Here is a 55,790-nt window from a genome sequence, read left to right as displayed (position 1 = left end):
ACGAGGATGCCGGCGGGTCGGGTCACATCGACGGGTCGTACCTCGTCCGACGCGACGGCGAGGTGTACTGGACGAGCATCCACGTCTCGCGCGACCAGTTCACGACGACAGCGAGCGCGGACTGACCGCGCCGCAGTTCAGCGCAGTTCCTCGTGCAACTGCTCGGCCGCGGTCCGGACCGCCTCGGCGCTCTCGCGTTCCGGCGACCACCCGATGGCGCTGGCCTTCTCGATGGAGAGGCGCATCTTGGGCACGTCGCCGGTCCACCCGCGGTCGCCGCCGGTGTACTCGAACTCGGGGTCACAGCCGACCACGTCGCTGACCAGTTCCGCGATGCGCGTGACCGAGATGGTCGTCCGCGTGCCGAGGTTGTAGAGGTTGGTCGGGTCGTCGGTGTGCTCCACGACGTGTTCCATCCCGCTCACGCAGTCCTCGACGTGGAGGTAGGACTTCTCCTGACGACCGTTGCCGAGAATCGTGAGGTGGTCGGGGTCCTCCAGCAGTTTCTCGATGAAGTCCGAGATGACGTTGTTGCGCTGGTGGGGACCGACGACGTTCGAGAACCGGAACATCCACGTCGTGAAGTCGTGGGAGTGAGCGTACGTCGAGAGCAGGCCCTCGCCCGCCAGTTTGCTCGCGCCGTAGGTGCTGACGGGTTCGAGGGGCGCGAAGTCCTCGGGCGTGGGCCGGGGCGCTTCGCCGTACACCGCCGAGGAGGAGGCGAAGGCTATCTTCGAGAGACCGACCTCGTCCATGCGTTCGAGGATGTTGTAGAGCATGGCGTTGTTCTCCTCGAACACCCGGCGGTGGTCGCCCCGGTTCACGTCCGAGAGCGCCCCGAGGTGGAAGACCACGTCGAGGTCCGCGGTGACGACTTCGGCCACGTCGTCGGCGTCGGTGAGGTCCACGTCGGCGAACGCGGCCGACTCGGGCACCCACTCGCGGTTGCCCTTCGAGCAGTTGTCCGCGACCAGCACGTCGTTGTCCTCGGCGAGCGACTCGGTGAGGTGCGTGCCGATGAGTCCGGCACCCCCGGTGACGAGGACCGACTTCCCTGATAAGTCCATGCCGGAAGTAGCGACGGAGCGACGGATATATTTTTACTTCCGAGCGAGGGGTCTTCGTGCCTCGTCACGGGATTTCGGGGACGAGCGTCCCGAGCGCCGCCCCGTCTCCCGCCCGACGCTCGACGCCAACACCTAAATATTCAGACTTGCTACCACGGTTCATGGACGAGACGGACGCGTGGGACGCGAGCACACTGTCGGTCCGCGCGGCCCTCCGGGACGCTATCGAGGCGAGTGACGGTGGCGACACCGGCCCCCGTGCCGCCGTGGCGACCGTCGTCTCGGTCGAGGGGTCGGCCTACCGCCGCCCCGGCGCGAAGCGCGTCCTCGCCGACGAGCGAGCGGTCGGGGCCATCACCGCCGGATGCCTCGACGGCCCGGTCGCGGACCTCGCGGAGCGCGCGCTCGCGGACGGTCCGGTCTGCGAGACGTTCGACCTCACGGGCGAGGACGACACGTGGAGTTTCGGTCTGGGATGTAACGGGGTCATCGACGTGCTGGTCGAACCCGCAGACGAGAGCTTTCGGCCCGTGCTGAACCGCGTCGAGACGGGCAGTGAGGGACGCGAGGCCCCTCGAACGTCGTCGGACTCGCAGTCCGGCGAGACGCACGCGGCCCTGCTCACGGTCGTCGGCGGCGACCACCCGGTCTCCGGCGGCGACGGGACCGTCCCGGTCGGCGCGCGGGCGCTCGTCGGCGAAGACGGTTCGGCGGCGTCTACGGACCCCCGCCCGCCGCTCCCGGACGACCTGCTCGCGGCGGTCCGCGAGCGCGCCGCCGCGTTCGCCGCGGCGGGTCGCTCCGACACCGTGACCGTCGAGACCGAGCGCGGGACCGCGGCGGTGTTCGTGGACGGTCTCGAACCGGTCCCGGAACTGCTGGTCTTCGGTCACGGCGGCGACGTGCGGCCGGTCGCCCGCCTCGCGCGCGACGCCGGGTTCCGGGTGACGGTCGCCACCTCGCGCGGCGCGCGGGCCGACGGCGAGCGGTTCCCGGCGGCCCACGAGGTCGTCGCCGCACGGCCGCCGGACGTCGCGGACGCGGTCTCTCGCCCGGCCGACACCTACGCCGTGCTGATGAGCCACAACTTCGTGGACGACCGACTGGCGCTCGACGCGCTCCTCGACTGCGGGGTTCCCTACGTCGGGGTGATGGGGCCGCGCAAGCGTTCGACCAGATGCGCGAGGCGCTGGCCGACGAGGGCGTCGAACTCTCTGACGACGAGTTGGACCGAATCTCGACGCCCGTCGGTCTCGACTTGGGCGGCGGCGAACCCTCCCAAATCGCGCTCTCGGTCGTCGCCGAGGTGCTGGCCGCCTCGAACGGTCGAACCGGCGGGCGATTGACCGACACCGAGGGACCGATTCACTCGCGGCCCGACCGCGCCACCGACTCGGACTGACGACGCCGGAGGTCCCGCAGGTCTCGCTCGGTGTCCACGTCGCGGTGGACGCCGATGCCGGTCGTCTCGACCCTCGTCTCTTTTGGATTCGGCCGGGGTCAGTCCGACTCCGACTCGTCCGCGGATTCGTCCGGTCGCTCGGCCATCAGGGGTTCCAGCGCGTCGTAGAACGCGGCCGTGTCCGCGGGGAACACCGACACGGGTTTCGGTCGGTTCACGACTTTGATGCGGGCCTTCCCGCGCTTCCGGTAGGTCCAGTAGAGGCTGACCGCGCCGAACGCCGCGAACGCGAGACCGAGCGCCGCGTTCCGGCGGGTGGAGTAGAGGCCCCACCCGACGAGGACCACGCTCAGGACCGCGAGGAAGTGGTCGAAGTCTTCGACGGTCACTTCGACCACGTCGTCGAGCGCAATCTTCGTCACTTCGTCGTCGCCCGACGCGTCGGCGGTGACGACGAACAGGTGGTCGTCGGTCAGCGCGACCGACCCGCCGGTTCGGAGGGCCAGTCGCTCGCGCACGGACTCGCCCTCGGGGAGCGAGTCGGAGATGGCTGTCACGGATTGGCGTTGGCGTCGCGGTGCGAAAAAGGGACGGTTCCGCGAGTCGGGGGTCAGTCGGCGCTCTGGGTCGCTTCCGCGTCCTCCTTCCGTCTGTCCCAGAACGACTCGAAGTCGCTGTCGTCCTCGGTGAGGTCCTCCCACGCGGTCAGGCCCCGCTCCTCGCGGGTGCCGGGGATGGTGTTGTCGAGGAAGAACGCGACGATGCCGCCGACGGCCATCCCGGTGCCGCCGATGACGAAGATGGTCGTGGCGACCACGTCCGACCCGAGAACCGGGCCGAAAATCGGTACCGCGGCGAGGCCCTGCTGGAACGCCGCCGACGCGGAAGCGTCCATGCCCGCGCCGACGTTCGACATGTAGCCCGGAATCGCCAGTCCCGCGAACAGCGCGAACCCGACGATGAACACGTTCCGGTTGGCGTCGAGGTCCACGTACTTGAGTTGCGAGAGACCGACCGCCGTGATTTGACCGAACATCACGACGTAGAGACCGCCGATGATGGGGGCCGGAATCGTGGCGAACAGTTGGCCGACCGGGCCGAAGTAGCCCACGACTATCATCACGGCGGCACCGATTTGGACGACGTAGCGCGAGGCGACGCCCGTGATGCCTATCGCGCCGACGTTCTCGGTGTAGGAGGTCGAACCGTTTCCGGTGCCCATGATGCCAGCGAAGGTGTTTCCGAGACCCTCCATCCCGATGCCGTGGTTGATGCGCCGGGCGTTGGGCGCGCCGCGCCCCGCCATCCGGGCGACCGAGTGGTAGTCGCCGAAACTCTCGATGGCCGACGCCAGCATCCCGGCGACCATGCCGATGATGAATCCGGGCGTGAACAGGGGGAGGCCCCACTGGAACGGGTAGATGGGCTGGAATAGGGGTGCTTCCGTCACCGAATCGAGCGCCACGTAGCTTACCGACCCCTCGGGGAAGACGCCGACCACCGAGAGGACGGCCGCGATGGTCCACGCCGACGCGATGCCGAGCAGGACCGGGAACAGCCGGAACGAGCGGTGGTAGCGGTCGAGGTACTGGGAGAACGCGATTATCAGGACCATCGTCAGGCCGAGCAGCCACCAGTTCTGGCCCGTACCGGGCGCGCCGAAGTTCGGGTTCTGAATCTGGGGGACGTTGAACAGCGCCAGTCCGATGAGCGCGATGACCGGGGCGATGACGACCGGACCCATGTACCGCTTGAGCCACCCCATGACTCCGAAGTAGCCGATGAGTACCTCGACGAGTCCGGCGACGATGACCGCCCCGGTGAGTTCGCGTATCATGAGTTGCCAGCCAGCGCCGTTCGACGCGAGGACGCCGATGATGGCGAGCGCCGGGGCCAACATCGAGAAGGTACCGCCCTGCACGATGGGGTAGCGGTTCCCGACGGTGGTCTGGGCCAGCGTGGCGATGCCCGAGACGACGAAGAACGTGCCGATGAGCCGTGCGGTCGCGCCGCCGGGCATCCCCATCGCCCCGGCGAGGGCCAGCGGTATCGCGACGCTCGCACCAATCATCGTCAGGTAGTGCTGGAAGCCCAGCAGTATCGACTCGCCCAGCGGCGGCTTGTCGTCGATTCCGTACTCGATGTCTATCGAGGCCTCGGCCTCGGGTTCGACGCCGGGTCCCTCGGGGGAGAAGTCCTTCTCGACTTCCTCGAAGTCGTCGTCTCCCCCGCTCATCGAGGCTCACCCGGTGAGACCGTCGCGGCGGTCGAAGCACGCGTCGCGCTAACCGGACGTAAAAGTAGCATGGATACAGTTCCCCAAACGATTTGCATAAATATGCCGGTTATCCTTCGGGCTTCGGTCTCAAAATCGAACTAATTCGGTACGCTCGCCGCCGCTGACGTCGGGGGACTTGCCCGTCGCTCGTATTCGGCCGCGGAACCGACGCCCGGTCGTTCGCTCCCCCGAATCGTATCACCGAGCGCCTTCTGCCGTGTCAACTATCGATGTTGTTCCTCGCGTAGTACTCGGTCGTTTAAATTCCCGGAGTGAAGCTATCGATACATGGGTGAGTCGGAGCACTCGTCGGAACAGAAGCGAGGCGCAGTCCAGCATCTGAACGACGCGTTGTCGGCGGAGGAGATGGACGAGGTCAACTACCACGTCCGGCAGGCCCTCCAACTGCTCGGCGTCGAGTGACCACCGCCGAGCGAGTACGAGCGAGTGAGTCTCATCGAGTCGGCCGCTCCGAGTACGCATCGCCGAACCGCGAGATTCGTCGGCGACCCGCGGAAATCAATCCCCGAACGACCCGGTGACGTTCCGTTCGAGTTCGTAACTCAGGACGCGTTCGGCGAACGTCGCGAAGCCGTGGTCGATACCGTCGCTCCACGCCGCCGTCTCGTTCGGCACCCCCGGAAGCTCCTCGTCGTGGACGGCGCTCGTCAGCACCGGACCCCGGTCGGCCATGAGCAGTCGCCCGATTCGCGGCGTCTCGGTCATGTTACCGAACCACTCCACGAGCGGCGTGGCGAAGACGTGTGCGTCGAATCCGGCGGTCTCGACGCGCTCCCGAATCGCCTCGACGTCGGTGCCGACGTGGACGGTGACGCCGCGCTCGTCGGCCTCGGAGAGCGCGCTCAGCACCGCCTCGTCCAGCACGGTCTCCTCGAACACGAGCAACAGGAGTTCGTCGGTCGCGTCCCCCACGAGGTCGAGTACTCGCTCGGTGACCTGCTCGTGGTCGCTGATGGCCCAGACGGCCTGCTGGGTCTCCTTGTAGACCGGCTCCATGCGGCTGAGGGTCTGTTCGACCGTCTCGAAGTACGAGTCGTACTCCTTGCGGAGGGTCCGGAGTGCGGTGTCGAGCGAGACGCTCTGGAACGTCCTCGGTTCGCCCTCCTGGAACTCGACCAGTCCTCGGTCCTGAAGGCGCTCCATCGTCTCGTAGACCCGCGACCGCGGAATGTCGGCCACCTGTCCTATCTCCTTCGCCGTCCCGTGGGGGAGTCTCGTGAGCGCGACGAAGCACCGCGCCTCGTACTCGGTCAGTCCGAGTTGCTCCAGCGCGTTGACCGCCGCTTGGCCGTCGTCCATATCGATGGGAAGGGCGGGAGAACTGTATGGTCTTCGGGCGTCGAAGCGGGGAAGCGTCGGTGTTCCTCCCAGAGGAACAACGCGTCCGCTGTTCCGTGCGGAGTCGAACTTCGCTTAAGTACGTCGGGGCGGTAACTCGGGTACGGTCACGGACGCGGCCTCGCGTTCTCCGCGGAGAGAAGTGCGGACGACCGACGTGGCCATCTCGTAGGTGAACGATACATGCAGAACACGACACACTCACACACCCCTACCGAACAGTCGCTCGATACTATCTTCGAACTCGTCCGGAACCCGCGCCGTCGGTACGCGATTTCGGTCCTCTCCGACCGGGAGTCTCCGCTCTCCGTGTCGGAACTCGCCGCGGCGGTCGCACGGCGAACGGAGGACCCAGACCTAGACCGACCTCCGGCGACCCCCGACGAGGTGGCCGGGTCGTTGCACCACGTCCACCTCCCGAAGATGGCCGACGCGAACGTCGTCGCGTACGACGCCGAGACCGGCGAGGTGTCGCTCGCTCGGGCCGACGCGGTCGCTCCGTTCGTCGAGGCCGCCGACGACTTCCAGTGACCACCGTGCACGGAATCCTCAACCGCGACCGCGAAAATTGAACCAGCCCCCTGCGAACGCCGCGCGACCTACTCCTCTGCGAACGCCGCGCACCGGGGCACCGACGACTCGCCGCCGCGGAACCGACTCGTCCGCGCCGTGCCTCTCGGGCCTTCCGAACCAGTTCCGGCCGGTAGTTCCGTCCCTCAGAGACCGGCGTACGGCCCGCCCTTCGACTCGGTGAGTCGTCTGACCTGCTCGTCGGAGAGGTCTATCTCGGCGGCGGCGAGATTCTCCTCCAGTTGCTCGACCGTGCGGGCACCGACGATGGGCGCGGTCACGCCGTCGCGGTGCATCACCCACGCGAGCGCGGTCTGGGCAGGCGACGCGCCGACCTCCTCGGCGACCGCGTCGAGTTCGTCGTGGACGTCGAAGTTCTCCTCGGTCAGGTACGACTCCCGGAAGCGACTGGACTCGGCGGCCCGCGAGTCGCCGGTCAGCCCGTCCTCCCGGGAGTACTTCCCGGTGAGGAAGCCCTGACCCAGTGGACTCCACGGACAGACCGCGAGGTTCTCCCGTCGGGCCATCTCCAGATAGTCCCCCTCGATTTCGCGGTCCACGAGGTTGTACCGCGGCTGGAGTACCGTGAACGGCTCCCAGCCCTCGGCGCGAGCGATTTCGTTCGCCTTCGCCACCTTCCACGCGTTCGGCCGGAGCGTGGACGCCCCGAGGTAGTTGACCTTCCCCGACCTGACGATGGCGTCGAACGTCTTCATCATCTCGCGGGTCGGCGTCTGGTCGTCCCAGCGGTGGATGTAGAGGACGTCGATGTAGTCGGTGCCGAGACGGTCGAGAATCTCGTCCACGCGGTGCCGGAGGTTCTTCCGGTTCGTGCCCCTGCTGTTGGGGTCGTCGTCTCGAATCTGCCAGTAGATTTTGGAGGCGATAGTGAACCGCTCGCGGTCGCGCTCGGACAGCCAATCGCCAATCCACTCCTCGGCCTTCCCGGCCCCGTACACGTCGGCGGTGTCGATGTATCGTCCGCCCGCCTCGGCGTAGGCGTCGAGCAGTTCCTCGGCGCGGTCCTCGCCGATTTCGACGTTGCCTTCCTCGGTCTCCTTGCCGAACCGCCACGTCCCGAACTGGAGTTCGCTCGTCTGCAAACCGGTGCCACCGAACTGGACGAAGTCGAGGTCGAGGTCTTCCAGTGCAGTCATCGTCGAGTAGCGTTTGGTGCGAGCCGCTGAAAAGGATTCAGTAACCGGCAGGACGGTAGCGGCGGGGGTATCTGGCGAAGGGGCGCGGCTCGGAACTGAGAAGTCGTCTTCCCTCACCGTTCGCACTCTGCCCCTTCCCTGTCGTTTTTCAACCCTGCTACGGAATCCCCTCCCATGACCGACCCGGACCCGGACCGATTCAGTTCGCGCCGCTCGACAGTCTACGCCCCGAACGGTCTCGTCGCCACGAGCCAACCCCTCGCCGCCGAGGCGGGGGTCCGGTCGTTGCGCGAGGGCGGCAACGCCTTCGACGCCGCGGTAGCGACCGCCGCCGCGCTCAACGTGGTCGAACCGACGAGTACCGGTCTCGGCGGCGACGTGTTCGCGCTCTACCGGACCGCCGACGGCGAGGTGGGCGCGATGCGGTCGTGCGGCGGTGCGCCCGCGGACGCGACCATCGAGAACGTCCGGGCCGCGCTGGAGGCCGACGCGAACGCCAGCGACTACTACCCCGAATCCCGGGGCTACGCGACCGACTCGCCGGACGAGGCCGGAATGCCCTTCCTCGGGCCGCACGCGGTCACGGTGCCGGGGACGGCCCGCGGGTGGGAGGCGACCGTGGAGCGACTGGGGAATCTGACGCTCGCGGACGCGCTCGAACCGGCCATCGAGTACGCGACCGAGGGCTACCCCGTCTCGGAGATAATCGCCTCCCACTGGACCGGCGCGGAGGACCTGTTCACCGACGACCACGCCCGCGAGGCGTACCTGAAAGACGGTCGCGCACCGAAGACGGGCGAGACCATGCGCCTCCCGCGCCTCGGCGAGTCGATGCGGACCATCGCCGAGCAGGGCGCGGACGCGGTGTACGAGGGCGAAATCGCGGAGAAGATAGCCGCGGAGGTGCAGGCCGCGGGCGGGTTCATGACGGTCGAAGACCTCGCGGCCTTCGAACCGGAGTTCATCGACCCGGTCTCCACGACGTACAACGGCGCGGAGATATACGAACTCCCGCCGAACAATCAGGGTCTCGTCGCGCTCGAAGCCCTCAACGTCGCCGAGGAAATCGGCGCTGGTGACCACCCGCTCGACTCGCCCGAGCGCATCCACTACTTCGCGGAAGCGATGAAGCGAGCGTTCCACGACGGCCACCGCTACATCACCGACCCCGAGTACGAGGAGATTCCGCCGCTGGCGTCCGCGGAGTGGGCCGCGAAGCGCGCCGAGGGCATCGGCGAGACGGCGGACGACGACGTGTCGTTCGGCGTTCCCGACTCGCACGCGGAGGACGCCGACACCGTCCTCCTGACGGTCGCCGACGACGAGGGGAATCTGGTCTCGTTCATCAACTCCCGGTTCGCCGGGTTCGGGTCGGGACTCGTCGCGGGCGACACCGGCATCGCGCTCCAGAACCGCGGCGCGTCGTTCTCGCTGGACCCCGACCACCCGAACAGTCTCGAACCCGGCAAGCGACCGTTCCACACGCTGATTCCCGGTCTCGCCAAGTTCGACGAGGGCGACTGGGCCGCGTTCGGCGTGATGGGCGGATACATGCAACCGCAGGGCCACGTACAGGTCATCTCGAACGTGGTGGACTACGACATGCCGCTTCAGGCGGCGCTCGACCACCCGCGCTGGCGCTACCGTGAGTCGGGCGAACTCGCGGTCGAGGGCCGCCTCGACGGGGCGACCCAGTCGAAACTCGCCCGGAAGGGCCACGACGTGCGCGTCCTCCCGCCGGTGATGTTCGGCGGTGCCCAGATAACCCGCGTCGAGGGTCTCCACGGCGACGACCCGGTCCTCTCGGGCGCGACCGAACCTCGGAAGGACGGCAACGCGACGGGCTACTGACGCGACTGACGGCGTGCGCTCGGTGCGACTAGCCGCCCGATTCGGACCCCTCACCGATTCGGAATCCGTCGCACGCGCCGCAACCACAAAGTCCCCCTCGCCCGTCGGATACGATATGCAGGAACGCACGCAGTCAGACGGCGGCCGGTCGCCGCTCGCAACGCTCGCGCTGCTCGCACTGACGTTCGCCATCGGCTACGTCCTCGGGTCCCAGAGCGGTGGCGAGTCCGGGGAGTGGCAGGAGGTAGCGAACGAACCGACCGAGATAACTATCGACGGCGAAGAAGAACAGACCGAGGAGTGAGTTCCCGTTCGGTCTCTGTTACCTGAGTCACCTGCTTGTTCCGCCTCGTGGACTATCCCTCGTGTCGGCGAATCTTGTCGAGGAAGCCCGTGAGCGGCGGTTCGATGCGAATCTCGGTCACCTTCCCCTCGTCGCCGTCGTAGACGATAATCCCCACCTCGTCGAGTTTCGGGAGGTGGGTGTGGTGGAGCGCGGTGGCGATTTGTGTCCGCTTTATCATCGACACCTTGTCGGGCGGTTGCTGGAACTCCCGACCCGCGACTTGGTCGGTGAGTCCTTCGAGCGTGATGGGCGCGGGGAGACCGTCGAGGCACGCGAGCGCGTGTCGTCTGTAGCGGTCGCTGAGGAGGCTGAGAACTTCGTCGATGCCGACTGACCCGTCGCGGTCATCGTCGCCCCCGACGGAGTCACCGGTCATACCCGACAATTTTCTTTCTCACTTAAACGGCTATCGCATTCCGTCGGTCGTCTCCGACTCCCAGTCCCGCGTCGTAGCGTGTGCGTCGTCACGGGGCAGAGAAACGGAAACCGACGATTGCCGGAGACCGGAAACGAACGACCGCGAAGAGCAGAAGCCGACACCGCGGCCGAAGAACAACGAACGGAAGCCGAACCGAGGAGCGTCCGGGACTATCCGAGACTGCCTTCCATCTCCAACTCGATGAGACGGTTGAGTTCCACGGCGTACTCGATGGGCAGTTCCTCGGTGATGGGTTCGATGAAGCCGGAGACAATCATCTGCTTGGCGTCGTCGTCGTCCAGCCCTCGGGATTGGAGGTAGAAGACGTCCTCGTCGCCGATTTTGCCGACGGTGGCCTCGTGGGCGACGTCGACTTTCGACTCGTCGATTTCCATGTAGGGCATGGTGTCGGAGACCGAGTCGTTGTCGAACATCAGCGCGTCGCACTCGACGCTAGTGCTGGAGTCGGTCGCGCCCTCCGAAATTTGGACCAGACCGCGGTAGTTGGTGCGGCCGCCGTCCTTGCTGATAGACTTGGACTCGATAGTGGAGTTGGTGCGAGGCGCGTTGTGGTAGACTTTGGCGCCGGTGTCGATGTTCTGGCCTTCGCCCGCGAACGCGATGGAGATGTGGTTCGCGGAGGCGCCGCGGCCCTTGAGGATGGAGCAGGGGTAGAGCATGGTGGCTTTCGACCCCATACTGCCCGAGACCCACTCCATGCGGCCGCCCTTCTCGACGAGCGCGCGCTTGGTGTTGAGGTTGTAGGTGTTCTTCGACCAGTTCTGGACCGTCGAGTACTGGACGTGGGCGTCTTCGCCGACGAACACTTCGACGCCGCCGGAGTGGAGGTTGTGGCTGCCGTACTTGGGCGCACTGCAGCCTTCGATGTAGTGGACCTCCGAGCCCTTCTCGGCGATGATGAGGGTGTGCTCGAACTGGCCCATGCCCTCCGAGTTCATCCGGAAGTAAGCTTGGACCGGCATCTCGACCGTGACGTCCTCGGGGACGTAGACGAAGCTGCCGCCACTCCAGACTGCGCCGTGGAGCGCGGCGAACTTGTTGTCGCTCGGGGGGACGCAGGAGGTCATGAAGTGCTCTTTGACGAGGTCCTCGTGTTCGCGGACCGCCTCGTCCATGTTGCAGAACACGACGCCTTTCTCCTCCCACTGCTCTTGCATGTTCTGGTAGACGACCTCCGACTCGTACTGCGCACCGACCCCGGAGAGGGCCTTGCGCTCGGCTTCGGGAATGCCGAGTTTCTCGAAGGTGTCTTGGATGTCCTCTGGCAGGTCGTCCCAGCTGTCCGCGCCCTCGCGTTTGTCGACGTCGGGGCGGATGTAGGGGACGATTTCCTCGATGTCGAGTTGGGTGAGGTCGGGTTGCCCGGGCCAGTCGGTGGGCAGGGGCATGTTGTGGTAGTGTTCGAGCGCGCGGAGGCGTCGCTCGCGCATCCAGTCGGGTTCGTCCTTGTCGTCGCTGATGAGGTTCACGACCTCTTCGGTCAGCCCCTTTCCGGACCTCACGCCGCGCTCTCCTCCTTCTTGAACTCGAAGCGCTCCTCGGTGTTGGTTTCCTGAAGTTCCTCGCTACTCATGTACTCGTACGTGGGTACCGAAGCCCCTTAACCTCGGGGTCGATTCGGGAGGAGAAGCAACTGAAACTGGTTACGAGCGCGGCGAAAAGCGAACCATCTGCGTTACGCGTCGGCGTGTGAAATCGTCTACGCTTCCGAGGTATCGGTTTCGACGTTAGCGTCGGTCTCGGCCGCGCCGACCTCGGAGTCGGTCTCGGGGTCGGCCGCGTTCTGCAGTTCGTCCTCGATTTCCTGTCGTCCTTTCTTGAATTCGCCCATCGCTTCACCGGTCGAGCGGGCGAGTTTCGGTATCTTGTTCGCGCCGAACAGCAGGACGGCGATGAGGAGAATCACCATCATCTCCATCCCGCCGGGCACTGGTCCGAATAGTGGAATCATCTGTTCCATCTCTATCCTCACGGTTCGGCCCCTCACTTGTAGGCTTTTCCCCCGAGGTTTATGCGCCGGCGTCCGAACTGCCAGACGTACCCGTGACCGGACCCGCCACCCTCGCCCGCGAACGCGTCCTCGAAACCCACTCCCAGACCGTCGAGACCGTCCTGCGGTGCGCCGACGCGGTGGCCGAGACGTGGGCCGACGACTGGACTACTGACCCCGCCGCGGTCGCGGCTCCGCTCCGCGCCGGACTCGAATCCGCGGGAGTGTGGACCTGCTTGCCCGACGTGCTCGCAGACGCGGTGTGCGCGACAGGCGAGTCGCTGTCGGCACCGCCGGTCGCGGACCCGCCCTACGTGACCGCCACGAGTCGCGGGCCGATGCTCCGCGCGACGCTCTCGGACGGCCGACTGGTCGTCCTGCTCCGGGCCTTCGAGGTCGAGCGCACTCGCGGGACTCGCCCTCGGTACCGCCGCGGTCCGACGACGCCCGCCGACGCCGTGCGAGCGACTTTCAAGTGACCGCGGGTCGTACTTCGTCCGAAATGGAACGAGTACGGGCCGGGGACTCGTCGTCGCCGGTCTCGCCCGGACGTACCCTGCTCGCGGCGGCGTTACTGGGGGTCGGCGGCTACGGGTTCGCGGTAGCGGTCGTCGGCGTGACCGCGCTGGCGTTGATTCAGGTCGGCGTGGCCCTGATGGAGCGTCCGGCGCTGTTGCTCGGCGTCTCGGTCGTGATGGGACAGGGCGTCGCGTTCGGCACGTTCGCGCTCGGCTATCTGGCGTACACCGACCGCGGATTCGACTTCGTCGCGGCCCGGGTCCCGACCCTCCGGGACCTCGCGTGGTCGGTCGGGGGCCTCGTGGCGCTGTTCGCCGGTCTCGTCGCACTCTCCGTGCTGTTCTCCGCGTTCGGCGTTCAGTCGGCGTCGAACGCGGTCGCGGAGTTCGGCGAACGCGACCCCCGAATCTTCCTCCTGCTCGTGCCGCTCTCGTTCCTGTTCATCGGTCCCGGCGAGGAACTGCTCTACCGCGGCGTCGTGCAGGGCCGCCTTCGCGAGGCGTTCGGGCCGTGGGTCGCCATCGCCGCGGCGAGTTTCGTCTTCGCGGTGGTCCACGTCTTTTCCTTACGGGGCGCGGGAAAAATCGCGTACCTCGCGGTGCTGCTCGTCCTCTCGCCGATTCTCGGCCTCGCGTACGAACGGACCGACAACCTCGTGGTTCCGGCCCTCGTCCACGGGGCGTTCAACGCGATTCAGTTCTACGTCGCGTATCTCACAGCGACGGGTTGGTTACCGGCCTGACTGCGAGGGCTGTCCGTTCCGTGGTTTCTGCGACTCCTCGTGTCTCCGCACGCGCACTTCCTCGGTCCGCCGGCGCTACTGGTCCGGTTCACTCGCTCACTCCGGCCCGCCCGCCCACCGCACGACTCGAAAGCGGTCGTAGCCGCCGTAGGCGAGTTCGAGCGCACCCATCCACCAGTTCCACTTCTCGGCGAGCGCGAGGTCGTCGGGTGCGTCGCGGAGATTCTCGACGACGACCGGTGCGGTCAGTTGCCGGTCCACGTCGGTCTCGAACTGCCCCGAGTCGGCGAGGTCGCGGGCCTGCCGCGCGACTACTCGGCGCGTTCCGGCGTCGCCGCCGAACTCCTCGTCCAATCGTCGCTCGAACCGCCGTCCGATTTCCTTTTCCATGGTCGTCCCCGGCGCGAACCCGGTTACGGTAACGTTCGGTCGCTCAGTTGTAAAGTCCGATGGCCTTTATCTGCTCCTGATACCGATTCCGAATCGTAACTTCGGTGACCTGAGCGACGTCTGCGACTTCGCGCTGGGTCTTCTTCTCGTTGCAGAGCAGCGAGGCGGCGTAGATGGCCGCGGCCGCGTACCCCGTCGGCGACTTCCCCGAGAGCAGTCCCTTCTCGGCGGTCACGTCGATAATCTCGTTGGCCTTGCTCTCGACTTCCTCGCTCAGGTCGAGGTCCGAGCAGAACCGCGGGACGTACTTCTTGGGGTCCACCGGTTGCATCCCGAGTTCGAGTTCCTGCGAGACGTACCGATACGTCCGACCGATTTCCTTGCGGTCCACGCGGGCCACCTCCGAGACCTCCTCCAGCGAGCGCGGGATGCCCTCCTTCCGGCAGGCGGCGTAGAGCGCGCTGGTGGCGACGCCCTCGATGGAGCGCCCCCGAATCAGGTCCTCCTTGAGCGCGCGGCGGTAGATGACCGACGCGACTTCCTGTACGGAACGGGGAACCCCGAGCGCCGACGCCATCCGGTTGAGTTCGCTCAGCGCGAACTGCAGGTTCCGCTCGCCCGCGTCCTTCGTCCGGATGCGCTCTTGCCACTTCCGGAGTCGGTGCATCTGACTCCGCTTTTCCGAGGAGAGCGACCGACCGTAGGCGTCCTTGTTCTTCCAGTCGATGGTGGTCGTCAGGCCCTTGTCGTGCATCGTGTTGGTCGTGGGTGCACCGACTCGACTCTTGCTCTGGCGCTCTTGGTGGTTGAACGCTCGCCACTCTGGACCGCGGTCCACGTTTCGTTCCTCGACGACCAATCCGCAATCCTCGCACACTAACTCGCTCCCGCCAGCGTCCGCGACTAACGTTCCGGCCTCGCACTCCGGACAGGTCTGCGATTCCTCGGACTCTTGCTCCCGTTCGGTCTCTTGGTCCCGCTCCCGCTGGCGGATTGGCCCCGTCATGAGTCTGTTAGTAAGGCGGTGTGGTAGATAAACCCTGCGTGGCCATTTGATGTGAAGTATATGAAAGATATACGGCCTCTCGTACTGGGAAGTTACCGCGACGCCACCCGACGAAACCCACTGTTTCGTCACGGAAAACACGGGTTACGGTGCGTAGGGGTTCCGATTCGATGCAGTCCGACCCCGCTCTCGCAGTAGTCCCCCTTTTTCTCCACCTGATTTTAATACGGAGCCTCTGCTTCAGGACGTATGGCACCGACCCGCCCGACAGTGTACACGGTAGACGAGTACGACGCGCTGGAGTTCGACGCGGTACTGTTCCGCGAGCGAAGCGTGGTCTGTCTCGACGGTACAGACGAGGTCCGAGTCGTCCCGCTGAACAAAGTGAACCACGTCGACGCCGACCCGGAGACGATGCTGGTCGAGCGCGAACTCCCCGAGAGCTTCTACGGCGGCGGCGACTACGGGTTCGTTGACGTGGAGCAGTACCCCGAACTCGAACAGCACCTTGAAGAACTGGAAGCCGAGCAGTACTAACCCGGCGGTCCGACGCCACCGATTCGACGCTCGTCAGGCCGACAGCGCGCGCTCGATGCCGCGCCGGATTCGCTCCTCGTCGGGTCGATAGGCCTCCTCGCGGGCGAACATCGGAAACGGCACGTCGTAGCCAGTCACGCGCTCGACCGGCGCTTCGAGGTGGTAGAGCGCGTCGTCGTTGATGCGGGCGGTAATCTCGGCCGCGAGGCCGCCCGTCCGCGGGGCCTCGTGGACGACGACGCACCGGCCGGTCTTCCTGACCGACTCCAGAATCGTCGCCGAGTCCATCGGAGAGATAGTTCGGAGGTCGACGACTTCGGCGTCTGCCTCCGCGTCCTCCACCGCGCTCATCGCTTCGTGGAGCATCGCGCCCCACGCGACCACGGTCACGTCCGCGCCCTCGCGGACGACCTCGGCCTCGCCCAGCGGAACGGTGTGTTCGCCCTCGGGGACCGACTCCCGAGCGGCCCGGTAGCGACTCGTCGATTCGAGGAACATCACGGGGTCGGGGTCTCGAATCGCGGCGGTCAGCAGGCCCTTCGCGTCGGACGGGTTCGACGGTACGACCGTCTTCAGGCCCGGCACGTGGGCGAACCCGGCTTCGAAGCTCTCGGAGTGGAGTTCCAGCGCCCGGATACCGCCTCCGTAGGGCATTCGGACGGTCATGGGAACTCCGAGCGTCCCCCGAGTCCGACTCCGCATCCGCGAGGCGTGTTGCACCAACTGGTGGAACCCCTGATAGGCGAAACTGGCGAACTGAATCTCCGGGACGGGCGTGAACCCGGTCGCGCCGAGACCGACGCCCATCCCGAGGATGGCGGCCTCCGCCAGCGGCGCGTCGTACACCTGCTCGGGGAACTCGTCCTGCAACTCCTGCGTCGCTCGGAACACCCCGCCGCTGACGCCCACGTCCTCGCCGTAGACGACCACTGACTCGTCGCGGGCCATCTCCTCTCGGAGGGCCTGTCGAATCGCCTCCACGAGTCGGAGTTCATTCGCCACGGCCGGACACCTCCTCGTCCTCCGACGTCTCCCTCTCCTCGCGGACGTCGCCGCGCCCCGAAACCTCTCCGCCGGCCGCGCGCTCCTCGCCGCTCATCCCCTCCTCGGCGGACGCCACCTCGCCGTCGCCCTGTTCGCGCTCGAACGTCTCCCGCTGTCGCTGGAGTTCCGGCGGCGTCTCGGCGAACACGTGGTCGAACATCTCCGCGGGTACGACCTGCTCCCGGCCCGCCTTCGCCCGGTCTATCTCGTCGGCGAGCAACTCCTCGATTTCGTCGGTAATCCGGTCCACTCGGTCGTCGTCGAGCAGGCCCTCGTTCCGGAGGTACGCCTCGAACCTGACGATGGGGTCGCGGGTCTCCCACTCGCTCTCCTGCTCCTCGGTCCGGTAGACGCTCGGGTCGTCGCTGGTGGTGTGCATCGACCGCCGGAAGGTCAGCGCCTCGACGAACACGGGGTCGCCCTCACGTGCCGATTCGAGCGCGTCCCTCGCGACCGAGAGCACGCCTAGCACGTCGTTGCCGTCCACCTGCACGCCCTCGATTCCCGCCGCGACCGCCTTCTGGGCCAGCGTCTCGGCCCGGGTCTGAGTCTCGCGCGGCGTCGAGATGGCCCACTGGTTGTTCTGGCAGAAGAACACCGCGTGGGCGTCCAGCGCGCCGGAGACGTTCATCGCCTCGTACACGTCGCCCTCGCTGGTTGCGCCGTCCCCGAAGTAGGTCAGCGCCGCCTTCCGCTCTCCGGCGATTTCGTGTCCCCACCCGATGCCGGCGGCGTGGAGCGGTTGGGTCCCAACGGGAATCGCTGGCGGGAAGTTGGCGTCGGCGACCTCCGCGCCCTCCTCCATCCCCATGGCGTACCACAGCAGGCGGTGGAACGGCGCGCCCCGCGTGAGGAACGCCGCGCTCTCGCGGAACGACGGCACCATCCACTCGTCGGGGGTCATCGCGATGGCTGACCCGACCTGTGCGGCCTCCTGTCCGATGGCAGGCGCGTAGGTCCCGGACTCGCCTCGGCGCTGGAGCGCGATGGCCCGCTCGTCGGCACGGCGGGAGAGGCGCATGAGCCTGTACATCTCCACCAACTGGTCGTCGTCCACGTCGGGGGCCTGCGCCGCGTCGAGGTCGCCCTCCTCGTCCAGTGCTTGCACGTACTCGACCGAGAAATCGGCCACTTGGTCCCGGACCACGGAGCCTGTACCACGTCGCTCTACTTAGCTGAGGTGGCAGTGACCAGCTTCCCCTTACATGGTGGTCAATAACAAACAATCGTATCTAAATCGTTATGCGTACCGATATTATTATGGATTATTAATGAGTATGTTCTCGTATGAGCGTCACGCTCCAGCAACTCGAACAGGCCGAACTCTCGGACCTCGCGACGACGCTCCGGAACGCCGGCGTGAGTGGAGCGGGCGGGGCGGGCATGCCGTCGTACGCCAAGTGGGACCGAATCGACGAGGTGGACCACCTGCTCGTGAACCACCAAGAGAGCGAACCGAACTACTACATCGACAAGTGGCTCGGCCGCGAACACGCCGACGACTTCGCCGCACTCTTCGACGCGCTCGTCGACAGGGCGTTCGAGACGGTCGTCGTCGGGGCGAAGGCCAAGGACCGCGACGAGTGGATGCGCGAGTTCGAGGCTGCCACTGACGCGACGGTCTACCGACCGGCCGAACTTCCGGTGGACCCCGACGAGGAGTCCGGCGTCGTCTTCGCCTACACGGAAGACAAGTACGAGTACGGGATGGAGAGCGTCTTGCTCCGAATGGTCGGCGGGGAGGTTATCGGCCAAGACCTGCCGATGGACCACGGCTGGCTCGTCCAGAACACCGAGACCCTGTACAACATCTTCAGGGCGTTCAGGGACGGCGAGCCGACGACGCACAAGTTCGTCCACGTCGGCGGGAACGTCCCCCGGCACCGGTTCCTCGAAGTACCGATAGGGACGCCCGCCGACGAGGTCCTCCGGGCCGCGGGTCGCTCGGTGTCCGACCTCGACGTCGGCGAACTGCTCGCCGACGGCGGTCCGGGGTGGTGTTTCGAAATCGAGAACCCAGAGGGGTTCGGCGTCACCAAGCGCACCAACTGCGTGCTGGTCCTCGATGGCGACGTCGTCTGGGAGAACACGCTCGGCAGTCAGGGCCGCATCAACGTCATCAGTGCGTACAACTGGGACGGCGACCACGAGACCCAACCGACCGAGACCCTGCGTCCGGAGAGGGTCAGGATTCCGCTAGTGACGAACCCCGCTTTCGAGGGGGTCGTGGCCCCGAGCGAACCAATCGTGTCGCCGGGCGAGCAGGTCGGCGCGGGCGAGATGATAGCGACGCCCGGGTCGGACGGCATCAGCAACACCCAGCACGCCTCCATCGACGGCGAGGTCGAGAGGGTCACGAGTGAGTACGTCGAGATTCGCCGGGACTCCGGCGACGACACTGCGCCCGAGGTCCGGACCGTGGCGGAAGTCGATAGACCGCTCTACTGGACGTGGTGCCGCGAGTGCGGCGAGTACGTGTCGATGATAGACTGGGAGGGGTCGAACCCCACCGAGTACGTCTGTCACAACTGCCGCTGAGCGTTCCGTCGACTGCCGCGTCGGTCTACGTTTTCAGGCCGGAAAACTAGCTGCGAATCTCGGCGGTGACGTCCGACTTCACCCACGCGTTCGGGTTCTGTCGGTCGCAGACGACCAGCGAGTCGTTCTCCTCGTAGCTGGCGTAGTCGTCGAAGTCGGTGCGGTCCGGTTCGGTCCGAGCGGTTTCCACCGTGTGCGTTTGCGTTTCGTCCATCGTCTTCCTCGCTTCGCGCCGTCGTCCGACGCTGGTAATCAGTAGCGGTCCTAGGTCTCTGGACAGGATAAGTTCTTTGGCGAAAGAATATGATACAAGACCATTGTGGTACGTCAAAACATACCAAGAAGGCCGTCGGCACACGTCCACCGACGTTCACGCCATCACGGACACCGCCACCTGCGACGGCTCGCTTTCGTGACGCCGTCCGCCTACATTTAAATCGACTCCCGAACAACCCACGGACATGAACGCCTTCGAAGCGCGAACGCGGCGGTGTCAGGACCGACTCGGCGAACTGGGCGCGGACGCGGCCATCCTGTTCCCGAGTACGAACCTCTTCTACGCATCGGGGTTCCGCGATGAACCGATGGAGCGCCACCTGTTCCTCGTGATTCCCAGCGACGGCGACCCGGCGTTCGTCGCGCCCGAGATGTACGACGAACAGATTCGAGACGCCTCGTGGGTCGAGGATATCAGGCTCTGGTCGGACGGCGAGGACCCGACGGAACTCGTGGCCGACCTCGCCGCGGAGTTCGACCTCCGGGGCGGCCGACTCCTCGTGGACGACACGATGTGGGCGCTGTTCACGCAGGACCTCCGCGAGACGCTCCCCGACGCCGACTTCGGTCTGGCCAGCGAGGTGTTCGACGACCTCCGGATGCGGAAGGACGAGGCCGAACTCGCGGCGCTCCGGGACGCCGCCGAACTCGCCGACCGGGTCAGCGTCGAGATTCGAGAGTTGGGAGAAAACGCCATCGGGATGACCGAGACCGAACTCGCCGACGAAATCGAGCGCCGACTCGCCGCGGCGGGCGGCGAGGGGGTCGCGTTCGGCACCATCGCCGGGTCCGGACCGAACGGCGCGAAACCGCACCACCGCCACGGCGACAGGGAGATTCAGCGCGGCGACCCCGTGGTACTGGACTTCGGCGCGTACGTCGACGGCTACCCCGGCGACCAGACCCGGACGGTCGTGTTCGCCGGCGACCCGCCCGAGGAGTACGAGGCGGTCCACGAGACCGTCCGGTCGGCCCAGCAGGCCGCAATCGACGCCGTGGAACCCGGCGTCCCCGCCGAAGAAATCGACCGCGCCGCCCGCGAAGTCATCGAGGACGCGGGCTACGGCGACCGGTTCGTCCATCGCACGGGCCACGGCGTCGGTCTCGACGTCCACGAGGACCCCTACGTCGTGGCGGGCAACGAGACCGAGTTGGAACCCGGGATGGTGTTCAGCGTCGAACCCGGCGTCTACCTGCCGGGCGAGTTCGGCGTCCGAATCGAAGACCTCGTCGCCGTCACCGAGTCGGGGTGCGAGCGCCTGAACGACTCGCCGCGGACGTGGGAACCGCTCTAAACGCCGATACATGACCTACCTCAGCCACACCGTCCGGTCGCTTCGTCGGGACCCGATTCCGGGCGAAACGGTCCGTCTTGTCCTGTCCGTCGCGGAGGACGCGTCGGCGGAGACCGTCGCGGCGTCCGTCGAATCGCTCGACGGGGAACTCGTCCGCGAACTCCAGTTCGACCGTCTGCTGGTCGAAGTCGAGCAGTCGGACATCGACGCGGTCTGCTCGCTCGACGCCGTGACCCGCGTCGAGACCGACGCGGTTCTCGGTCCGACCTGACCGAGACAGACTCCGAATCTGTCACCGTCCGCGTCGGCGGTCGCTCTTCGACGTTTCCACGACCTCTCGTCGGGCTTGTACTAACGGTCGCTCCCGTATCGCGGGCAAGCAGTTTCAAGTGAAAGTCCGGCGTACAGGTGTGCGGGGAAATGGGGGAAGACGACACTACGCACCGGACTAGCGCGGTCCACGACGAATCGGTGACCACGATGGGGCGGCGTCGGTTCGTGGACACGCTGGCCGGTCTGGGCTTCGGCGCGCTCTCGGCGTCACTTCTCACGGCCGAGGACGTACGCGCGGCGAGTCGGGACGAGGTGCCGGTGGTTTACGGTCTGACGCGGGGAGACGACGGGGCGTTTCGACCCCGACGCAAGACGGTTCCGGCCGACTGGTACGACGACTTCCGGTCGGCGCTGGCGGCCCACCGGAACCTCGACGTGATACACCACGACGCCGTGGCGAACTCGGCGGTGTCACCGGGCGAGTACGGCGGCCCGAACGCGGAGATTCGCGTCGAGGTCACCGCGGAAGAGGCCCGCGGTGAGGTGCCCGAGCGCGTCGAAGAGACGCCGGTCGAGGTCCGTCGCGTCGAACCGAGGACGGAGCGCGACACGGACTTGGACGCCGGACCGAGCGGGTCGGCGTCGCCGTCGGCCCAAGAGGGCGTTCCCGGGAGCGTCCCGGTCGCCAGCGACGACCTCTACGGGACGCTCGCGCCCGCCATGACCGACCCGACCGACGGGTCGCTGTACTTCGCCACCGCCAACCACGTCTTCGGCGGCACCGACAACCGCGGCAAACCGCTCTACCTGCTCGACGGCGGCCGGACGCGAATCGGCGAGGTCCGGTCGGGATACCCCAAGTCGGACGTCGTCTGCGCCCGACCGGCGGCAGACTACCGCCCGCTCCACCGGATTCACGAGGGGTCGCCGGGTCGGGTCGTCGGCCAGTTCACCAAGGTCGGTCTCGCGGACCTGAAGGCCGCGGGCGAACCGCTCGAAAAGCGCGGCGTCAAGACCGGCCACACGAAGGGGAAGATTCAGGCGGTGGACGGTCTCACCTGCGCGTACGGGGCCATCTGCAAGCGGGGCCAACTCAAGTGGGGCCGGGAGTCGGGGTTCGCCGACGGCGACAGCGGGTCGGTCAACTACCACCCCGACCCCGACGACCCGGACGCGGGCGTGCTGGTCGGCGGGTTCAACAACGCCCGGACGTGGTGGCCGGGCGAGAACTACATCTGGGGCACCGCCGCCCATCACATCACCGAACAGCACGGTCTCACGTTCTGAACGTCTCGGACCCCGAACCCGCGATGCTGTTCACGTCTCGTCCCCCATCGCGTCCCGGTACTGCTCCTGCGAGACGGTGTAGCGGTGGAGGTCCCGAACTTCGTCGCCCTGCGGGACGAAGTTGCGGAGGACGCCGTCGTACTGGCCGCCGAACCGTTCGACGTACTTCTCGATGGCACGCCGGGAGTTGGCGTTGCCGTCCTGATGGGACGCACCGACGAGTTCGAGGTCGAGTCGGTCGAAGGCCAGTTCCAGCATCGCCGCCGCGCGCTCGCCGGAGTACCCCCGGCCCCAGAAGGGTTTGCGGAGCCAGATACCCAACTCCGCCGAGCGACGTTCCCAGTCGAAGTGGAGATTAGTCGTGCCCGCGAGGCGCTCGCCGTCGTCGCTCGACTCCGAGGGCCGCAGAAAGATGGCGTAGGTGGCCTGTTCGTAGTCGTCCCACTGTCGCTCGGTGTCGGTGAGGAAGTCGTCGGTGTCCTTCGGCGTCTCGTGGGGGTCCCACATCGCGTACTCGCTGACCTCGCTCATGTGGGGCGCATCCGCGCGCATGTGCCGGTAGAGTTCCGCCGTCGAGACGTTCTCGCGGCAGAGACGGACGAGTCGCAGGCGCGCTGTCTCTATCTCGTCGGGAAACACAGGGCCAGTACGTCTGCCGGAGGGATGTGTGCTTCGGCCAGCGACAGAATCCGGCGTCCGGCCGCTCCGCTATCGCTCAACAGTTTCGAGGACTCGAACTGCGCAAAGCCAGTTTGGGGGTAGTGATAGTGGGATACCAGCCCAGGACGTCAGACACTGACACGCAGCCAGGTCTGCACTTTTACGTTACGCTGAAGCGTTATCAATCTACGTGTTCGTACGATACTGACCAGTTCCGGGACCCGCAGGACGAACATGTCCGGTCCCGTCGACCACTTTCAGTTTCACCGCGCTTGGCTCACCCCTTTAGTGATATCCGCCCATTACGCTCACATGGCAAGTTCGGTCGCGTCCAGTGGGAGGACGGAACGGTTCGACGAACTCTGCGAGGCCATCGCCCGCGAGCAGGGCGGGACCGACGTGTACGTGAAAGCCGCGAACGTCCTGCGCCGGGCCAACGGCGCGTACTCGCTGGTCGGACTGGAGGACGGCGGCGAGCGCGTGGTCTACCACTACGAGGGCGTGTTCGCGTCGGCGATTCCCTACGACGCCGAGGGCGTCCGCCAGCACGAGGCGGAGACGCTGGCGCGCAACGAGAACGTGCGCGAGGGCCTGACAGCGGTCGAGTACGCGTGGGTCCACCCGGCGTACCGCGACCTGCTGGAGTGAAGCCGGGACGGTTCCTCCTATTATACTCTCGACATAACCCGCCGGTCAGTCGCCGGACGCCTCTCTCGACAATCTGTAGCCAGACGCTTCGCGCGACTTCTGTGCCCCACTCTTATGTATCAGCCTTCGCAACCGACGCCCGTGAGCGGCGACACCGTTCTCTGTTCCGACTGCGGGTGGACCGGGCGGAAATCCGACTTGGACGAGAGCCGGGGCGTCCACTCCTGTCCGATATGCGACACCGATATCGAGTTCGTGGAGTGAGGGCCGAATCGTGGGGGTGACTGTCACACCTAACCTCCTCTCGGGTCGATTCGTCGGGGGTCCGTCGGCGGAAAACCCACCCGACTAAGACCCCTCCCACGAATGCGGCCCACTAATGAAACTCCAGAACTCGTTCATCGGCGCACGCCGGGTGGGCGAGAAGACCGAGCGGAAACTCTGGCAGCAGGGCGTCACCCACTGGGACGACTTCGAGGACGGCCTGCTCGGCCCCAAGACCACCGAGTACGTCCGGGAGTTCATCGACGCGGCCCGGGAGCGCCTCGACGCCGGGGACGCCTCGTTCTTCGGCGAGCGACTGCCGAGCGGGAGCCTCTGGCGGACCTACGGCAACTTCGCCGACGACGCCTGCTTCTTCGACATCGAGACCACCGGCCTCGACAGCGCGCGCCACGACGTGACGACGGTCAGTCTCCACCGCGGCGGCGAGACCCGGACTTACGTGCAGGGGAGAGACCTCACTGCGGAAGCGCTCCGCGAGGAGTTCGCGGAGTCGAGCGTGCTGGTCTCGTTCAACGGCAAGCGGTTCGACCAACCCTTCCTCGAAGACAACTTCGACCTCGACGTGACCACGCCCCACCTCGATTTGATGTACACCTGCAAGCAGGTCGGTCTCTCGGGCGGTCTCAAAACCGTCGAGCGCGAGGTCGGCATCGACCGCGACGACGACGACGTGGACGGCCGCGAGGCGGTCAGACTCTGGCACCGCTACGACCGCGACGAGGACGACGCGGCGCTCGACCGACTCGTGAAGTACAACCGCGAGGACGCCGAGAACCTGCGGAATCTGCTCGAACACGTCCACGAGACCCTGCGGGCAGACGTGTTCGAACCGCACGTCCAGTAATCGGCTCTCGCGCCCGAACGCAGTTCGCACCGACCTATCGATAGTCGAATTATTTCCGGTCGGATTGTCCGCGTCTCCGGCCGTTTCGTCACGGGGACACCGTGTGCTGGCGTCTACGCCGGGGTCGTCGCTACGGTAAAGATTAAATGCGTGTTCGTTGCCAAACCTGTAGTGACTCGAAAACGCCGCCTCCGCGTAGTTTTCGCCGTGGTACTCGCTGTCACGGCCCTCGCCGTCGGGTCCGGGTACGCGATAACCTCGGCCGACGGGACCGTCGAGGACCACCTCGACGGAAGCGGTCTCACGGACGCCGACGCCCGCGTCGCCCCGCAGAGCGACGGCATCACCGTGGTCGCGACCGACTCGAACTCGTGGCTCGGTAGCCGCGGCGAGGGACCGCGAGCGCGGGCCGAACTGCTGGCGTTCGCGCCCAACGGGTCCGTCCTCCACTACGACGACTCGCACACGCGCTACTGGGACGTGGACCCCGTCCCCGGCACGGAAGCGACCGTCGAGTACGGCTACTCCGACCACCTCACGGCGTCGGAGTGTCCCGACGACTGGAACGTCTCCGAGTACGCCGTGGACCGCGAGACGTGGGACGAGTACTACGCCGCCCACCGCGACGTGGGCGCCTGCACCAGAAACGGGTACGAACGGGTGAACCTCACGACCGGCGAGGTCACCCCGGTCTGGTCGCAGGTGACGCCCGGGAAACCCGAGACCCGGTACCACGACGTGGACCGCATCAACGACACCCACCTGCTGGTGGCCGACATCTACCTCGACCGGGTGTTCGTCGTGAACGCCGAGACCGGCCGCATCGGGTGGACGTGGAACGCCACCGAGGCCTTCTCGTCCGAGGCGACCGGCGGTCCCTACCCCGAAGACTGGACCCACGTCAACGACGTGGAACTGCTCGACGACGGCCGCGTGATGGCGAGTCTCCGGAACCACGACCGGGTGGTCTTCGTGAACCGGACCAGCGGTCTCGTGGAGAACTGGACCCTCGGCAACGAGGACGACTACGACACCCTCTACGAGCAGCACAACCCCGACTACATCAACGCGTCGTCGGGCGGTCCGGCGGTGGTCGTCGGCGACTCCGAGAACAACCGGGTCGTCGAGTACCAGCGCGAGAACGGAACGTGGCAGAAGTCGTGGACGTGGCGCGACGCCCGGATGCAGTGGCCCCGCGACGCCGACCGCCTGACGAACGGCCACACCCTGATTACGGACTCGAACGGTAACCGCGTCTTCGAGGTGAACCGACAGGGCGAGGTCGTCTGGAGCGTGGACGTGGCGTTCCCCTACGAGGCCGAGCGCCTCGATACGGGCGACGAGAGTACGGGCGGGGAGAGCGCCCGGCGGGCCGGTGTCGAGACCCGGACGCCGCCGCTCGACGAGCAGTTCTGGATACTCCTGAAGAACCTGATTCCGGGCAAGTACCTCAACGGACTGATGTACATCACCCCGGCGTGGATGGGCTTCCCAGAACTGTTCGCGTCGGTCCTGTTCGGCGTCGTCGCGGTGCTCTGGCTAGTCACCGAACTCCTCTGGGCCGTCGTGCCCCGGGTGTGGTCGTCGAGTCCGGGGTCGGACCTCGAAGACCGTCGAATCGAGGACGACTGAGCGACCGAAACCGGTGACGCCGCGGTATCCCGGTCGTCCGTCCGTTACGACTCACTCCTCGTCGTCGGGTAGCCGAGACACCCGTACGGTCGGCAGCGACCCGAACAGTCGGTCTATCGCGTCGTCCCGGCGCTCGCCGACGGGTCGGTCCTCGCCGTCTCGATTTTCGGTAGTCACGGGAACGTAAACGGCTTGCTGGCCCTTGAATCCCGCTCCCAAACCGTACCTTCCTCGACGTATCAATCGTAGCGCTCCGGAGGTCTCCCGAGCGTTACGAGTACGCCGACCGCAAGTGGCCCAGCACGTCCCCGACGACGGCGTCGTCGTAGGTCCAGAACCCGGCGAACTCGTTCGGTTCGCGTTCCTCTGCGAGCAGCGCACAGTTGTCGCGGTCCCGAGACTCGAAGACCACGAACCACGAGTCCCGGACTTCTGGCTCGTCGTCGTCGTGGACCGTCAGCCACTCCGTCTCCGGCGGTTCCCAGTCGGGGAGACCGTAGGCGTGGACGTGGACGCCACGGTCGGCGATGCGAGCGTAGAGGTCCCACTGGTCGCGGAACAGCGACAGGCGCTGGAACCCGGCGTGGAGTTCGCCGCCGCCCGTTCGCCACGCCCGTTCCTCGATTTCGCGCGAGGCCAGAATCATCCGGCGCTTCCCGTAGGCGGTGAACGTAGTGTCGTCCACGTGCTTGAGTATCTCGGGAACCTGCGTCGTGCCGAAGTCGTCCGCCTCGATGAGTCCGCTCTCGAACGTGACGGCGCGTCGGAGGGTGTCGAGGTCGGCGGCCGCGAGGAACTCCCCGTCGTCCTGCAAGACGACGAAGTTCTCCGGTCCCTCGGGGACCGTGGCCTCGTTCACCTCGACGTTCTGAACCTCGAAGTGGCGCCTCAACTCCGAGACGTCGTTCGGGTCGGTCGGGTCGTACACGGTGAGCGTCCGTTCGTTCCCCCGCACGTCGGCGATGATGGACGAAAGCGTCATTCGACGTTCTACGTCGTCCGTTGTACTCGGAGGTGTTAAAACTGATACGTCGCAGCAGCGGCGACGTGCCCCGCAAGCGACAGCTATTACATTACACTGTCCTAAGGCCCGACTATGTCTACAGGAGTCGTCCTGCTCAACTTCGGTGAGCCGTCGGAACCGACTCGCGAGAACGTCGTCGCGTATCTCGAACGCATCTTCCTGAACAACGCGTCGCTGGAGGAGGCCGACACCGAGGAGGAGGCCCGCGAGCGCGCCCGACAGCTCGCAGAGCGCCGCGCGCCCGGTCTCATCGAGGAGTACGAGGAGATAGGCGGCTCCCCGCTGAACCCGCAGGCCGAGGCGCAGGCCGACGCGCTGGCCGACGAACTCGACGCCCGCGGTTACGACGTCGAGACCTACGTCGGCATGCAGTTCACCGAACCGTTCATCGGCGACGCGGTCGAGGCCGCCCGCGAGGACGGCGTGGACCAGTTGGTCGGACTGCCGGTCTACCCGCTCTGCGGTGCCTCGACGACCGTGGCCGCGCTCGAAGAACTCAAAGAGGAGACCGCAGAACGAGACTGGGACGTGCCGGTCGCGGAAATCACGGGGTGGCACCGCCACCCGCTCTACAACGAGATTCGCGCCGAGAACGTCCGCCGGTTCACCGAGGCCCACGGACTGGACCTGACCGACGAGAACACCGAACTCGTCTACTCGGCCCACGGCACGCCGCGCCACTACCTCGACGAGGGGAGCAGGTACGACACCTACGTCGAGGAGTTCTGCGAGGTCGTCGGCCGAAAGCTCGGCGTCGAATCCTACTCGCTGGGCTACCAGAACCACGAGAACCGCGACATTCCGTGGACCGAACCCGACGTGGAGGAGCTAGTCGAGGAAATCGGCGAGTCCGACGACATCGAGCGCATCGTCGTCGAACCGATAAGCTTCATGCACGAGCAGAGCGAGACGCTCTCGGAACTCGACGACGAACTCCGCGAGGAGGCCGAGGAACTCGGTCTCGACTTCTACCGGGTCCCGGTGCCCCACGACGACGACCGCTTCCGCGACGTCCTCGGCGACTTGGTCGAACCGTTCGTCGGCGACTTCGACCCTGGCTACTACCAGTTCCGCCAGTGCCAGTGTTCCGACTCGCCCGACGCGATGTGCCTCAACGCGCCGGTCGAACGGATATGAGGACGGACGAGCAGTCGGTGGGAATCGTCGGCGGGGGCATCACGGGTCTCGCGCTGGCCCACTATCTCGACCGGCGCGACGCCGATTTCACCCTGTTCGAGGCCGCGCCCGACCCCGGCGGCGTCGTCCGAAGCGAGCGCGTCGATGGCTACCTGCTCGAGTGGGGTCCCCAACGCGTCCGGCGCACCGACCGCATCGACGGGCTGATTCAGGACCTCGGACTGGAGTCGGAAGTCCGCACCGCGGACCCCGACCTCCCCATCTGCGTCTACGCCGACGGCGAACTCCGGCCAGCGCCCTTCTCCGTCGAGGAGTTCGGCGCGACCGACCTGCTGTCGGCCGAGACCAAGCGGACGGTCCTCGCCGAACCCTTCACCGACCCCGCGGACCCCGAGGAGAGCGCGGCCGAGATGTTCACCCGGAAGTTCGGCGCGGAGACCTACCGGAACCTGCTCGGTCCGCTGTTCGGCGGCATCTACGGGTCGGACCCCGCCGAGATGCCGGTCGGCCACGCGCTCTCGGGCCTCGTGAAACTCGAAGCGCGCCACGGGAGTCTCCTGAAGGCCGCCATCCACCGCACCGCCGGCGGGCGCGACACGCCGCCGGCCATCTCCTTCGACGACGGTCTCCAGCGACTGCCGGAGGCGCTCGCCGAAGCCCACGCCGAGAACGTCCGCCTCGAAACGCCCGTGACGGGGGTTCGGGAGGGCGACGACGGGACCGTCACGCTGGAGACGCCCGACGGGTCCGAGTCGTTCGACCGCGTAGTCCTGACGACGCCCGCGGACCTCACCGCCGACCTCGTGGCCGGCCTCGCGCCCGACTCGGCCGACGCGCTCCGCGAACTGAACTACAACCCGCTCGCCATGGTCTACCTCCGGACGGACCTCGACGCGGCGGGCGTGGACCCGGCGCTCGGTTATCAGGTCGGGTTCGACGAGGGCCTCCGGACGCTCGGCGTCTCGTGGAACGCCAGCATGTTCGACCGAGGGGTCTGCACGGCCTTCCTCGGCGGGATGCACGACCCCGGGATTCTGGACGAGAGCGAGGAGCGAATGGGCGAGATTGCGGCGGCCGAGTTCGAGGAGGTGACGGGCGCCGAGGCGGCGGTCGTGGCCGTGAACGTCCTCCGGCGCGGGTTCCCGGCCTACGACACCTCGTGGGACGCCGTCGAGCGTATCGACCTCCCGGAGAACGTCCGACTGGCGACCAACTACACCGCGCGGATGGGCGTCCCCAGTCGGATTCGGGAGGCCGAGTCGCTGGCGGACGAGATTCAATAATACTTTCCACCCGTTCCTGTCGGCGAACCGAAGATTCTTTCCCGGCGTTCCGTCTCACGCCGAACGATGCCCTCCGATTGCTCTCGTCGCCACTTCCTCGCGTCCGGCGTCGGCGTCGCCGCCCTCGGCGGTGTTAGCACGCTCGTCGGCATCGGTCCCGTCGAGTCGTGGACGCCCTCGTTCGGCACGTGGCCCCGAGACCACTACGACCTCCGGAATCGCGCCGCGAACCCCCACGCCGAACCGCCGACCGACCCGGAAGTCGCGTGGCGCGCCCGTCCGGTCGAAAAACCCGGTTCCGTCGTCGTCGGTCCCGAGCGGGTCTACGTCGGCGGCGAGATTCACGCTGGCGGGCAGGGCGTCGCGGCGCTCCACCGCGAGGAGGGCCGCGTCGAGTGGACTGCGAGCGTCGGCGGTGCGACGCTGGCGCTCCGACGGGGGACACTCTACGCCGGGGCACACCAGGGCGAATCGACCGGTCTCACCGCCCTCGACGCGGCGACGGGCGAGCGACGCTGGCGCTCTTCAGTCGGTGAAGTCGATGGCATAGCCGTCGCCGACGAGACGGTATTCGTTGGCGGGAATCCCGACTTCGCGGCGATAGACGCCGCCTCGGGTCGGATTCGTTGGACCGATACCGGCGGCCCTCAAGCCTACCCTGCAGTCGCCGATGGGTCGTTGTTCGCAACGGACACCTACGACCTCTGTCGGTACCGTTCGCGACGAGTCAGCGACGTACTGACCGGCAGTACGCCGCCGAGAGACTGGCAGGCCGAGATTTCGGGTTTCACGTCCCACCCGGTCGTCGCCGGGGGTCGCGTCCTCGTCGGGTCGGAAAGCTACCGCCAAGCTCCCGAGAACGGCGCGCTCTCGGCGTTCGACGCCGACTCGGGCGAGCGGCGGTGGAGCGCGGTCGAGGTCTCGGACGACGACGCGCCCGTCGTCGTCGGGTCGTCCGCGGTCGTCGCGGTCGGTGTTTCTCGTCGCTCCGTCTCGGACAGGACGGTCGGCGATACCACGCGCTGGTTGCACACTCGCTTTCGGACGGGACCGAACGCTGGCGCTTCGAGACCAGTGATTGGGTGAGTACAGTCGCGGTCGGCGGTGAGACCGTCCTCGTGGGCACGTTTGGCGACCCCGACACGCCGGGCGACGCGCGGAACCGACTCTTCGGGTTCACGCTCGACGGGCGAGAGCGGTGGTCGTTCGACGCGGGGAGCGCGGTTCGCGGAGTGGCGGCGGTGGGCCAGACGGTGTTCGTCGCGACCGAGAACAGTCCCGAAAGCGGTCGAAACGGCGTGTTGTACGCGCTCCGGTGATGGTCGGTCACTGGCGAGTTCGTCTCTCTACTCCCACTCCCACTCCTTCGCCGTCTCGACGAACGCCTTCGCGTTCTCGACCGGCGTCTCGCGGTCGATGCCGTGGCCCAGATTCAGGATGTGACCCTCGGGTCCGGCCTTCTCAATGACCTCCGCGGTCTTCTCGCGGACGAACTCCTCGTCGCCGAGCAGGTACGACGGGTCGAGGTTGCCCTGCACCGGCATCTCCCCTAACTGTTCGCGGCGCGGCGCATGTCCACCGTCCAGTCGAGGCTCACCGCGTCCGCGCCCGAGTCCGCCAGCAGGTCCAGCGTGCCGCCGGGGTTGCGCACGAAGGCGATGGAGGGCACGTCGATTGCCTCGAAGATGCGCCGGTGGAGCGGTTGGACGAACTCCCGGTAGTCGTCGGGGGTCAGGAGTCCGGCGTAGGTGTCGAACAACTGAATCACGTCCGCGCCCGCCTCGACCTGATACTCGACGTACTCGACCACAACGTCGGTAAATCGTTCGAGCAGGCTCCGGAACGCCTCGGGGTACTCGACGCGGAACCGCCGGATGGGCTTCTGCTTCTTGCCCGCGGGTTGGCCCGCGACGGCGTAGGCCGCGAGGGTGAACGGGCCGCCGGTGAAGCCGATGATGCTGGTCCGGTCGCCGACGCTCCGCTGGAGTCGTTCGAGGAGCGCGCCGACGTAATCGAGTTCCTCCCGCACGTCGGTGTGGCTCTCGGGCACCTCGTCCGGTCGGGTCACGGGGTTCTCGATGACCGGACCCACGCCGCTCTCGATGTGGTAGTCCAGCCCCAGCGGTTCGAGGACGGTCAGGATGTCCGAGAACATCACGAGTCCGTCGGGTTCGAAGATGTCCCACGGCAGGAGCGTGATGCGCTCGGCCACCTCGGGCGTCGAGATGGCCTCTCTGAAGGTGTAGTCCTGCCGAATCTCGCGGTACTCCGGGATGTACCGACCCGCCTGTCGCATCAGCCAGACGGGTGGTCGCTCGGTCCGCTCACCTCGGGCGGCGCGCACGAGAAGGTCGCTCATTATCCGGACTTCGGACGGCGGAGGCTAATGGTTTCGGAATCGAGTCTCTCGGTCAGCGGGAGGAATCGTCGGGGAGAGTTCGACGGCAGAACTTGGACGTCCGACCCGAAGCAACTCCTCGAAAGCGTGGATGCGTCGTCACTCGGGCCGATAATAGTACGGTCTCTCCCTCTTCGGGACCCCGGAGGCTGACCGAACTTTAGACCAAAACGCTACCGATACGGACAAAAAAATACGCGGGAGCTGCTCAGCCCAGTTCGCCGTGATGACACAGACTGTGCACGTCTCTCACGGTATCTTCGCCCGACGTGCCGTCAGTTCTCTCGTCGGCGTTGTGGAGACCTCGACAGTGATTCTCGTCACTTTCTCCCTGTGCGACTGCGACACCCGCCGTTGCGCCACTGAACAGCGCGAGGACGAGCATCACCGCGACCAAAATTTTCAAACGAACCATCTCCGCACGATACCACGAACGCTACTGAAAAGGCGTTTCTGGTACGACTCTCGAAACACGCGAGCGGACGACAAAAACGAGACACTCGTCACGTCGGGACCCGAACGAGATTCCGAGGAAACGGAACGCAGTACCGACTGCCGACCGTCGGGTCGCTCTCTCGCGCTACGACGGTGCGGAACGGCCGAGACGTTCAAACTACTCGCTGTCGTTTTCACGGACGACGCGACCGAACAGGTGACTCTCGATGCGCGTCCTGCTAATTCCGGAACTCTACCGCCCCGACGACCCGACGGCAAACGGCACCCTCGGCGACGCCGCGACGTGGGTCGAGGGGTGGCTCGACCGCGACCCCGCGCTCCACGTCTACTGGCTCGTCCCGCCGCAGGTCCCGGACGAGGCGATTCTGGCCGACCGCGAGCGGGTCACCGCGATTCGGGCCGAACCGTTCGGTGATGGCGGAGACGGCACCGACCGGCCAGACGAGGCCGACATCTTCACCGAGGGCGGCTACAGTTGGGCCGAACTCGACGCGCTGAAGCGCGCTATCTACGACCGGGGCGCGTACCTCGACGCCGTCGTGGACCAGCGCCGGACCGGCCGGTTCGACCTCCGCAAGTGGCTCTGCCAGCAGACCGACCGGTGGGCCGCCGACGTGGTTCCCTTCGACGTGATAGCCAACGTCCACGACCTGCAGGTCCCGTTCAAGTACCGCTACTGCTCGTACCGCGACGAGTTCCAGAGCAGGATGGCGATGGCCGGGGCCGTCTTCGCCGACGGGGTCTGGTTCAAGGCCGGAGTGGACGCCGACCGACTCCGCGAGCGCGCGACCGAGGTTCTCCGTCCCGAGGTGGTCGAAGACGCGCTCGACGACGCAATCGAGACCGGGAGTCCCATCGACCTCTCGGGGTTCGAGGAGTCGTACGCCGACGCTCCCGAGGTCCTCCACCTCGCGGGGTCGCTCTGGGAGAAGAAACGCGCCGACCGTCTCCTCGCGGTCGGCGAGCGCCTGCACGAGGAGTTCGGCGTCGAGACGCTACTCACGAGCATGGAGCAGATACCGGACGAGTACGCGAGTCCCGAGTGGGTCGAGACCTTCCCGGAAGCCGACCGCGAGACCTACGAGACCGCGCTCCGGCGCGGCGACCTCGCGGTCTGCGCCAGCGAGTACGAGACCATGGCCCGGACGCCCTTCGAGCAGGCCGCCAGCGGACAGGTGCTCGTTCTCCGAGACGAACCATGGATATACGACTGCGTGCCCGACGACTACCGTCTCGTCGGTGACCCCGACGACCTCGCCGATATCGCAGTTACCGCGGTCCGAAACTGGGACCGGGCGGTCCGCGAGAACCGCCGCCTCGTGGCCCGCGTCGCGCGCGTCCGGGACCCCGACCGGTCGGCCCGTCGGACCCACCGCGACCTCCGGGAGCGCGTCCAGACCAAGCGCGAGAGCTACGACCTCGGCCCGGACGACGACTCGGTTCGCGCCGCGCTCGCAGACTCGCCCGGCGCGGAGGTCTCGCTGGACGACCTCCGGGAGCGAACCGCCGACTACACCGACGACGCGCTCCCCGTCACCGAGTCGGCCGACTACGCGCTCGCCGACCTCGTGTACGCGCTCCGGTCGCTCGGGTATCGGGACGCCGGAAACCCGGGGACGCCGACGTTCGTCCGACGGTAGTTCGCCTCGCGTCGGGACGTGGTGTTGTCGTCAGGGCGTGGTGTTGGCGTCGGGAGAAGGTGTTCCAGTCACGAGGAGGTCGCGGAGTCGTCCTCGTCGGAGTCGCCCATCTCGCCGAGGTCGCGTTCTCCGAGCGAGGGCGCGGCGTCCACGTCCGGACTGAGTTCGTCGCCGTGAATCAGGTCGGTCACGACGATGCGGACCGCCTGAATCACCAGCACGAAGAACAGCGGGAGCAGGAAGAACCCGTACCACCCGAACAGAATCGGGCCGAGGATGTACGCGAACATCATGATACCGACGTGGATGTCGTTGCCCGAGATGTAGGGCTGGAGGAACGTCTGGGGCAGGATGTCGAGGACGAGGAACGACACCACCAACAGACCGATGGGGTATATCATCGCCACACCGCCCTGTCCGGACGCGACCCACGCGAGGTACGCGACTATCGGCACGTAGACCACCTTCCCGACGACGAGCGGGATGAGGCTGGCCACCCCCGTCAGCAGCGCCAGCAAGATGGCGAACGGGATGGTCAGGGCGGGCGGCGCGAGGAAGTTGAACCCGTAGTAGACGACCGCCGCGAGGACGGCCATGACGAGGACGAACACCAAGTTCCCGAAGAAGACCGTCTCCAGTTCGTCGTCCACGGCGTAGGCGTAGGCGTACCCGGTCGTCCCCTCGGGGGCCATCTCGTCGCGGAACCACGCCGCGATTCTGTCGTCGTCCCGGAGCAGGAAGAACGCCAGTCCGAACGCCAGCGAGAGGACGATGAGGACGTTGACCACGGTTCCCAGCGCGGAGAGAGCGGTACTCACCAGTTGCCGGACGCGGTCCGTGTCGAGCGAGCGGAGTTTCCCCGGGTTCTCCAACAGCGTGTCGAGCAGGCTCTGCTGGTTCGAGGTGAACTCCCCGACGTTCAACACCGGCGCGAGCAGTCCGCTCCCCGGCGTCCCCGACAGCGACGCTAAGTCCTGTAGCCCCACCAAGATTACGTAGCCCACTACGAACAGTATCGGCGTCACGATGCCCGCCAGCGTCAGGCCCGCCGCCAGTCCGTCGTTGTCCACGTACTCGCCGATTCGGTCGTCGATGGGCCGCGACGCGTAGTAGAAGAACACGCCCAGCACGAACATCCCCACGAACGAGTAGCCGACGAATGCGACGCCGATGGCTAACGCGACGATGTAGAGCCACCACGCGATTCGATTCCGGTCGTAGTCCAGAAACGTCTCCAAGTTCACTGGTCTCACCGAGCGTTCATATCGCGGTCGCCCCCGCCGCGACCGGGAGCGCGATGCCGGTGACGTAGCGGGCGTCGTCGCTCGACAGCCACATGAACGCCGCGCTCACGTCCTCGGGTTGCACGATTTCGCCCAACACGTTGTCCGGTCCAGACTGCTCGGCGATTTCGGCCATCTCCTCGCCGATGGACTCGACGATGCCGCCCACCATCGCGGTGTCTACCGCGGTCGGACACACCGCGTTGACCGTCACGTCGTACTGGGCCAGTTCCATCGCGAGGTTCTTCGTCAAACCGACGACGCCGTGCTTAGCGGCGCTGTAGTGGCCCAGTCCGGGCGAGGCGACCATCCCGGCGGTCGAGGAGGTGTTGACGATGCGCCCGCCCTCGCCGCGTTCTATCATGTGCTGGCCGACGTGCTTCGCGCAGAGCCACATCCCCTTGAGGTTCACGTCGAGCGCGTGGTCCCACGTCTCCTCGTCCAGTTCCATCAGCCCCGAGACCGGCGCGACCCCGGCGTTGTTGGCGAGGATGTCGATGCGGCCGAACTCCGAGACGGCGTGTTCCACCCCGGCCTCGACCTCGGCGGCGTCCGACACGTCCATCTGGACGCCGAGCGCTCGCTGGCCGCGCTCCTCGACCTCCCGGGCGGTCTCGTCCAGTTCGGTCTCGTCGCCCAGTTCGTACGTCGATTCGTCGGTCGTCTCGCAGATGTCGGCACACACCACGTCCGCACCGTTCTCGGCGTACCGCAGGGCGTGCGAACGACCTTGTCCGCGGGCCGCTCCCGTCACGAACGCCACCTGTCCGTCGAAATCGTACTCCGCCATGGTTACCGAAGGAGCGACGGTAGCGAGCGGTAAAACGCTGATTGCCGGAAACCGACCTCGACTCTCCCGACAGTCTCCGTCTACGCGGTGGGACTCGAACCGGCACCGTCGGTTCCATCGCTATGTGACGTGCTTGGAAACGATGGAAGAAACACGACCGGAGAATGTTTACGAGTTTAAAAACAGAAATTTACGATGGATAGCTCGTATACGGCGTCATGAGCGTCTCGAACCCGAAATTATTCCTCGTGATACTGTGGTCCAAAGGTATACAAACGGTAACTTGAAAGAGTGGTCGTAATGAAGAGACGTTCTCTCCGAGATTGGGTCGCGAGGAAGTACAGTCGCCGCATCGGCGCGGCGCTGTTCGTCACGCTCGCCGTGACGATGGCGTTCGGCGTCCTGTTCGCGCTGGACGTGGCGCGCGGCGGCGGCGACGGTGCTCGCGCGGTCGCCGGAACGCTGTTCGTCCTCGCGCTTCACGTCGGACTGCTCGGTATCGTTCTCGGCGGTAGCGTCGGTATCGAACTCCGGAATCTGACGGACGCCGCCGAGGCCATCGAGGACGGTGACCTCGACGTCTCGCCCGAGAGCGACCGGGGCGACGAGTTCGGACAGTTGGCGTCGTCGTTCGACACGATGCGGCAGTCGCTCGACGAGGCGTTCGACGAGTCCGACGCCGCCAGAGAAGAGGCCGAACGCGCCCGGAAACGGGCCGAACGCGCTCAACAGGAGGCCGAGGAGCGAAACGACCTGCTCCTCGAACAGGCGTCGGAAATCGGCGACGCCATGTCGTCGGCCGCGGACGGCGACTTCACGCACCGACTCGACACGAGCGGAGACATCGAGGCCATCGAACGCATCGGCGGCGCGTACGACGAGATGGCCGAGTCGCTGTCCGGCACTATCGAGGAGATACTCGACTTCGCCGCCGAGGTCGAACGCGCCAGCAACGCGGTCGCGGCGGACGCGGCCGCGGTCGAGGAGTCCCACGAGGCGCTCGCGGGGGACATCCGCTCGCTCGCCGACGCCATCACCGACCAGACCGACCAACTGCAGAGCGCGGCCGAGGAGGCCAACGACCTCTCGGCGACTATCGAGGAAGTCGCTTCCACGACCGACGAGGTCGCCGGACGGGCCAGCGACGCGGCGGAGGTCGGGGAGTCGGGCGCGGAGCGCGCGGCCGAGGCGGTCGGTACTATCGAGCAGTTCGAGGAGGCCGTCGCGGGACTCGGTCGGTTGGTGGACCAACTCGACGACCGGATGGACGAGGTCGAATCGACGACCGGTCTCATCGACGACATCGCCGAGCAGACCAACATGCTCGCGCTGAACGCCAACATCGAGGCCGCCCACGCCGACGCCGACGGCGACGGGTTCGCCGTGGTCGCGGACGAGGTCAAGGAGTTGGCGACCGAGACCCGGAACGCCATCGACGAAATCGACGGGATAATCGACGGCGCGCGAACCGACGTCACCGAGGTGACCGAGGAGATGGCCGCCACGAGGACGAAGATAGACGCGAGCGTCGATACCGTGACCGCCACCGGCGATACGCTCCGGGAGTTGACCACCACCGTCACCGACGTGGACGACGCCATGGCGGAGATTAGCCGCGCGACCGACGACGGCGCGGCGGCGACCGAGGAGGTCGCGGCGGCGGTCGAGACCGTCCGTGAGGCCGCGATAGACATCGCCGACCGCTCGCACGACCTCGCGGCGACGGCAGACGAGACAGTCGAGACCATGGGCGACGTGCGCAGGCGCGCCGACGCCCTCGCCGAGCGGACCGAAGACCTCCGTTCGATGCTGACCGCGTTCGAGACGCGTCACACCGACGGCGACGCCGAAGGCGGTCACGACAGTGCAAAGGACGACGGTGGCTTGGACGAGACGCCTCGTCCGGACGCAGGTGCGGTCACCGGAGGTGACGATGATTAGCGAATCGGCCGTGTACGCGACCTCCGGGTGCGTGTACGCCGCGACGCTCGCCGTGCTAGTCGCGTGGCTCAGAAACGTGCCGGACCACGGTCGCCGGTACTGCAACCTCATGACCTTCGTCGTCGGTCTCGGCGTGCTGACGAGTTTCCTCGCGGCGGCCGGAATCGGCGGCGTCTCCGTCGGCGGGAAGACGGTCCTCCTCTCGACGTTCCTCAACGACGCTGTCGCCTACTCGGTGCTGTGGTTCGTCACCGCGATGCTGGCGGACGTCTCGCGTCGGAGACTCGCCGTCGTCACTGCGTTCCCGTTCGTGCAGGTCGTCGCCTTCCAGTTCGGGACCCCGATGGGCGGTCTCGTCGCGCTCGCATCGACGGTGGTGGTCATCGGCGGCCACCTCGTACTCGCGTATCTGTTCGTGGGTCCCATCTGGCAGACCGCACAGCGACTCCCCGACGAGCGGCGACTGCTCCACTGGAAGTCGCGTAACCTCCTGTTGTTCCTCATCGGGATGCTCATCGCGTTCGCCTTCCTCTCGCTGGCGGGCGCGTTCACCGCCTTCGGCGTCCACGTACTCGGGCAGTACATCGCCGTGCTGATTCGAGTCGGCTTCGCGGGGTTCCTGTTCGTCAACATCGACGCGCTGGACGCCGGCGGCGGACAGGACGCGTCGGAGAGCGGCGTCTCGTCCGCCGAGTTCGCGAATTCGGCCCCCGACGCCGCGGACTGACGCCGGTTCCCATTCTGTCAGTCAGCGCTCTCCCGTCGCGCCTAAATCGCTCGGTCCCTTACGCCCGCCATGGTCAACGCCTTCTGGCTGGACCGCGATTTGGACCAGACCGCGCGCTGGTTGGTGGACCGCCACGTCCTCTCGTCCGTGTTGGAGAACGCGATGGTCCTGACCACTGCGGTCCAGTCGAACGGCTACGCCGAGGGCGACCCGGAGACTCGCGAGGACCTCTACTTCTCTCACGCCGACCACCCGCTGACGCGGTGGGCCGCCGCGCATCCCGACAACTGGGAGTACCTCCACGACTACACGGAGGCCGCGCACGACGAGTGGCGCTACCGGTGGAATCACCCGCCGGAGGAGACCCACGGGAGTTGGGCCACCGTGGAGTCGCTGGACCGCGACGAGATTTCGGCGCTCGACTGGCCCGGCGAACCGAGCGACCCGCCGCAGGTCACGGGGCAGTGGCACGCCGACGACTACGTGGAGGCCTACCGACTCTACTACGCCAACGAGAAGCGTCACCTGTTCGAGTGGTCCGGAGACAGGACGGCCCCGCCGTGGCTGGACGACTACCGTCGGGACTCGCCGTAGCGGTCGGTCGCCATCCGGGTTCTCTCTTCGAGACATCTCGTGGACTTCTGGCCCGATACCGACCACGAACTGCCACGGCGGAGAAAACTATTTACTGTGGAGCGCACACGCTCAATTATGTCGGCGTCGTTCTCGTGGCTATCACTCGACCGGATGCTCTCTCGGTCGATTCCCGGTACCGCATTGGTTCTTCTCGGCGGTGTGGTTCTCGTGACTGGAGGCCTGTACGGCGTAGCACTCGGCCTGACCGAACTGCTTTCACCGCCACCGACTGGCCCGACGCCAGCAGGAAACAGTGGTCTCTTCGGTTCCGGGGTGGGTATTCTTTTGTTCGCCTCTGCGATTATCGTTCTTGGCGGACAGTTACTCGGGTACTCCGAATAACCCCGCGCTACGAATTGAGCAAACTCGTCGCAGTAGTCCGGGGTAGAGTCCGAACAAAGAGACCGTGTTACGCTCGGTCGTCTGTCAGTCGTCGCCCGACGCGCCGTCCGTCGCGGGTTCGTCGCGGGTCGAACTCTCGTCTCCCGTGAGTGTGCGACCGCCACTTCCGGCGTTCGCGCCGCCGAGCGCCGAGTGTCCCGCGGCGACGGCGTAGAGGCCGACGACCCCGAGACCCGCGCCCGCCAGCGCCGTCTCGACCGACGAGATGACCCACGTAAACTCGTCGATGTGGGCCTCGACTGCACCGACCGCCATCGCGGCGACGAACCACGCTCCCGCGGGGACCGCGAGTCGGGCGTTCTCGTAGAGGCTCCTTCTCACGTCGGCCGTCGCGGGCGGAATGACCTCCGCCGCGAGCGACACGCCGCGGACCGTGACGTATAGCGCGGCCATGACGACGCCGGCAGCGCTCACCGGCCCGCCGACGCCTTGGAAGTGCGCGATTCCGGCGAGCAGGTTCCAGAACAGCAGAATCGCCGCCACCGGGAGCGCTTCGAACGCGGTTCGCTTCGGGGACTCTATCATGACCGACGCGTCTCGCCCGCGCCTCTTAAATTATCTCAACGGGCGGTCGAACGACGCGTTCCGGCCGTCGGGCATTTGTCCGTCTCCGTCGTCGCTCCGCCATGCGCGTCCTCGTCGCCGCACACGACTTCTACCCCGACCCCGGTTCCGGCGGGACGGGCCGGTACGTCTACGAGACGACGAAGCGACTCGCCGACCGGGGTCACGACGTGTCGGTCCTCACGCGCCGCCGGGGCGACGTGCCCGCCCGCGAGACGGTTTCAGGCGTCCGAGTCGCGCGATACGACCTCGACGTGGCCGAGCGCTCCGCGCCCGAAATCGCGGCCCGACTCCCCGGTGCGGTCCGGGCCGTCCGCGACCACTTCGACGCTCTGCCCGACCCCGACCTCGTGAGCCTTCAGGGCACCGTGACCGACCTACTCGCCGACCTGCTCGTCCCCGAAGATGTTCCCCGAAGCGCGACCTTCCACAGTCCGTGGCCGACCGAGTACCGCATCCGCGCGGGTCACGCCGATACCGTCTCCGGCCCGCGCCGCGGACTGAACGCCGCGCTCCGCCGGCGAATCGAGCGGTCCACCCTCGCCTCCTGCGAGCGGGTCCTCGCGCTCAGCGAGTTCATGGCCGGGAAACTCCGCGAGGTCCACGGTCCGGTGGCCGACCCCGTCGTCGTCCCCGGCGGCGTGGACGCCGAGCGCTACCGGCCGGACGCCGGCGTCTACGACTCGATGCGGTCGGCAAACAGTGGCGAGTCAGTCGGTGCGAGCGAATCGGTCCCCACGTACTCGTCCACTCCGGAGACGTCCGCCGAGCGCGCGATATCGGCCGCGGTGGAGTCCGAGGGCGGGGACGTCGCGACCGACTTCCTGACGGTCCGCCGTCTCTCGCCCAGAATGGGCCACGGGATGCTCCTGCGGGCGTTCGCCCGCGTCGCTCGCGAGCGACCCGACGTTCACCTCCACGTCGCTGGCGACGGGCCCCTGCGCGAGGAGTTGGAGCGAACGGCGGCCGACCTCGGCGTCGCCGACCGCGTGACCTTTCTGGGCTACGTCCCCGACGAGGACTTGCCCGGCGCTTACGCCACGGCGGACTGCTTCGTCCTGCCGACCCGGCGATTGGAGGGGTTCGGTCTCGCGACGCTCGAAGCCCTCGCGTCTGGGACCCCGGTCGTCGCCACCCCGGTCGGCGGCACGACCGAGATTCTGTCGGGACTCCGTGAGGACCCCCGAGTCCCGACCGAGATGGTCGTCGAATCGGTCGCGCCGGACTCGCTGGCCGACCGGATGGCGGCGTGGGCCGACCTCGCGCCCGCCCGCCGGGACGCCGCGGGTCGCGCCTGCCGGGAACACGCCCGTGAAAATTACGCGTGGGACCGGACCGCCGACGCCATAGCGGCGGAGTATCGGGAAATAGCGTAGTCGCTCGTTCGCTCAGTCCCCGCTCGCCGGTCGCTCGGCCGGAGCGTCGGCGGAGGTTCCCGAGACGCTGGCGCTCGGCCGGTCGAGCGCGTCGGCGACGATGCGCCGAATCTGGTGCTGGAACCGCTCGCGGCCGAACCGGCGGCGAATCGCGCGCGGTCCCATCGGTTCCCGGAGGTCCCGCTGGAGGTCCGGGTCGGCCGCCACCGTCGAAATCTTCTCTCGGGCGTCCGCGACGCTCTCGTACAGCAGCTGCTCGCGGTCGTTGACGATGGCGTGCTGCCCGCCGTCGTTCGGTACGAACGGAATCGTGCCGCCCGCCGCGAGTTCGGCCACTGCCATCCCGAAGTGCTCGTACTGCTTGCCGTGGACGCCGTACTTGTGGGTGCAGATGCGCTCGACCAGTTGCTCGCGTGGGACCTCGCCCTCCAGTTCCACGTACTCCCGACTCGCGGCCATCGCCTCGACCTCCTCCCGGTACTCCTCGTCCACCGTCGGGCCGATGACGTGGAGGTGAGTGTCGTGGCCTCGCTCGCGGACGCCGTCGGTGATTCGAATTAGCTCTTTGATTCGCTTGCTCCGCTCGATGCGACCCACCGTCACGATGCCGTCCTCGCGTTCGTCCCACGGTCGGTCCTCGAACTCGCGGGTGTCGATGGGCGGGTGGAGGACTCGCGGCCGGGTGCCGTACGCGTCCTCGACCACGTCGGCGGTCCAGTCGGAGTTGGCCAGCAGCGTGTTCTGCTGGATGTCCTCGCGTTCGACGCTCGCGACGCGGGTCGCGAGTCGCTCGTGGAACGAGTCCTCCTCGACGGTCGGGTGGAAGATGTGTTCGCGCTCCTCGCAACTCACGGTCCAGTCGAACGGGAAGTGGACGTACTGGACCGAGTTCGATTCGAGACCGAGTTCGTTGATAGTGCTGACCAACAGGTCGAAGTCGTCGCTCCGACGCCGGGCGTAGCGTCCGAGCAGGGCGTTCTGAAGGACGTAGTACTTCAGTCCCAACTGCCGGTTCAGCCACGGAGCGAGGTACCCCGCTCGCTCGACACGCAGGTCCCGAACGTCCACGTCGGTGTCGAAGTAGTCGTTGAGTTCGCGGAGGTCGGGGTCGGTCAGCGTCAGCACCGTCACGTCGTGGTCCTCCTGCAGCGCTTCGAGGACGTTCATGGCCACCGCTTCGCCGCCACCTTTCGACATCAAATCCATATGGATAACTGCAATTTCCCCCATCGTATCGCTCTCCTGTAACAAGGAGGGGTCGGCCGAAGTTAGGTATTCTGGGCGGAGAGAAACACGTCATCGGCCGGGTAGGAGCGACTGTAAGCCGACAAACGTATTGTCGGAAAGTGACGGGACCTCTCGACGGCCGTGACGGTGGTCTCTCGGCCCACGAACGGTCCAGACGACTCCCGGTGGAATCCGACGACGGTGTGATAGATGGAAAGATAGTTGACTCGGTGTTGGCTCGCCACAGACATGGGATACCTACGGCACACGTTCGCGGACCTCCACTGGGTGGCGACCAGACGCGCGCGGTGGCTCCTCGGCGGTGCCGGCGTCGTCGCGGCGTTCGTCGCCGCCACGGTCCTCGCTACTCACCTCGGCTTCTACCCCTTCGGCGCGCCCTCACCCAACGCGGGAGACGTGCTCGGTCGGCTGGCGACCGGGCAAGCGGCGGTGCTGGGAATCGTGTTCTCGGTCGGTCTGGTGATGCTCCAACTGCTCTCCCAGCGCTACTCCTCGGCGCTGTTGTACGGGTTGATACGTCACCCCGTGTTCAACCTCGTGTTCCTCCTGTTCGTCCTCTCTATCGGTCTCGACCTCTGGGTCCTCTACAACGCTCCCGAGGAGACCACGCTCGCTCTCGGCGTCGCCGTGGCCGTCGCGGCCGGTCTCGCCGCGGCGGCCATCTTCTCGCTCCTGCTGGTCCTCACCTACGGGCTGAAGTTCAGCCGTCCGGTCGCCGCCGTGGAGGATTACCTCGATGCGGTGTTCGCCAACGGGAAGCCACCCCTCCAGCCGTTCACGGACTCCCACTCGCTCGACCCCGTGGCCGAGCAGGTCGAGTCCGAACTCGCAGACGGCGAAGTTGTCGCTCCGAAGGTCGCTAACTGCTACGCGACCCGTCTCTTCGCGGAACTCCGCCGAGCGTTCGAGAGCGACGACTTCGACGCCTCGCGCGTCCCGGCTACCGGGGACGTGTCGGTCGAGACCGCCGAGGGCGTCGTCGAGTGGTTCGAGCGACCGGTCGCGGACCACCTCCCGACGCTGGCGGTCACTGCGTACGCAGAGCGGGCGGACGACGCCGGACACACGTTGGTCGCCACGCTGTTCTGGGTCTCGCTCCTCGGCAGTGAGGCGCGTAACTCCCTCGCTGGCGCGGCACACGGCGCGCTCGGCGATATCGTCACGGCGGACGCCGACTTCCCCTCGGCGTCCGGACGCGAGGACGCCGTGGACGCGGCGCTGCTCCTCGCGCGATGGAAGTTCGACCGCGGCAGTCCGATACTCGCCGAGAAACTCGCCGAGCGGTCGGCCGACTGGACGGCCGACGTCAGCGGGACGGTCCCGGAAGAGGAGTACGACAGACTCGCCGACCGGATTTTGACCCACTCGTCCGGTCTCGTGGACGAGCGCGCGGCGACCGACGGACGCGAGACGCCGTCGGACGTGTACGACCAGACGCTCGACCAACTCCTCCGCGGGTCGAGCGACCTCCTTGAATCGGACGCGGCGACCGGTCCCGAGTCCGGAGCGGTCCCGTACTCGTTCGCCGACTGGCACCAGCACCACCGCCGACTAGTCGGGACGCTCCTCACCGACAACCCCGACGACGGTGACCGGATTTTCACCACTGTCCGGCGATACTACGAAAAGTTACTGTACCGGGCTGACGACGACGGGGCGGGGTTCGTCGCTCCGGAGAGCCTGATACTCGACCTGCTGCAGTTGACGTACTTCGCCGCCGACGGTGAGGACGACGTTACCGACGGCGATGGCGCCGTCGACGGCGGGCGGTTGTTCGCTAGTGTCCGAAACTACGGCTACTACCGCCTCGTGGACGACATCTGCGACCGACTCACCACCGAACCGGAGGTCGATTACGACTACGACCCCCTCGAAGACGAGGCGGTTGCCTTCCTCGTCGACGGACCCGGTCTCACCGAAGACGAGGCCTTCGGTGAACTCGGCTACGACGCGGACGTCGTCTACGGCATGAGAGATACGATAGAGCGCGTGCAGCGGCGGTCCCGACGCCGGTTTTGGGAGGTCAACTTCGAACAGTACGTCCAGTACGTCGTCCGCCCCGATACCGATATCGTCAACCCGGACCTGGACGAAATCCGGTTCGGCTCCCTCGGGTCGGGCGTGGGCCGACTCTTCGGCGTCCTGCGGGGGACGGACGTCGTCGTTCAAATCGTGACTGCGGTCACGGTTGACGACGAGACGCTCCGCGAGGTGGTCGAAAAGCGGGAGCAACTCGAATCGAACGAGCAACTCCACGTTCTGGTACCGGGCGACGACGAGGTGCGCTCGCCGCAACTCGACCGCCTTCGGGAGGAGTCGGTCAGGGTCCACGAAGTCCCTCCTGAGGCCTTCCCGAAGCCGAAACGCCCGCCGGACTGGCTCTGACACGTCCGAGGGACGAAGTTGAACCGACGGGTTTACATTGAATAACTCCTCGGCCGTGGTATGGCACTTCGACTGGGAGCTATCGGACTGGGTGGACTCGGAAACATCGAACTGGGACTGTACGACGAGATGGACGACGTGGAAGTCGTCGCTGGCGCGGACGTGTCCGAGGGCGCGCGCGAGGCGTTCGCCGGAGAGTACGGCGCACCGACCTACGAGACCCACGAGCAGATGTTGGCCGACCACGACCTCGACGCGGTGAACGTCGTCACGCCCCACACCCTCCACTACGAGCAGGCGATGGACTGCTTCGCGGCGGGTGCGGACGTGTTCCTCGAAAAGCCGATGGTCACCGGCATCGAGAACGCGGTGGACCTCGTGGCCGCCGCGGACGAACGCGGCCGCGTCCTGCAGGTCGGCTATCAGCGCCACTTCGACCCCCTCTTTCGGGAACTCAAGCGAATCGTCTCGTCGGGGCGCCTCGGCGAGATTCACGCCGCAAACGCCTACCTCGGACAGGACTGGATAGCGATTCAGCGCGGGTCGTGGCGCACCGACCCCGGTCTCTCGGGCGGCGGCCAACTCTACGACTCGGGGAGCCACCTACTCGACGCGCTGCTCTGGACCCTCGACGCCGAACCCCGGACGGTGGCGGCAGTCACCGACGACCGCGGCGAGACCGTGGACGTGAACTCCGCGCTGGCGCTCACGCTGGACCGCGAGGGCGGCGACGCCCCCGTCACAGCCAGCGTCGGCGTGGTCGGCGATGGGACTAACGGGGAACCCGACGAGGGGATGGTCGTCTGGGGCACCGAGGGTCACGTCCGCTACGAGGACGGCGGACTCACGGTCTACGAGGACGGCGTGACCTACGAGGGCGAGGTGGCGGGCGACCGCGATTTCGAGACGCTCACGCGGCGCAAACTCTCGGACTTCGTCCGCGCGTCCGAAGCCGGGACCGAACCCGCGGTCCCGGGGTCGTTCGGGCTACGAGTGACCGCGCTCACCGAGTCGGCCTACGAGGCGGCCGAGACCGGCCGGACGGTGGACGTGCGCGAGCGAATCGAGCAGGCCCGTGAAGAGCGTCAATCGGTGCAAGCCGACTGACCCCGCCCCATCACGGGGACCCGATTCGGACGGTTACGGTCGGTCCCCCCACGAGGACGGTGAAGGCGTGCCGACCCGACCTCGGTTTGCGCTCGATTCACACGAACTGTCGGAAGATGACGAAAAGTGTTTCTACGTTGGCCTGACAATCCATTCAGTAATGCGCGAACTCGACGAAACCGACCTCGAAATACTGCAACTGCTGGTGGCCGACGCTCGCCGACCGTACAACGAAATCGCCGACGCGGTGGACCTCTCGCCGCCGACGGTCTCGGACCGCATCGACCGCCTCAAGGAACTCGGCGTCGTCCGCCGGTTCACCGTGGACCTCGACCGCTCGCGCCTCTCGGAGGGCGTCGCGGTCCTCGTGGACCTCCACGTCGAACCCGGGCGGGTCTCGGAGGTTCGCAGCGACGTCGAGGACATCGACGGGGTCGAGCACCTCTTCGTGACCGCCGACGGGAACGTCGTCTTCCACGCTCGACTCCGGAACGGCGCTATCGAACCGCTGCTGTCGAGCGCGGTGGACACCGACGCCGTCCGGGAGTACGACGTGCGACTGCTCACCGACTCGGCGTGGCATCCGGAACCCCGCGGCGTCGAGTTCGCGCTGGAGTGCGACGAGTGCGGTAACACCGTCACCAGCGAGGGCGAATCCTCCCGCATCGACGGGGAACTCTACCAGTTCTGCTGTTCGTCCTGTCAGGAGCGGTTCGAAGAGCAGTACGAGGAACTGAAGAAAGCGGCCTGAGCGCTCTTCTCGCGTTACGTGTCGTCACCGACTCGTGGGTCGAGTAGGGTGTACGCGAAGTCCTGTAGCAGGTTGCCCGAAAGCGCGACGAACGCCGGGAGGAGCGTGGTCGCCAGAATCGTCGCGACGTCCCGGCGCTGGATGGCCTGATACGCCAAGTCGCCGACGCCCGGAATCCGGAACACGACCTCGATGACGTAGACGGTCAGGAAGAGGACGGTGAGCAGTTCGGCGAAGAACACCGTCATCAGCGGGAGCGCGGCGTTCCGGAGGACGTGTCGCCCGACGGTCCGGGCGTCGGCACCGCTGGCGCGGAGCGTCTTGACGAACTCCGCGGGGAGGTACTCCCGGGACTCCGCGCGGGCGTATCTGGCCTGCGCCGCGAGCAGGTTGAGTGCGACCACGAACGACGGGAGCGCGAGCGACGCGAGGTTCTCTGGGGTCCAGAGACCGAACCGCGTGTCGTAGTACGCCCGGTACCACGAGAACTCCATGATGGACACGACCAGCAGGAGTTCGCCGAGGACGAACCCCGGCACGCCCAGACCGACGTAACTCAGCGCCGCGCTCACACGGTCGACGACGCCGTTCGGGTTCATCGCGGAGACCAGTCCCACGCCGACGCCGAGCAGCGTCGAGAGGACCACCGCGGGCACGAGGTAGACGAGCGTGACGGGAATCCGCTCGGCGAGCGCGTCCGTCACCGGTTGGCCCGTCGTCCGAGACGTCCCCCAGTCGAACGTAGCGTAACTCACCATCCATCTGCCGTACCGCTGGAGGACGGGTTCGTCGTAGTTTCGGGCCTCCTCGTAGGCTTCGACCGCTTGCTGAGAGTTCTCGGACATGTTTTCCGGGTCCTCCGGGTTCGCGGCACCGAACGAGACCAGCGCCTTGTTCGGGTCCGGCGTGTACGCGAAGACGAAGAACGCGCCCGAGAGTATCAGGTAGGCGGCGAACATCGTCCACGCCACCCGCTTGGCGAGGAACCAGTGCGTATCGTTCACGTTTGGCTGTGAATCTCACACTGTCCTGTTAAATTTTACTGTCTTGATACGAACTGGTCGCCGGCCGAGTCTCCGGACCGTGTCGCGATGTCGATTCGTGTCGTCTCTGTCTCGACGAAACGCCCGAGACCGACACCAATCCAAACGTTTTAGTAATTTTGCTATGACTTCGCAAACCAAATGTCAGCGCACGTATCACGGCGGCCGTCGGGCCGACGTCGGGAGGCGAGATAGTCCGTGGCGGCCGATTCCGGCGACTACGAGACGTTCGAGTCGGTCGATTGGTCGTCCATCGACCGCCCGAAGTACCGGCCGAGCACTGCGACGGTGGGCTTTCTGGCTGCGCTCGGCGTCCTCGTCTCGGCGTTCGCGTACGACTACCTGCTCGCCGACGGCGCGCTCGTCGCCGACTGGTCGCCGACCCCGCTCGACTGGTTCTCGCTAGTCGGGGTGGCCACCTTCGCCTGCTACGTGGTGGTCCCGCTCGCGTGCAACCGACAGTTGACGCGGCGCTACTGGCGGCAACTCCGACGTGACCGTCTCGCGCTCGCCAGTCTCGGCTGGCTGACCTTCTTCGTCCTGTTCGCGCTGGTCGGTCCGGTGATTCTGGGCGACCCGGAGACCGCGCCGATGGGGATGGGTGCGTCCCAAGGGCGCTACGGCATCCCCATCTACCAACCGCCGGTCGGCACCAGCATCTCGGAGTACGCGACGACCGTCTGCGGCGGGCCACTCTCGAACGGTAAGTGCTGGGGGACGTTCCTCCACCCGTTCGGTACGACCAACACCGGCAAGGACGTGCTGGCGTTCGTCGCGCGGGGCGCGCGAATCGAGTTGAAACTGGCGTTCGTCTCCGGCATGATTCTGGTCCCCATCGCCACCGTCGTCGGGTCGGTCGCGGCCCAGTACGGCGGCTGGGTGGACTCGGTGCTGATGCGGTACGTGGACCTCCAGCAGGTCATCCCCGCGTTCTTCGTCTACCTCGTCGCTCAGTTCCTCTACGGCGGGAGTCTCCTGCTGATGGTGGCGGTGTTCGGCCTGTTGAACTGGGGCGGGGTCGCCCGCCTCGTCCGGAGCGAGGCGCTCAAGAAGCGCGAGACCGCCTACGTCAAGGCCGCGCAGGCCGCCGGGAGCAGTCGGCTCGCGGTCGTGCGCCGTCACCTGATACCCAACGTCTCGAACGCCGTGGTCACGGCGGTCACGCTCCAGATTCCGATGCTCCTCATCGTCGAGACCACGCTCTCGTACCTCGGACTCGGCCCGATGCAGAGCCAGTCGTGGGGCTACCTCATCGAGACCAGCATCCACGACGACAACTTCCCGACGCTGGTGTGGTGGGGCGTCGCCGCGCCGGTCGGCTTCCTCGTCGCCACCGTGGTGTCGCTCAACCTGCTCGGCGACGCGCTCCGGGACGTGCTGGACCCCCGAACCGACGGCCACTCTGACGGGGGGCACCGATGACCGACCCCCTGCTGTCGGTGCGGGACCTCCGGGTGCGGTTCGAGGGCGAGTCGGGCGAGGTCCGCGCGGTAGACGGCGTGAGCTTCGACCTCGACGCGGGCGAGACGCTCTGTCTGGTCGGCGAGTCGGGGTCCGGAAAGACCGTCACCTGCGAGGCGCTGACCCGCCTCGTTCCGGCCGACCTCGACGGCGAGATTCGGTTCGACGGGCGGAATCTGCTCGACTGCTCGGAGACGGAACTCCGCGAGATTCGGGGGTCCTCGGTGGCCCACGTCTTCCAGAATCCGCAGGGCGCGCTGGACCCGGTGTACTCAATCGGCGACCAGCTCCGAGAGGGCGTCGAGCGCAACCGCGAGGTCTCGGGCGGGGAGGCACGCGAGGTGGCCATCGACCTGCTGGACCGCGTCGGCATCCCCGAGCCAACCGCTCGGTACGACGACTACCCTCACGAGTTCTCGGGCGGGATGAAACAGCGCGTCGTCATCGCGCTCGCGCTGTCCGGCGACCCCGACCTGCTGGTGGCCGACGAACCCACCACCGCGCTCGACGTGACGATTCAAGCCCAGATTCTGGACCTCCTGCGCGACCTGCAGGCCGAGCGCGACGTCGGGGTCCTCTTCGTCACCCACGACCTCGGCGTGGCCGCGCAGGTCGCCGACCGAATCGTCGTGATGTACGCCGGGAAGGTGATGGAGCGCGGCGGCGTCTCGGCGGTCTTCGACTCGCCGGGCCACCCCTACACCCGCGCTCTGATGCGGTGTCTGCCCGGCGTCGGGTCGGCGCTTGACCCGATTCCGGGCGACCCTATCGACCCGACCGACCCGCCCGAGGGGTGTCGGTTCCACCCCCGATGCACCGCCGCGGTCCGGGAGTGCGAGTCGGGCGACCAACCGCCGCTCCGCGACGCCGACCCCTCCGACGACGCCAGCGACCCGGGCGACGCCGACCACTGCGTCTCGTGCGTGTTCTACGGTCCCGACTACGACCGAGCGGACCTCGCGTCGTCCGTGCCGCTCGCCGGGGTCCAGACGGAGGGCGACGATGACTGATTCGACGTCCGAGTCGCTGTTGTCGGTCCGCGGTCTGACGAAACACTACCCCGTCACCGAGGGACCGCTCCGGAGCGAGGTCGGCCGCGTCCGGGCGGTGGACGGCGTGGACTTCGAGGTCGAACGGGGCGAGACGCTCGGTTTGGTCGGCGAATCGGGGTGCGGGAAATCCACCGTCGCCACGACGTTGATGGGACTCGAAGAACCGACCGCCGGTCGAATCACGTTCGACGGTGTCGGCGTCGCGGACCGCGACGACAGCGAACGCCGGGCGTTCCGGCGGCGCGTCGGCATGGTGTTTCAGGACCCGACGTCGAGCTTCGACCCCCGGATGACCGTCGGCCAGTCGGTGGCCGAACCCCTCGCGATTCACGGTCTCGACGACGCCGACCGCAGGCGAGACATCGTCGCGGACCTGCTGGAGCGCGTGGGCCTGTCGGCCGACGACGCCGACCGCTACCCCCACCAGTTCTCTGGCGGCCAGAAACAGCGCGCCGCCCTCGCGCGGTCGCTGGTCCTGAACCCCGACTTGCTGGTGGCCGACGAACCCGTCTCGGCGCTCGACGTCTCCGTACAGGCCGGTATCCTCTCGCTGTTGGACGACCTCCAGCGCGAGTTCGACCTCGCCGTACTGCTCATCAGTCACGACATGGCGGTGGTCCGGGAAATCTGCGACCGAGTTGCCGTGATGTACCTCGGCGAAATCGTCGAGGTCGGACCCACCGAAGCGGTTCTGTCCGACCCCCAACACCCCTACACGCGTGCGCTGACGTCGTCTGTGCCCCATCCCGACCCGGACCAGCGCGGGTCAGGCGTCCGGCTCTCGGGCGACGTCCCTTCGCCCGCGGACCCGCCGTCGGGGTGCCGGTTCCACACGCGGTGTCCCGAGGTGATTCCGCCCGAAGGTTACGACTTCCAGCAGGACCACTGGCGTGCGGTGCTGGACCTGCGAACGGCGCTGGCGGCCGACGACTTCGACACCGGAAACGCCCGACGGTCGGCGAGCGCGGTCCGCGAGCGGTTCGGTCTCCCAGACGAACTATCAGACTCGGACGCGGAGGCGGTGCTGTCGGAGGCAATCGACTCGCTAACCGGCGGCGACCGCGAGGCGGCCCGCCGCCTGCTGGCCGAGGAGTTCGAGACTGTCTGCGAGACCGACCGTCCGGACCTCCGGGCGACAGACGTCGGCCATCCCGCCGCCTGTCATCTCCACGACAGCGCGGCGGCGAAGTCGCCTCGGTTGGAGTCCGACGACTGACCCGAAAGCCCCGTTTCGTCTTCGAATCCGGTTTCTGTCCGATACGAACTCGACCTAACACCATATTTCGGGAATACGAACATTTATGATAACGCTTTCAGAAACCCCCTCTGCAAGACGCTCGCAAGACATCTCGTTCCGAGTCGGTCCGCGCTGTCGGTGACGCCATCGTCGTCTGCCGATTCCACCTCGGCCGACGCGCGTCTCCCGACCCCGCGCGGACGCCCAGTCGGACGGACTCACGAGCAGACGCCGTGCGAGGTGCTACACGACGTGTTCGGACAACTCTCTCCGTCGAAGACGACGGGTCGCGCGAGTCCCGGCCGCGAGGTCGGTCCCGGAGGTGCCCGGCCGTGAGCGACGCCGACCGCGACTTCGGGCCGAGCGAGTACCTCTGTTACCGCCTCCTCGTGGAACTCGAAGACTCGCGGAGTTACCCGGTCTCGGGGTCGCGGTTCCACAAACTCAGTTGCATCGCCGACCGTCACCTCTCGTCGGAACTCGACTGCGACATCGCGTTCCCGCGCCACTGGTACGTCTACGGCGAAGTCGTGGACGAACAGTCGCTCGACGGCGACTTCTACATCGCACCCTCGGCGAACCACTGGTCCGGACGGCGCTACCTCCCGGTCGAGGACGTGAACGACTGGGAGTTCGCCGTGTCGAGCGACCGCAAGGACGCCATCGACGAGGCGGTCGAGTGGGTCGTCGAGTCGTTCGAGCGCGCGAACGCCGAACGCGTCGAGACCTACCAGTACCGCCACCACGTCCCCAACGAGTTCGTCCGGACGTACAACGACCTCCGGACCCAGTTGAAGGAAGTCGATTTGAACCGCCAGTACACCCTCGGCGACTTCCGGGTCACGTCCCACTCGACGCGCGGGTTCGTGGTGGAGTCGCTCGAAACCATGGTGGACACCTACCCCCGCGACGATTACCCCGAGGCCTACGACCTGTTCTTGGAGTGGCACGACGCGGTGGAGCGCCTGCTGGAGGCCGAGAACCCCGACTACGCGGTGGTCGAGGAGTTCCTCGATTCATTCGTCACCATGCTCGCCAAGGTGGAACTCCGGTTCCACCACCGCCAGCACATCCCGGACGACCGCATCAGAGTCTGGGAACGGGAGCGACTCGAGACCAAGGAGGCGTTCGCGTCGATGCTGGCCGACCGGCGCGAGGAACTCTTCGAGGACGCTTCGGGGGGCGCGTCCGCGCGAACCGACCCGGCCCGCCGCGACGGCCGCTCCGGCACGGACGGGTCGGCGTCCGTTTCCTTCTCGCGGCACCTCGACTCGTTCGACTGAGTTCGGCGACAGAGCCGCCCCGAATACTGTCAGCAGGCGTACAAAATATCGTTTCAGCGAATTGTTTTGAGAGTTGCTGACGAACCCCGTCCCATGGCGACACAAGAGTCAGACGACACGGAGTACGTCAGCGTGGCCGACGCCGAGGAACTCCGCGAAGAGGGTCGAATCGTGACGCGAGCGGGCGGCCGTGCCATCGCCGTCTTCCACCACGAGGGCGAGTTTCAGGCCGTGGACAACCGGTGTCCCCACATGGGGTTCCCGCTCTCGGACGGCACCGTGGACGACGGCATCCTGACCTGTCACTGGCACCACGCCCGGTTCGAACTCTCCTGCGGCGACACCTTCGACCCATGGGCCGACGATGTGCAGAGTTTCCCGACCGAAGTCCGGGACGGCGAGGTGTACGTGGACCCGAACCCGGACCCCGACCTGCCTCCCGTCGAACACTGGACGGACCGACTCCGGACCGGACTGGAGGAGAGTCTGCGCCTCGTGGTCGCGAAGTCGGTCATCGGACTGGCCGACGAGGACGTGGCGTACACCGACCCGTTCCGACAGGGCCTGACCTTCGGCGCGCAGTATCGCGACGACGGGTGGAGTTCGGGACTGACCATCCTCTCGGCGATGGCCAACCTGCACGACGCGCTCCGGCCCGAGGATAAAAAACGGGCGCTGTACACCGGACTCTACCGGGTGGCCGAGGACTGTCGGGGCGAACCGCCGAAGTTCGACCAACCGTCGTTCTCGGCGCGGGACCTCTCGCGCGAGCGCCTCGAATCGTGGTTCCGCGAGACCATCGAGGTCCGCGACCGCGAGGGCGCGGAGCGCTGCCTCCAGACCGCTATCACCACGCTCGAACCGACGGAGGTCGCGGACATCCTCTATCTGGCCGCGACCGACCACCTCTACATGGACGCGGGCCACACCTTCGACTTCGTGAACAAGGCCTGCGAGGCGCTGGACCACGTCGGGTGGGAACACGCCGACGAGGTGCTGCCGAGCGTGATTCCGCGCCTCACCGAGGCCACGCGCTCGGAGGAACGCTCCTCGTGGCGACAACCCATCGACGTGGCCCGACTCACCTTCGACGCCTACGACGAACTGCCGGACCTCGCGGCGGACGGCGCGGACGGCGAGTGGGACGCCCCCGACGGGTTCGGTGACACGCTCCTCAGCGACGACCCCGAGGAGATAGTCACCGGGATGAAGGCCGCGGTCCAGAACGGGGCGACACCCGAGCAACTCGCCGCGGAAGTCGCGCAGGCCGCGGGTCGCCGGGTCGCGCAGTTCGGCACGTCCAACGAGTTCGACGACTGGGACACGGTCCACCACACCTACACCTACGCCAACGCGGTTCACGCGGCGGCCCGGCGCACCGACTCGGCGGCGACTCCCGACTCGCTGGCAGCGTACCGCGGGGCCTTCGCGGGCGCGACGAGCGTCTACCTCGACCGGTTCCTCAACACGCCCCCGACGCCGATTCCGGACGGGACCGAAGTCGAGGCCCCCGACGACCTCCGGACGGAACTGCTCGCCCTCTTCGACGCGGAGGGAGAGGTCGATTCCGCCGGACGGTTGGTCGCGGCCTACCTCCGCAACGGAGGCGACCCGGCCGAACTGAAGACGGTCCTCGGCGAGGGACTGCTCCGCGAGGACGCCGACTTCCACACGCTCCAGAACGTCGAGGCGGCCTTCGAGCAGTTCGACCGGACCGAAGACCCGGCGGAGGCGCGGGTCCACATGGTCGCCACCACGCGCTACGTCTCCGCGCACGTCCCAACTCGTCGCTCGGCCGAGCAGACGTTCACCATCGCGGACCGCCTCCACCGCGGCGAGAAGGTCCACGAGTCGTAGCGCCGCGGCCCGTAGATTGAATGACGTGACTCCCGTACAAATCGAGGCATCATGCCAGTAGGCGACCTCGGCCCCGACGAAGTGGTCACGACAGCACGCGACAGCACGCTGAGCGACCTCGCGGAGCAGTTGCGCTCCGAGAACGTGGGCGCGGCAGTCGTCACCGAGGACGACGAACCCGTCGGCATCGTCACCGACCGCGACGTCGCGCTGGCGGTCGCGGAGAGCGACGACGCGGCGTCGATGTCGGTCGAGGACGTGATGACCGAAAACC

At 66.9% G+C, this 55,790-nt stretch carries 55 protein-coding genes and 3 pseudogenes (2 of these 58 cut by a window edge); 35 read left to right on the top strand and 23 right to left on the bottom strand.

What is annotated here, in order from left to right; genetic code table 11:
• Positions 1–125: the final stretch of a hypothetical protein gene (locus FXF75_RS16505; RefSeq protein ID WP_163522945.1), read on the top strand. 829 nt of this gene lie to the left of the window's left edge; the window shows 125 of its 954 coding nt (coding positions 830–954); the start codon falls outside the window, past its left edge; its stop codon occupies positions 123–125.
• A gap of 12 nt (positions 126–137) precedes the next feature.
• Here the strand turns inward: FXF75_RS16505 and FXF75_RS16500 are convergent, their stop codons facing one another.
• Positions 138–1,067 (bottom strand): NAD-dependent epimerase/dehydratase family protein, encoded by a 930-nt coding sequence (locus FXF75_RS16500; protein WP_163522944.1) that lies wholly within the window; start codon positions 1,065–1,067, stop codon positions 138–140.
• Between the two features lie 161 nt (positions 1,068–1,228).
• Between FXF75_RS16500 and FXF75_RS16495 the strand changes: the two are divergent.
• Positions 1,229–2,469, top strand: a pseudogene (locus FXF75_RS16495) (XdhC family protein).
• Between the two features lie 98 nt (positions 2,470–2,567).
• Here FXF75_RS16495 and FXF75_RS16490 read toward each other — a convergent pair.
• Positions 2,568–3,026 (bottom strand): hypothetical protein, encoded by a 459-nt coding sequence (locus FXF75_RS16490; RefSeq protein WP_163522943.1) that lies wholly within the window; start codon positions 3,024–3,026, stop codon positions 2,568–2,570.
• 53 nt (positions 3,027–3,079) lie between these two features.
• The gene (locus FXF75_RS16485) at positions 3,080–4,705 is read right to left on the bottom strand and encodes a uracil-xanthine permease family protein (RefSeq protein ID WP_163522942.1); all 1,626 of its coding nucleotides are present in this window, start codon (positions 4,703–4,705) and stop codon (positions 3,080–3,082) included.
• Between the two features lie 330 nt (positions 4,706–5,035).
• Between FXF75_RS16485 and FXF75_RS23185 the strand changes: the two genes are divergently transcribed.
• Complete coding sequence (locus FXF75_RS23185) at positions 5,036–5,170, top strand: hypothetical protein (protein ID WP_275897432.1); 135 nt, start codon at positions 5,036–5,038, stop codon at positions 5,168–5,170.
• A gap of 96 nt (positions 5,171–5,266) precedes the next feature.
• Here the strand turns inward: FXF75_RS23185 and FXF75_RS16480 are convergent, their stop codons facing one another.
• On the bottom strand, positions 5,267–6,067 hold the full coding sequence (locus tag FXF75_RS16480; protein WP_163522941.1) for a TrmB family transcriptional regulator: 801 nt from the start codon (positions 6,065–6,067) through the stop codon (positions 5,267–5,269).
• A 222-nt stretch (positions 6,068–6,289) separates the two neighbouring features.
• Between FXF75_RS16480 and FXF75_RS16475 the strand changes: the two genes are divergently transcribed.
• Positions 6,290–6,637, top strand: coding sequence for a hypothetical protein (locus tag FXF75_RS16475; protein WP_163522940.1), 348 nt, complete (start codon positions 6,290–6,292; stop codon positions 6,635–6,637).
• Between the two features lie 185 nt (positions 6,638–6,822).
• Here the strand turns inward: FXF75_RS16475 and FXF75_RS16470 are convergent, their stop codons facing one another.
• Positions 6,823–7,833: an aldo/keto reductase gene (locus tag FXF75_RS16470; protein ID WP_163522939.1), complete on the bottom strand. Its 1,011-nt coding sequence runs from the start codon at positions 7,831–7,833 to the stop codon at positions 6,823–6,825.
• Positions 7,834–8,007: 174 nt separating this feature from the next.
• Between FXF75_RS16470 and FXF75_RS16465 the strand changes: the two genes are divergently transcribed.
• Positions 8,008–9,684: a gamma-glutamyltransferase family protein gene (locus tag FXF75_RS16465; protein ID WP_163522938.1), complete on the top strand. Its 1,677-nt coding sequence runs from the start codon at positions 8,008–8,010 to the stop codon at positions 9,682–9,684.
• Between the two features lie 115 nt (positions 9,685–9,799).
• Positions 9,800–9,988 carry a hypothetical protein gene (locus FXF75_RS16460; RefSeq protein ID WP_163522937.1) on the top strand — a complete coding sequence of 63 codons (189 nt, stop codon included), beginning with the start codon at positions 9,800–9,802 and terminating at the stop codon, positions 9,986–9,988.
• Between the two features lie 52 nt (positions 9,989–10,040).
• Here FXF75_RS16460 and FXF75_RS16455 read toward each other — a convergent pair whose 3' ends face one another.
• From FXF75_RS16455 to FXF75_RS16445, 3 genes and pseudogenes are all read right to left on the bottom strand, one after another.
• Positions 10,041–10,406, bottom strand: coding sequence for a hypothetical protein (locus tag FXF75_RS16455; protein WP_163522936.1), 366 nt, complete (start codon positions 10,404–10,406; stop codon positions 10,041–10,043).
• Positions 10,407–10,618: 212 nt separating this feature from the next.
• Positions 10,619–12,042 (bottom strand): annotated as a pseudogene (gene sufB / locus FXF75_RS16450) (Fe-S cluster assembly protein SufB).
• A gap of 126 nt (positions 12,043–12,168) precedes the next feature.
• On the bottom strand, positions 12,169–12,420 hold the full coding sequence (locus FXF75_RS16445) for a twin-arginine translocase TatA/TatE family subunit (RefSeq protein ID WP_375335547.1): 252 nt from the start codon (positions 12,418–12,420) through the stop codon (positions 12,169–12,171).
• 92 nt (positions 12,421–12,512) lie between these two features.
• Between FXF75_RS16445 and FXF75_RS16440 the strand changes: the two genes are divergently transcribed.
• Both FXF75_RS16440 and FXF75_RS16435 read left to right on the top strand, forming a co-directional pair.
• Complete coding sequence (locus FXF75_RS16440) at positions 12,513–12,938, top strand: hypothetical protein (protein ID WP_163522934.1); 426 nt, start codon at positions 12,513–12,515, stop codon at positions 12,936–12,938.
• A gap of 23 nt (positions 12,939–12,961) precedes the next feature.
• Complete coding sequence (locus tag FXF75_RS16435; protein WP_163522933.1) at positions 12,962–13,720, top strand: CPBP family intramembrane glutamic endopeptidase; 759 nt, start codon at positions 12,962–12,964, stop codon at positions 13,718–13,720.
• Between the two features lie 96 nt (positions 13,721–13,816).
• Here the strand turns inward: FXF75_RS16435 and FXF75_RS16430 are convergent, their stop codons facing one another.
• Both FXF75_RS16430 and FXF75_RS16425 read right to left on the bottom strand, forming a co-directional pair.
• Positions 13,817–14,110, bottom strand: a complete 294-nt coding sequence (locus tag FXF75_RS16430; RefSeq protein ID WP_163522932.1) for a hypothetical protein — start codon at positions 14,108–14,110, stop codon at positions 13,817–13,819.
• Between the two features lie 43 nt (positions 14,111–14,153).
• Positions 14,154–15,116, bottom strand: coding sequence for a transcription initiation factor IIB family protein (locus tag FXF75_RS16425; protein ID WP_163522931.1), 963 nt, complete (start codon positions 15,114–15,116; stop codon positions 14,154–14,156).
• 249 nt (positions 15,117–15,365) lie between these two features.
• Between FXF75_RS16425 and FXF75_RS16420 the strand changes: the two genes are divergently transcribed.
• Positions 15,366–15,653, top strand: coding sequence for a hypothetical protein (locus FXF75_RS16420; RefSeq protein WP_163522930.1), 288 nt, complete (start codon positions 15,366–15,368; stop codon positions 15,651–15,653).
• Positions 15,654–15,686: 33 nt separating this feature from the next.
• Here FXF75_RS16420 and FXF75_RS22205 read toward each other — a convergent pair whose 3' ends face one another.
• Both FXF75_RS22205 and pdhA read right to left on the bottom strand, forming a co-directional pair.
• Positions 15,687–16,655: an alpha-ketoacid dehydrogenase subunit beta gene (locus FXF75_RS22205; RefSeq protein ID WP_375335546.1), complete on the bottom strand. Its 969-nt coding sequence runs from the start codon at positions 16,653–16,655 to the stop codon at positions 15,687–15,689.
• Complete coding sequence (pdhA, locus tag FXF75_RS22200; protein WP_309221845.1) at positions 16,645–17,844, bottom strand: pyruvate dehydrogenase (acetyl-transferring) E1 component subunit alpha; 1,200 nt, start codon at positions 17,842–17,844, stop codon at positions 16,645–16,647. The genes FXF75_RS22205 and pdhA overlap by 11 nt, the downstream gene beginning before the upstream one ends.
• A gap of 140 nt (positions 17,845–17,984) precedes the next feature.
• On the opposite strand from pdhA, the gene FXF75_RS16410 reads away from it, so the two are divergent.
• Positions 17,985–19,235, top strand: coding sequence for an NADH dehydrogenase subunit (locus tag FXF75_RS16410; protein WP_163522929.1), 1,251 nt, complete (start codon positions 17,985–17,987; stop codon positions 19,233–19,235).
• A 46-nt stretch (positions 19,236–19,281) separates the two neighbouring features.
• On the opposite strand, the gene FXF75_RS22195 is transcribed toward FXF75_RS16410, so the two are convergent.
• Positions 19,282–19,449 (bottom strand): hypothetical protein, encoded by a 168-nt coding sequence (locus FXF75_RS22195; RefSeq protein WP_205427727.1) that lies wholly within the window; start codon positions 19,447–19,449, stop codon positions 19,282–19,284.
• 247 nt (positions 19,450–19,696) lie between these two features.
• Between FXF75_RS22195 and FXF75_RS16405 the strand changes: the two genes are divergently transcribed.
• The 3 genes from FXF75_RS16405 to FXF75_RS16395 all read left to right on the top strand — a co-directional run bounded on the left by FXF75_RS16405 (position 19,697) and on the right by FXF75_RS16395 (position 22,366).
• Positions 19,697–20,806, top strand: coding sequence for a Xaa-Pro peptidase family protein (locus FXF75_RS16405; RefSeq protein ID WP_163522928.1), 1,110 nt, complete (start codon positions 19,697–19,699; stop codon positions 20,804–20,806).
• A 10-nt stretch (positions 20,807–20,816) separates the two neighbouring features.
• A complete protein-coding gene (locus FXF75_RS16400) occupies positions 20,817–21,077 on the top strand; it encodes a hypothetical protein (RefSeq protein ID WP_163522927.1) in 261 nt (86 codons plus the stop codon).
• Between the two features lie 149 nt (positions 21,078–21,226).
• Positions 21,227–22,366, top strand: coding sequence for a hypothetical protein (locus FXF75_RS16395; protein WP_163522926.1), 1,140 nt, complete (start codon positions 21,227–21,229; stop codon positions 22,364–22,366).
• Positions 22,367–22,396: 30 nt separating this feature from the next.
• Here FXF75_RS16395 and FXF75_RS16390 read toward each other — a convergent pair whose 3' ends face one another.
• Positions 22,397–23,005: a GNAT family N-acetyltransferase gene (locus FXF75_RS16390; protein WP_163522925.1), complete on the bottom strand. Its 609-nt coding sequence runs from the start codon at positions 23,003–23,005 to the stop codon at positions 22,397–22,399.
• Positions 23,006–23,338: 333 nt separating this feature from the next.
• Between FXF75_RS16390 and FXF75_RS16385 the strand changes: the two genes are divergently transcribed.
• The 4 genes from FXF75_RS16385 to FXF75_RS23385 all read left to right on the top strand — a co-directional run bounded on the left by FXF75_RS16385 (position 23,339) and on the right by FXF75_RS23385 (position 26,435).
• Positions 23,339–23,674 carry a hypothetical protein gene (locus FXF75_RS16385; protein WP_163522924.1) on the top strand — a complete coding sequence of 112 codons (336 nt, stop codon included), beginning with the start codon at positions 23,339–23,341 and terminating at the stop codon, positions 23,672–23,674.
• Between the two features lie 141 nt (positions 23,675–23,815).
• Positions 23,816–23,938 carry a hypothetical protein gene (locus FXF75_RS23180; protein ID WP_275897431.1) on the top strand — a complete coding sequence of 41 codons (123 nt, stop codon included), beginning with the start codon at positions 23,816–23,818 and terminating at the stop codon, positions 23,936–23,938.
• Between the two features lie 115 nt (positions 23,939–24,053).
• Complete coding sequence (locus FXF75_RS16380; RefSeq protein ID WP_163522923.1) at positions 24,054–24,803, top strand: ribonuclease H-like domain-containing protein; 750 nt, start codon at positions 24,054–24,056, stop codon at positions 24,801–24,803.
• Positions 24,804–24,974: 171 nt separating this feature from the next.
• Positions 24,975–26,435 (top strand): arylsulfotransferase family protein, encoded by a 1,461-nt coding sequence (locus FXF75_RS23385; protein ID WP_163522922.1) that lies wholly within the window; start codon positions 24,975–24,977, stop codon positions 26,433–26,435.
• A 51-nt stretch (positions 26,436–26,486) separates the two neighbouring features.
• On the opposite strand, the gene FXF75_RS23175 is transcribed toward FXF75_RS23385, so the two are convergent.
• Together FXF75_RS23175 and FXF75_RS16370 are read right to left on the bottom strand one after the other, a co-directional pair.
• Positions 26,487–26,612: a hypothetical protein gene (locus FXF75_RS23175; protein ID WP_275897430.1), complete on the bottom strand. Its 126-nt coding sequence runs from the start codon at positions 26,610–26,612 to the stop codon at positions 26,487–26,489.
• Positions 26,613–26,706: 94 nt separating this feature from the next.
• Positions 26,707–27,417 carry a DICT sensory domain-containing protein gene (locus FXF75_RS16370; protein WP_163522921.1) on the bottom strand — a complete coding sequence of 237 codons (711 nt, stop codon included), beginning with the start codon at positions 27,415–27,417 and terminating at the stop codon, positions 26,707–26,709.
• 114 nt (positions 27,418–27,531) lie between these two features.
• On the opposite strand from FXF75_RS16370, the gene hemH reads away from it, so the two are divergent.
• The 4 genes from hemH to FXF75_RS16350 all read left to right on the top strand — a co-directional run bounded on the left by hemH (position 27,532) and on the right by FXF75_RS16350 (position 31,198).
• The gene (hemH, locus tag FXF75_RS16365; RefSeq protein ID WP_163522920.1) at positions 27,532–28,596 is read left to right on the top strand and encodes a ferrochelatase; all 1,065 of its coding nucleotides are present in this window, start codon (positions 27,532–27,534) and stop codon (positions 28,594–28,596) included.
• Positions 28,593–29,879, top strand: a complete 1,287-nt coding sequence (gene hemG / locus FXF75_RS16360; protein ID WP_163522919.1) for a protoporphyrinogen oxidase — start codon at positions 28,593–28,595, stop codon at positions 29,877–29,879. The genes hemH and hemG overlap by 4 nt, the downstream gene beginning before the upstream one ends.
• Before the next feature lie 66 nt (positions 29,880–29,945).
• Positions 29,946–30,965 (top strand): PQQ-binding-like beta-propeller repeat protein, encoded by a 1,020-nt coding sequence (locus FXF75_RS16355; RefSeq protein WP_163522918.1) that lies wholly within the window; start codon positions 29,946–29,948, stop codon positions 30,963–30,965.
• On the top strand, positions 30,962–31,198 hold the full coding sequence (locus FXF75_RS16350; RefSeq protein WP_163522917.1) for a PQQ-binding-like beta-propeller repeat protein: 237 nt from the start codon (positions 30,962–30,964) through the stop codon (positions 31,196–31,198). The genes FXF75_RS16355 and FXF75_RS16350 overlap by 4 nt, the downstream gene beginning before the upstream one ends.
• 27 nt (positions 31,199–31,225) lie before the next feature.
• On the opposite strand, the pseudogene hemE reads toward FXF75_RS16350, so the two are convergent.
• A pseudogene (gene hemE / locus FXF75_RS16345) lies at positions 31,226–32,238 on the bottom strand (uroporphyrinogen decarboxylase).
• A 247-nt stretch (positions 32,239–32,485) separates the two neighbouring features.
• Positions 32,486–32,692: a hypothetical protein gene (locus FXF75_RS16340; RefSeq protein WP_163522916.1), complete on the bottom strand. Its 207-nt coding sequence runs from the start codon at positions 32,690–32,692 to the stop codon at positions 32,486–32,488.
• A 247-nt stretch (positions 32,693–32,939) separates the two neighbouring features.
• On the opposite strand from FXF75_RS16340, the gene FXF75_RS16335 reads away from it, so the two are divergent.
• The gene (locus FXF75_RS16335; protein ID WP_163522915.1) at positions 32,940–34,373 is read left to right on the top strand and encodes a glycosyltransferase; all 1,434 of its coding nucleotides are present in this window, start codon (positions 32,940–32,942) and stop codon (positions 34,371–34,373) included.
• A 68-nt stretch (positions 34,374–34,441) separates the two neighbouring features.
• On the opposite strand, the gene FXF75_RS16330 is transcribed toward FXF75_RS16335, so the two are convergent.
• Positions 34,442–35,617, bottom strand: a complete 1,176-nt coding sequence (locus FXF75_RS16330; protein WP_163522914.1) for an AI-2E family transporter — start codon at positions 35,615–35,617, stop codon at positions 34,442–34,444.
• Between the two features lie 16 nt (positions 35,618–35,633).
• The gene (locus FXF75_RS16325; protein WP_163522913.1) at positions 35,634–36,446 is read right to left on the bottom strand and encodes a mycofactocin-coupled SDR family oxidoreductase; all 813 of its coding nucleotides are present in this window, start codon (positions 36,444–36,446) and stop codon (positions 35,634–35,636) included.
• Between the two features lie 300 nt (positions 36,447–36,746).
• On the opposite strand from FXF75_RS16325, the gene FXF75_RS16320 reads away from it, so the two are divergent.
• The 3 genes from FXF75_RS16320 to FXF75_RS16310 all read left to right on the top strand — a co-directional run bounded on the left by FXF75_RS16320 (position 36,747) and on the right by FXF75_RS16310 (position 39,708).
• Positions 36,747–38,387, top strand: a complete 1,641-nt coding sequence (locus FXF75_RS16320) for a methyl-accepting chemotaxis protein (protein WP_163522912.1) — start codon at positions 36,747–36,749, stop codon at positions 38,385–38,387.
• Positions 38,380–39,114 (top strand): bacteriorhodopsin, encoded by a 735-nt coding sequence (locus FXF75_RS16315; protein WP_163522911.1) that lies wholly within the window; start codon positions 38,380–38,382, stop codon positions 39,112–39,114. The genes FXF75_RS16320 and FXF75_RS16315 overlap by 8 nt, the downstream gene beginning before the upstream one ends.
• A gap of 69 nt (positions 39,115–39,183) precedes the next feature.
• Positions 39,184–39,708 (top strand): hypothetical protein, encoded by a 525-nt coding sequence (locus FXF75_RS16310; RefSeq protein ID WP_163522910.1) that lies wholly within the window; start codon positions 39,184–39,186, stop codon positions 39,706–39,708.
• A gap of 468 nt (positions 39,709–40,176) precedes the next feature.
• On the opposite strand, the gene FXF75_RS16305 is transcribed toward FXF75_RS16310, so the two are convergent.
• Positions 40,177–40,677: a hypothetical protein gene (locus FXF75_RS16305; RefSeq protein WP_163522909.1), complete on the bottom strand. Its 501-nt coding sequence runs from the start codon at positions 40,675–40,677 to the stop codon at positions 40,177–40,179.
• A 101-nt stretch (positions 40,678–40,778) separates the two neighbouring features.
• Between FXF75_RS16305 and FXF75_RS16300 the strand changes: the two genes are divergently transcribed.
• Positions 40,779–42,092 (top strand): glycosyltransferase family 4 protein, encoded by a 1,314-nt coding sequence (locus tag FXF75_RS16300; RefSeq protein ID WP_163522908.1) that lies wholly within the window; start codon positions 40,779–40,781, stop codon positions 42,090–42,092.
• Positions 42,093–42,104: 12 nt separating this feature from the next.
• Here FXF75_RS16300 and FXF75_RS16295 read toward each other — a convergent pair whose 3' ends face one another.
• The gene (locus tag FXF75_RS16295; protein WP_163522907.1) at positions 42,105–43,298 is read right to left on the bottom strand and encodes a glycosyltransferase family 4 protein; all 1,194 of its coding nucleotides are present in this window, start codon (positions 43,296–43,298) and stop codon (positions 42,105–42,107) included.
• A gap of 270 nt (positions 43,299–43,568) precedes the next feature.
• On the opposite strand from FXF75_RS16295, the gene FXF75_RS16290 reads away from it, so the two are divergent.
• The 3 genes from FXF75_RS16290 to FXF75_RS16280 all read left to right on the top strand — a co-directional run bounded on the left by FXF75_RS16290 (position 43,569) and on the right by FXF75_RS16280 (position 47,583).
• A complete protein-coding gene (locus FXF75_RS16290) occupies positions 43,569–45,725 on the top strand; it encodes a DUF2254 family protein (RefSeq protein WP_163522906.1) in 2,157 nt (718 codons plus the stop codon).
• Between the two features lie 60 nt (positions 45,726–45,785).
• A complete protein-coding gene (locus FXF75_RS16285; RefSeq protein ID WP_163522905.1) occupies positions 45,786–46,832 on the top strand; it encodes a Gfo/Idh/MocA family protein in 1,047 nt (348 codons plus the stop codon).
• Positions 46,833–46,992: 160 nt separating this feature from the next.
• Positions 46,993–47,583: an AsnC family transcriptional regulator gene (locus FXF75_RS16280; RefSeq protein WP_163522904.1), complete on the top strand. Its 591-nt coding sequence runs from the start codon at positions 46,993–46,995 to the stop codon at positions 47,581–47,583.
• 14 nt (positions 47,584–47,597) lie between these two features.
• Here the strand turns inward: FXF75_RS16280 and FXF75_RS16275 are convergent, their stop codons facing one another.
• A complete protein-coding gene (locus FXF75_RS16275; protein WP_309221843.1) occupies positions 47,598–48,587 on the bottom strand; it encodes an ABC transporter permease in 990 nt (329 codons plus the stop codon).
• Between the two features lie 237 nt (positions 48,588–48,824).
• On the opposite strand from FXF75_RS16275, the gene FXF75_RS23165 reads away from it, so the two are divergent.
• From FXF75_RS23165 to FXF75_RS16245, 6 genes are all read left to right on the top strand, one after another.
• The gene (locus tag FXF75_RS23165) at positions 48,825–50,048 is read left to right on the top strand and encodes an ABC transporter permease (RefSeq protein ID WP_163522903.1); all 1,224 of its coding nucleotides are present in this window, start codon (positions 48,825–48,827) and stop codon (positions 50,046–50,048) included.
• The gene (locus FXF75_RS16265; protein ID WP_163522902.1) at positions 50,045–51,097 is read left to right on the top strand and encodes an ABC transporter ATP-binding protein; all 1,053 of its coding nucleotides are present in this window, start codon (positions 50,045–50,047) and stop codon (positions 51,095–51,097) included. The genes FXF75_RS23165 and FXF75_RS16265 overlap by 4 nt, the downstream gene beginning before the upstream one ends.
• A complete protein-coding gene (locus FXF75_RS16260) occupies positions 51,090–52,355 on the top strand; it encodes an ABC transporter ATP-binding protein (protein WP_163522901.1) in 1,266 nt (421 codons plus the stop codon). The genes FXF75_RS16265 and FXF75_RS16260 overlap by 8 nt, the downstream gene beginning before the upstream one ends.
• Positions 52,356–52,708: 353 nt before the next feature.
• Positions 52,709–53,659 (top strand): hypothetical protein, encoded by a 951-nt coding sequence (locus FXF75_RS16255; RefSeq protein ID WP_163522900.1) that lies wholly within the window; start codon positions 52,709–52,711, stop codon positions 53,657–53,659.
• 93 nt (positions 53,660–53,752) lie between these two features.
• Positions 53,753–55,516: a Rieske (2Fe-2S) protein gene (locus FXF75_RS16250; RefSeq protein WP_163522899.1), complete on the top strand. Its 1,764-nt coding sequence runs from the start codon at positions 53,753–53,755 to the stop codon at positions 55,514–55,516.
• A gap of 51 nt (positions 55,517–55,567) precedes the next feature.
• Positions 55,568–55,790, top strand: the 5' portion of a protein-coding gene (locus FXF75_RS16245) for a CBS domain-containing protein (RefSeq protein ID WP_163522898.1). 203 nt of this gene lie beyond the right edge of the window; only the first 223 of its 426 coding nucleotides appear in the window; the start codon lies at positions 55,568–55,570; the stop codon falls past the right edge of the window.

This window comes from Halorussus sp. MSC15.2 (genome assembly GCF_010747475.1).
Lineage (GTDB): Archaea > Halobacteriota > Halobacteria > Halobacteriales > Haladaptataceae > Halorussus.
Note: the sequence above shows the minus strand (reverse complement) of the source record. Positions and strands in the feature narration are given on the sequence as shown.

Bases quoted from the DNA above. Each gene is read 5' to 3' on its own strand.
- FXF75_RS16500 (WP_163522944.1), bottom strand. From the start codon at position 1,067: ATGGACTTATCAGGGAAGTCGGTCCTCGTCACCGGGGGTGCCGGACTC.
- FXF75_RS16485 (WP_163522942.1), bottom strand. From the start codon at position 4,705: ATGAGCGGGGGAGACGACGACTTCGAGGAAGTCGAGAAGGACTTCTCC.
- FXF75_RS23185 (WP_275897432.1), top strand. From the start codon at position 5,036: ATGGGTGAGTCGGAGCACTCGTCGGAACAGAAGCGAGGCGCAGTCCAG.
- FXF75_RS16480 (WP_163522941.1), bottom strand. From the start codon at position 6,067: ATGGACGACGGCCAAGCGGCGGTCAACGCGCTGGAGCAACTCGGACTG.
- FXF75_RS16475 (WP_163522940.1), top strand. From the start codon at position 6,290: ATGCAGAACACGACACACTCACACACCCCTACCGAACAGTCGCTCGAT.
- FXF75_RS16470 (WP_163522939.1), bottom strand. From the start codon at position 7,833: ATGACTGCACTGGAAGACCTCGACCTCGACTTCGTCCAGTTCGGTGGC.
- FXF75_RS16465 (WP_163522938.1), top strand. From the start codon at position 8,008: ATGACCGACCCGGACCCGGACCGATTCAGTTCGCGCCGCTCGACAGTC.
- FXF75_RS16460 (WP_163522937.1), top strand. From the start codon at position 9,800: ATGCAGGAACGCACGCAGTCAGACGGCGGCCGGTCGCCGCTCGCAACG.
- FXF75_RS16455 (WP_163522936.1), bottom strand. From the start codon at position 10,406: ATGACCGGTGACTCCGTCGGGGGCGACGATGACCGCGACGGGTCAGTC.
- FXF75_RS16445 (WP_375335547.1), bottom strand. From the start codon at position 12,420: ATGATTCCACTATTCGGACCAGTGCCCGGCGGGATGGAGATGATGGTG.
- FXF75_RS16435 (WP_163522933.1), top strand. From the start codon at position 12,962: ATGGAACGAGTACGGGCCGGGGACTCGTCGTCGCCGGTCTCGCCCGGA.
- FXF75_RS16430 (WP_163522932.1), bottom strand. From the start codon at position 14,110: ATGGAAAAGGAAATCGGACGGCGGTTCGAGCGACGATTGGACGAGGAG.
- FXF75_RS16425 (WP_163522931.1), bottom strand. From the start codon at position 15,116: ATGACGGGGCCAATCCGCCAGCGGGAGCGGGACCAAGAGACCGAACGG.
- FXF75_RS16420 (WP_163522930.1), top strand. From the start codon at position 15,366: ATGGCACCGACCCGCCCGACAGTGTACACGGTAGACGAGTACGACGCG.
- FXF75_RS16410 (WP_163522929.1), top strand. From the start codon at position 17,985: ATGAGCGTCACGCTCCAGCAACTCGAACAGGCCGAACTCTCGGACCTC.
- FXF75_RS22195 (WP_205427727.1), bottom strand. From the start codon at position 19,449: ATGGACGAAACGCAAACGCACACGGTGGAAACCGCTCGGACCGAACCG.
- FXF75_RS16405 (WP_163522928.1), top strand. From the start codon at position 19,697: ATGAACGCCTTCGAAGCGCGAACGCGGCGGTGTCAGGACCGACTCGGC.
- FXF75_RS16400 (WP_163522927.1), top strand. From the start codon at position 20,817: ATGACCTACCTCAGCCACACCGTCCGGTCGCTTCGTCGGGACCCGATT.
- FXF75_RS16395 (WP_163522926.1), top strand. From the start codon at position 21,227: ATGGGGGAAGACGACACTACGCACCGGACTAGCGCGGTCCACGACGAA.
- FXF75_RS16385 (WP_163522924.1), top strand. From the start codon at position 23,339: ATGGCAAGTTCGGTCGCGTCCAGTGGGAGGACGGAACGGTTCGACGAA.
- FXF75_RS16380 (WP_163522923.1), top strand. From the start codon at position 24,054: ATGAAACTCCAGAACTCGTTCATCGGCGCACGCCGGGTGGGCGAGAAG.
- FXF75_RS16370 (WP_163522921.1), bottom strand. From the start codon at position 27,417: ATGACGCTTTCGTCCATCATCGCCGACGTGCGGGGGAACGAACGGACG.
- hemH (WP_163522920.1), top strand. From the start codon at position 27,532: ATGTCTACAGGAGTCGTCCTGCTCAACTTCGGTGAGCCGTCGGAACCG.
- hemG (WP_163522919.1), top strand. From the start codon at position 28,593: ATGAGGACGGACGAGCAGTCGGTGGGAATCGTCGGCGGGGGCATCACG.
- FXF75_RS16355 (WP_163522918.1), top strand. From the start codon at position 29,946: ATGCCCTCCGATTGCTCTCGTCGCCACTTCCTCGCGTCCGGCGTCGGC.
- FXF75_RS16340 (WP_163522916.1), bottom strand. From the start codon at position 32,692: ATGGTTCGTTTGAAAATTTTGGTCGCGGTGATGCTCGTCCTCGCGCTG.
- FXF75_RS16335 (WP_163522915.1), top strand. From the start codon at position 32,940: ATGCGCGTCCTGCTAATTCCGGAACTCTACCGCCCCGACGACCCGACG.
- FXF75_RS16325 (WP_163522913.1), bottom strand. From the start codon at position 36,446: ATGGCGGAGTACGATTTCGACGGACAGGTGGCGTTCGTGACGGGAGCG.
- FXF75_RS16320 (WP_163522912.1), top strand. From the start codon at position 36,747: ATGAAGAGACGTTCTCTCCGAGATTGGGTCGCGAGGAAGTACAGTCGC.
- FXF75_RS16315 (WP_163522911.1), top strand. From the start codon at position 38,380: ATGATTAGCGAATCGGCCGTGTACGCGACCTCCGGGTGCGTGTACGCC.
- FXF75_RS16310 (WP_163522910.1), top strand. From the start codon at position 39,184: ATGGTCAACGCCTTCTGGCTGGACCGCGATTTGGACCAGACCGCGCGC.
- FXF75_RS16305 (WP_163522909.1), bottom strand. From the start codon at position 40,677: ATGATAGAGTCCCCGAAGCGAACCGCGTTCGAAGCGCTCCCGGTGGCG.
- FXF75_RS16300 (WP_163522908.1), top strand. From the start codon at position 40,779: ATGCGCGTCCTCGTCGCCGCACACGACTTCTACCCCGACCCCGGTTCC.
- FXF75_RS16295 (WP_163522907.1), bottom strand. From the start codon at position 43,298: ATGGATTTGATGTCGAAAGGTGGCGGCGAAGCGGTGGCCATGAACGTC.
- FXF75_RS16290 (WP_163522906.1), top strand. From the start codon at position 43,569: ATGGGATACCTACGGCACACGTTCGCGGACCTCCACTGGGTGGCGACC.
- FXF75_RS16285 (WP_163522905.1), top strand. From the start codon at position 45,786: ATGGCACTTCGACTGGGAGCTATCGGACTGGGTGGACTCGGAAACATC.
- FXF75_RS16280 (WP_163522904.1), top strand. From the start codon at position 46,993: ATGCGCGAACTCGACGAAACCGACCTCGAAATACTGCAACTGCTGGTG.
- FXF75_RS16265 (WP_163522902.1), top strand. From the start codon at position 50,045: ATGACCGACCCCCTGCTGTCGGTGCGGGACCTCCGGGTGCGGTTCGAG.
- FXF75_RS16260 (WP_163522901.1), top strand. From the start codon at position 51,090: ATGACTGATTCGACGTCCGAGTCGCTGTTGTCGGTCCGCGGTCTGACG.
- FXF75_RS16250 (WP_163522899.1), top strand. From the start codon at position 53,753: ATGGCGACACAAGAGTCAGACGACACGGAGTACGTCAGCGTGGCCGAC.